The sequence below is a fragment of the Polynucleobacter sp. AP-Nickl1-40-C4 genome, from assembly GCF_035012665.1.
In the GTDB taxonomy this organism is placed as follows: domain Bacteria; phylum Pseudomonadota; class Gammaproteobacteria; order Burkholderiales; family Burkholderiaceae; genus Polynucleobacter.
Map to the genome: position 1 here is coordinate 288,358 of NZ_JAYGQR010000001.1, position 57,671 is coordinate 346,028.

The window sequence follows — 57,671 nt, forward strand, 5'->3', positions numbered from 1 at the left end:
CAGCATTAATGCCTTTAATTTTTAAACCGAAAGCAATATTGTCAAATACAGTCAACCAAGGAAAGAGTGCGTAATCCTGAAATACCATGGAGCGATCTGCGCCAGGACCCTTGACTACCTTACCAGCACACTCGATATGGCCAGCCGTTGGAACCTCAAAGCCAGCAATCAAATTGAGCAAAGTAGTCTTGCCGCAGCCGCTGTGCCCTAAGATTGAGCAAAACTCATTCTTGCGAACCTCTAATGAAATATCGTCAATAGCCAATACCTCTTGGCCCTTGGCGTGCATTGACGGATAAATTTTTCGTACGTGTTCTACTTTAAGTGCTGGCATTAGATTATCTATTTACATGTTTAATGATTAACAATACTGCTTACGCATTCAGCGCTCTCGACCAAGGCATGAGTTTCTGCGCGGTATATCGAATCAGCCTATCCAAACATAAACCAATAACTCCGATAGCTAACATGCCAACCAAAATATAATCTGTGCGCAAAACAGTACGGGCGTCGTTAATAAGGAAGCCAAGACCAGAATTAGCACCAACCAATTCAGCTGCCACTAAAGCCATCCAACCCACTCCCAGACCAATGCGAATGCCAGTCACTATCTGAGGCAGTGCAGCGCGCAAAATAACGCGAGTAATCACACTCCAAGAACTCGCACCTAGGCAACGCGCAGCTCGAATGAGATTCGGCTCTACATTTTTTACTGCATCGATTGTATTAATTAGGATTGGGAAGAAGATTCCCAAGAAAATAATGAATTGGTTTTGAGTGTTACCAACTCCAAACCACAAAATACTTAATGGAATCCAAGCAATTGGCGGAATAGGTCGCAAGATTTCTACGATGGGATCTACCTGCTCATTTACCCACTTAAAACATCCCATCAATATCCCCAAAGGGATAGCGACAGAGGCATAACAAAATGCTACAAACTCTCTAGACAAACTATCGAACAAATGTTTCCAGATTTCTCCAGATTTCATTAATTCAAATCCGCCTTGCGCCACCCCCGAAGGAGGAGGCAACAAGGTGGCTTCTGTTTTATCCAGAATAAACCGACTGGCATATTCCCAGGCAGCAAGCAATAGAACCAATAAAGCTAGGCGACGAAATTGCTTCAAAAAATGAATTATTGGCATAGCGCTTTATTTTTTATAAACCTTGCCGTCAAAAGACCAATCTCTTGTGAGATCGCCCTTTTCTGGGAAAGCCTGAGGTTTTGTAGTATTCAATGGATTCATATAAGTTGGGTAAGGCGTTTTATCCATTGGTGCAGACCAGTTAGCCGGCAAGAATGGTGGTCTTGTAATAGTTGCCCAACCTAATTTTTCAAAAGTCTTATCCATAAATCGGGTATCCACAGCACGGGCGAAATCAATACCCGTTAGCTTATTCTGAATGCGCTTGTTTTCATAAAGCCAGGTATAAATCGGCTCATTTGCACGACCCCAGAACACTGGAATTGGGTAAATGTAATTGGGCTTGTACAAGAGGTTGTAGGCAGAAATTTGCTGACGTAAGATTTCTTTTGAGTAATTCTTGAGATTCGGATCTTCTTGCATAACATCTACAGCGGCATCCGGATTCTTTCTAATCCAAAGCGTTGCTTCAGCAATGGCATCGGTAAAGGCCTGAACCACGTCGGGCGCATTATCAATCACCTCTTGGCGCACATAGAAAGTTCCCTCATAAATATTGTAGGGATAGCTATCGCTAATAATTCTGGCGTTCTTGCGCTCCTTCGACATGATGGTTGGGGTTGGATCCCAAGGTACTACCGCATCAATTCCTTTAGGCATCGCCATTTGCTCACCCGGAGGCATATTCTTTAGGATGATGTCTTTTCCAATCTCAATACCATTAGCCTTGGCTGCGGCTTGAATATAAAACTCAGCCGAAGAGCCAGTCACGATACCAATAGTTGCTGGGGGATTCGAGCCCTTAAAGTCCTTAAAGGATTTAATTTTGGAATCCAATGGTACCAAAACTGCATGCATCAAATTCGTGTTGATCACTGCAATGGTTTTAACAGGAATATTTTTATCAATTAATGAAGTGAACGGGAAATTGCCGCCGTTGCCAAACTGGAAACGACCAGAGATGATGACCTCGTTAATAGCCGGCCCAGAAGGGAACGCCTGCAATTTCGATTCAATACCCCGCTTGGCCAATAGACCTTTTTTATCCATTACTAAGTTAATCGTATTTTGACCTGACCATGGTGGCTGAAATGCAATCTGCAATGGCCACCAACCCTTTTCTTTGAGCCAGGCTACAGACTTGGCGGATACCTTCTCATCAGCACCCTCCGGCCATCCATAGTCATTGAATTTGGTGGCGTTCTGAGCCATCGATAACATTGGAGCGCCCGATAACATGGCGACAGCAAGTACTGAAAAGATACGGCGTGACGCGCTAAATTGTTTCATTACGATCTCCTTAAGAATGAAATTTCTTGTACCGAATACAACAAGCAAAGGTCAAAAAACTAACTGCTGAAGCTTAACTCTATACCGCCCAACTTGGTTCTAATTTTTCTATATTCTTTTTTCATAACTAAATACTTCACCAACTCAGTAAAGGGCTGCAAGGTAGGTCCCTGCTGCAAAGCTTCTTGGGCACCATCTCTTAATCCTGTAGCAAGGTTTTCGGGATAGAAAGCATGAAGGCTCAACTGCTCCTTGCTAATGGAGCGACCCCATTTTTTTCTTAACCCAGGCAATGCCGGCTCAATCAGCTCTCCAGGCCTGCGAGAGGCGTCGTAATCTACATTGGCACGACTCATCACTTCAGCACTTGGGGTGCCAGCTAATCTTCCGTAGTGACCTTTGAGGTACAACTTAACCTCATCAGGAATCGTTTTGTAACGCTCACCCTGCATCACATTCAGAACGGCCTGGGTCACAATGTATTGAGCAAATGGGCTAACCAAGATGGGGTAACCCAAATCTTCACGAACTCTGGCTGTCTCCTCAAGAATCTCAGCCTCTCTATGAGAAATTCCCATTGTGGCTAACTGAGCGCGCAAGTTTGAGATCATCCCGCCAGGAATTTGATGCTCATATAAGGCCGGGTCATAACTCGCCTTCTCTCCGCGAGAAAAGTTATCCCGAGCACAAATCCAATCAAAATATTCATCCACTTTTTGCAAAGCAGAATGATTCATCTTTGGTGCACGCCCTAACTTCTGAGCGCTGGCATAAACATCTAAGACTGATGGCAAGGAGGCGCCATTCGCCAAACAGTCAGTTGCGACATAACCATAAGCAAAACCAGCCTTGATAGCCTCTTCGTAGACCAATGGCGCCAAACCAGATTGGCAGTGAGAATGTAATTTAATCGGGATACCAGCAGCCGCGGCTACTACCGCAGGGAAAAGTGTTGCGGCCCGCTCAGGAGTGAGTAAGCCAGTTGGGTCTTTCACCGAAATAAAATCTACGCCTAGTTTTACCAACTCACGTGTGCGAACAGTAAAGTAAGCATCATCATGCACAGGACTTAAGGCATAAGTCAGCATTGCATTAATCAACATGCCGTATTTTTTACCCGCCTTAACAGACGATTCAATATTGCGGTTATCGTTCAGCGCATCGTAAACAGTAAGAACCTTCACGCCAGACTGAGCCAATAACTCCACATTCAACTCAACCACGTCATCTGGGAATAACTCAAACGTATAAATACTTTGGCCACGCGTTAATGCATCTGTGGGCGTGCTGAGTTGCTTACTCAAAAACTCCATACGCTTCCATGGGTCTTCGCGCAGGAATCGCACCATGACATCGAATACAGCCCCACCCAATATATTGATATAGCCATAGCCAGCCTGGTCTATATCAGCCAAGGCTGGATACATATGGGGAGTCGTCATACGCGTTGACCAAAGGCACTGATGCGCATCGCGCAGAGTGACATCGATCATTTCGAATGGCTTTTTCTTGGTCATCACGTAAGCTCAATCACCATTAGAGGCTGTCCAACCTCAATCGTTGCACCATCCTCCACCAAGATCCTAGAGACTTTGCCAGTGCATTCTGCGGGGATTGTGTTGAGCAATTTCATTACCTCAACAATGCATAGGTCCGTACTAGGCGTAACGCTATCACCTACTTCAACAAATGGCGGAGAGCTTGGGCTTGGCCTACGATAAAAAGTACCGATCATCGGACTCACAATCATGCGCTCTGTAGATGAAATAGTCAGCGCTGCATTAGGCGCTGGGGTAACAATCTGTGTTGGGGCAGAAACAGTAGCCTGGGAAGCAACATAAGTAGCTTGAGGAGCAGCACTTGGCACTCCAACCGAAATCTCAATCTCAAATTCTTCAGTCTTATAACCGAAGGTCGTAAATGTTCCTGCGTCCTTAATGAGGGCAACAATTTCCTTCACCTGCTTCATTGTGAATTCAGGAGGCACCTTCACCTTGGTCACAGCTTTTTTTGCTGGAACTTTTTTAGAAGTCTTTGGGCTTGCTTTCGCTTTAGGGGCGACTTTCTTTTTTGTTTGCACTGTCTCGTATTTTTAGTTAATATTTTCTCTAATGAAATTTAAAGTATCATCAGGTGAAATGCTTTAAGGGTAAACACTTAAAAATGCAAATATCTTCAAAAAATCCTTAATAAATGCCACAAAAGCTCTTCCGCATCACTCCTCCAACTGAAATATTGGAAGAATCCGCCAAATCCAGCATGGCGGAAAAGGTGCTGCTTATCCTGGAGACAATTGCGCAATCAGAATTCCCCCTGACGCTTGAGACCATATCGACGGGTACCGGCTTAGCCAAACCTACGGCATTTAGATTACTAAACACATTGGTCACGCAAGGATTTATTGAGCGCGACCCCAATGGGAGACGTTTTCAACCCAGCGCAAAACTCAGAATCCTGGGGATCAATATTCTCTCGGTGGACTCTATCCGATCACAACGCGTAGCAGTAATGAAACGTCTTGTAGAGGAAATTGGCGAAACTTGTAACTTCAACATTCTCGATGGCAACAAAGTAATGTATCTAGATCGCGTCGAAACAAGTGCCCCTATTCGGCTACACGTAGACCTAGGCATGCGCGTTCCGCTCCACTGCACCGCTAGCGGGAAATTATTTCTCTCTGGCATGACGGAATTGCAGGTTCAACGCTCACTAGGAAATGAGCCTTTTGAAATTTACACATCCAAAACAATCACTACTTACGATACATTGTTTTCTGAGCTAGAACATATTCGTCAAAATGGCTATGCCCTCGATGAATCGGCCTTCCTAGAGGGATTTATTGGTATTGCCGTACCAGTAGTTAACTCTAAACAGAAAACATATGCAACGATTACCGCTCATGGTCCAGCGCCTCGCATGCAAGAAAAATCCATTGATTTTTATATCAAGCCTTTAAAACGCGCTGCGCAAGATATTCAAAGCAGCCTATCCGAAACCAGCAATTAATTTCTTGGAATTTATATGAGTACACCAGTAATCATCACAGTAGCAATGACCGGAGCGATTCCTAGAAAAAAGGATTGTCCAGGTTTGCCGGTAACTACCAGCGAGCAGATTGAAGAAACCCATAAGGCTTTTGAAGCAGGCGCATCTCTTGCACATATCCATGTGCGCAACTCAGACGAAACTCCAAGCTCTGATCCCGATTTATACGCAATCGTACAAGCAGGCATACAGAAACATTGCCCAGGAATGATTGTTCAATTTTCTACCGGTGGTCGTGGTCGCGATCAAGCAGCGCGAGGCGGCATGCTATTTCATCGGCCTGATATGGCCTCACTGGCAACCGGATCAGTCAACTTCCCCACCGGAATCTATGAGAATCCGCCAGAATTTGTAGATGGACTTGCAAGTGAGATGCTTAAATATGACATCAAACCAGAAATTGAGATATTCGATCTAGCGATGCTCTATAACGCGGCAAACCTCATTGAAAGGGGCTTATTAAAGGCGCCAGCTCATGTGCAGTTTGTCATGGGCATTCCTAACGCGATGCCAGCAAGACGTTCGATACTGGAATTTCTTATTTCAGAATTAAAAGCCGTTATGCCTGATGCTACTTGGACTGCAGCAGGTATTGCGCGCCACCAATTAACTGTCAACGAATGGACACTTGAATTAGGTGGCCACGTTAGAACTGGACTCGAAGACAATACGCGCTTTGATAAAACCCGTGCGGCAAAAGATAATGCAGAGCTTGTGGCGCGCTTAGCTGAAATAGCGCCTAGATATAACCGAACAGTAGCAACACCAGCACAAGCTCGTGAAATTTTAGGATTACGAAAGCACTAATCAACATGTCAAACACATCGTTCGATTACATTGTTGTCGGCGGCGGCTCATCCGGCTGCGTTTTAGCCAACCGCCTCTCGGAGGATCCCAAGAATTCCGTTTGCCTTATTGAGGCGGGGCCTAAGGACCGCTCCCCTTGGATCCATCTACCAATTGGATACGCGAAGACAATGTGGGATCCAAAACTGAATTGGAAATTTCAGACCGAACCTGATCCTGGTGTCAACAATCGGCAAATTTATTGGCCTAGAGGAAAGACATTGGGTGGCTCTAGCTCAATCAACGGCTTAATTTTTATTCGTGGCCAGAAAGAAGATTACGACACTTGGCGTGATCTCGGTAACCCAGGCTGGGGCTGGGATGATGTACTCCCCTATTTTAAAAAGGCTGAAGGCAATGATCGCCTAGACGAGCCATTGCATTCTAAAACTGGGCCATTAAAAGCTTCGTCCATTCCAAAGAAGCATCCATTGGTTGAGGCATTCAAAAAGACGGCAAATGCTCTAGGAGTGCCCGAGACAGATGACTTCAACAACTTAACGCAAGAAGGTGTTGGCTACTATCAACTAACTACTCACAAAGGTTTTCGCTGCAGCACTGCAGTTGCTTACTTAAAACCCGCTAAGAAACGCAGCAATTTACAGATCCTGACAGACAGCCAGGCTTGCAAAGTTATTTTTGAAAATAAAAAAGCTGTTGGGGTTGAGATCATTCGCAACGGCGTTAAGAGTATCGTCCATGCAAATAAAGAAGTTATTCTTAGCGCCGGCGCCATCCTCAGCCCACAACTCCTGCAGCTATCCGGAGTGGGCCCAGCCAAACTACTACAAGAATTTAATATTCCTGTTGTACAAGATTTGCCAGGGGTCGGAGAAAACTTACAAGACCATCTGCAACACCGCCTCATTTATGAACTAAACCAACCCATCTCCACCAACGACCAACTCTCCTCTTGGTTTGGGCAATTAAAAATGGGCTTGGATTGGCTGCTTTTCCGTGGTGGTCCACTGTCTATTGGCATCAATCAAGGCGGCCTCTTTACACGGGTCATGAAAGACTCCAAAACGCCCGATATCCAGTTTCACTTAGCAACGCTTTCTGCTGAAATGGCTGGTGGCAAGGTTCACCCTTTTTCTGGATTCACTATGTCGGTATGTCAATTGCGACCGGAATCTCGAGGTCATGTCCGCATTCAATCTTCAGACCCACTCGTACCTCCAAAAATGTTTGCGAACTATATGTCTACGCCCTACGATCGCGATATCAGCATAGCTGCAGTTAAGTACGCCAGAAAAATTGCGCAGACCGAACCGCTACGATCTCTTGTGGTTAGAGAAGTAAAGCCTAACAATCCACAATCGGATGAAGAAATCCTAGAGTTTTGCCGCAATAACGGCGCAACTATTTTCCACCCCACCGGCACATGCCAGATGGGGCCAGACAGTGATCCAATGGCAGTACTTGATTCCTCTTTAAGAGTGAGGGGCGTAGAAGCCCTAAGAGTGGTGGATTGCTCTGCCATGCCAACACTTCCCTCAGGCAATACCAATTGGCCTGCAGTGATGCTTGCTGAAAGAGCATCAGACCTCATTCTAGGAAAGATTTAATCTCACTAATGCATTACTTTATCTTTTCCATGATCGGGGTAATGACAGGCTTGTTAATGGCCCTATTTGGTATCGGCGGTGGCGCATTTATTGTTCCAGCATTAGACGCCGCCTTTTTAGCAGTGCCCAATTCTGCTCATCCACCTTTTCAACTGATAGTCATTGGTAGCTTATGCACCATTGTTATAGGATCCCTACCCCGCGCTATTAAAGTTCTAATTGGCGATAAAAATGAACGCGGTATTGCAAGACTATTAATACTCAGCGCTCTACCATTCATATTACTGGCAAGCCTAGCAGCGACTCAATTGGCTGATCAAGCACTGCGCCTAGGATTTTCTGGGACGATTGTTTTAATTGGGCTATGGACTCTCTTTGGTAAAAATCCATCTAGCAAATCAGCTACTACTCTCGTCAAACCTAGTACTTATAAACTCGTTACCGTAGGGGCAATTTCTGGAATTTCCTCAGCCTTATTTGGTCTCGGCGGAGCAACTCTCTTGATGCCACTCTTAACCATGTGGGTTGGATTGCCGATTGCGATTTGCGTTGATATTTCGATTCTATTTGTATCAGCCACCTCCATCGTCAGCTTAACTACCCTAAGCTCAGCATGGGTAGGAATTCACGGGGCAGATAGCATAGATAGTACGATGTTAATTTTGATACTCATTCTAGGGGTAAGTGCTGCGCTGGCACAAACACTAGCAGCGGGAAAATTAGTCAGAATGAGAGATGGCCTCAGGCAACGCTTATTGGGTTGCTACCTTGTCAGCCTAGGGGTGTGGGTAATTGCACGCTCGTTAAGTTAAATCACAAACTAAGCAGCTTTAGGAATCACATCCATTAGCTTTAAGCGCTGGACTTTTCCAGATGGGCCACGTGGAAGATCCTCCATAAAGAGAATAAACTTCGGCGTTCTAAATTTGCCCAACTCCTTTAAGCAGAATGCACGCATCTCATCCTCGGAGCAGCTTGCTCCTGGCTTGAGAACAATGCAAACCATAATCTCTTGTCCATAGTTGCTATCCGGAATACCAACTGCTGCTGCATCCAATACAGCGGGATGCCTAAGGACGGCCTCATCAATTTCTCGAGGGGCAATATTTTCCCCGCCTTTAATAATGAGCTCTTTCAGGCGACCCGTGATGAAATAAAAACCATCATCATCCCGCATTCCCAGATCACCTGTTTTTAACCACCCTTCACTATCAAAGGCTTTTGCAGTTTCAGTCTCTGCCTTGTAATAAGCATTGAGAACGTTGCCGCCACGCAGACAAATTTCACCAACAGTATTATTGCCAAGAGGATTGCCCGCTGGATCAACCACTTTAGCCTCAACCCCGCATGGCTGGCCTGGACTTCCATAACGCCTGCTTTCATCATGGGGGTTACAAAAGACCATTGAAGCAGACTCTGTCATGCCCATACCCTCTATCAGCGTAATTCCAAATAGATTCTCGAATTCGCGATGATGCTCAGGTGGTAGCGGTGCAGAAGCGGAGCGTCCAAACCGAATTAACTTTAATTCTTCGCGGCTCGGCAATGCCCCACCACTTTTAGCGGCGTTAATTAAGTATGCAATGATGGTAGGCACCATATTGATCCAGGTGCAGTGATACTGAATCGCCAAGTTCCACCAACTTGAAACAGAAAATGCATGCGGAGCCACAACAGATCCACCAGAAACAAAAGGTGTAATGGTAGAAATAACTTGGCCATTAATGTGATAAATGGGCAAAGAACTCAAAACAACATCTGCTTGTGTTAATGAGTGCCATGCCGCCATGGATCGTGCAGCATGTAATAAATTTGCATGGGTCAGTAAAACGCCCTTGGGCGTACCCGTTGTACCTGAGGTATACATTAAGAGCGCTGGTCGTGAAGACTCCACTAGAGGTAGATCTCCCAAGGCGCATTGCATGAAGGGGCCCTCGGCTGCATCTGGATCCAGCTCGACTAATAAGAACTTTCGCTTGGTTTTTTCAATTGCCAAAAACAAACTTTGCTTCTTGTCTGGCGAATAGAATAAAACTTCAATATCACTGTGATCCAAGACCCAAGCCAACTGATCGGTTGGGGCCAAGAGATTCAATGGAGTAATCACGCGACCACAAGACATGGTTGCCAAAAAGACTGTGCTAGTCTGACGTCCGTTTTGCATAAATAAACCGACGTGACCCTGCGCACTAATGCCCTGCTGATCTAACCAAGTAGAAAAATGACGGGCTTCTTGAGCCAATTGGCCATAAGTTAGCGCAGCCCCAATCTCGGGAGCAAATAGAAATGGCTTGACAGGCTGAATCGCCTCCCAGTGCAATAGCACCTCACCCAAACTCTTACAAGAAACCGTCATATTCTGATTAGGCCTGAGGAAAACGGGTGAAATAGTCTTTCAACAAATCTTCCACCTTAGGTACATGCTCAGGGATTGGCCTGACAACCCGCGTGATATTCATATAGTGACGATAGTTCATATTTTCAGAGAAATTGTTTTTTCCCCAAGTTCCGCAACCCATAGATAAAGAGAATGGCAAGCTATTTTCAAAGCTGCCACCTGTTGCAATTGCATGGGCCTGATTCACAATAATTCGCGCCACTGGCAACTGCTGCGCTAATGCTGCAGCCCTGGACTCTAAAATGTCGCCGCTTCTTGCGGTATGTAATCCAACGGAATGTCCAGCGCCTTGGTATGCGTATACATCGGCAATTAATTTCTTAGCCGCATCAAAGTCAGTCGCTTTCCACACCGTTAGAACTGGGCTTAGCTTCTCACCAGAAAAAGGAACTGATGGACCAAACCCTTGCTCTTCAACCATAAAAAACTTGGCTGATTTTGCTTTAGGGTTTTGCAATTGGGCACGCTCTGTAATGACTGCAGGATTTTGAGCGGTCAGGGTAGAGGTAAGTTTGCCATCATGAAACATGACATTTTCGAGACGTTTTTTATCGTCAGCATCCAACATCAAGCCGCCTACCGCTTCCAAAGCATCAATGGCTTTGTCATAGACCTGAGAGCAAATCACTGCACCATTCTCGCTTGAACAGCTGGTTGCATTATCGAATGTTTTAGACTGCAAAATTTTATTAGCTGCACCCGCAAAATCTGCGTGCTCGTCAATGATCACCAATACATTGCCTGCGCCAACACCAAATGCGGGTGTGCCACATGTGTATGCAGAGCGAATATTAGCTTGCGAGCCTGTTGCCACAACTAAATCCGCTAAACGCATTAACTCGTTTGTGGAATCCTTAGTAATTGGAAACGGCAGCATTTGTACTAAGTCTCTAGGCGCATTGACTTGGTCTAGCTGCTGATGAACAAACTCTAGTAAACGAGCGCAAGTAGAGTATCCCTTGGGTGATGGCGCCACTACTACCGCGTTGCGGCACTTGATGGCATTGAGAATCTTATTAATCGGAGTAGCACCCGGATTGGTTGATGGCGTTATTGCTGCCACTACCCCGACTGGACGGGCATACTCCGTAAGGCCTGTTTTCGTATCTTCAGAAATTACCCCAACTGTTTTGGCATAACTTAAGTCGCGGACCAAGCCCAAGGTTTTTCTAAAGTTCTTTTTAAACTTGTCAGCCACATCTCCGAGGCCCGTATCTCTGACCGCTAGCTCAGCCAACTCTTGATTACGCTTTGGCTCCAAAATAGACCAAGCCACAGCTTCAACCACCAAATTGACTTGCGCTTGAGTGTACTGTTCATATATTTTTTGAGCCGCACGTCCGCGCTCAACAATAGCTTCTACTGGCGTCATATTTACTTTTTTTTAAAAATTAGTGATAAGGATCTTAGGAGTCAGCCAATTTATTGGTTGGATCAATAAATAAAGTGGCAACAACACCGATAGCCAATAATCCAGCTGATACAAAGAATGGAACTTGGTAGCTTCCCGTAGTCTCGATCAGGTAACCAAATACCACTGGGGAGATCATACCCGCTACGCCAAATCCAGTATTCATCATACCGCCAGCAGTGCCTGCATAACTACCTGCGATATCAATCGGCAAGCTCCACAAAACCGCATTAGTTAGTTCCAGGAAAAAGAATGATGCTGAAAGTAATGCCACAGCAGCAATCGGATCTTCAACCGAAACCACAGGCAGAATAAAGGCCAAAGAGCCACCCATACCAATGATGAGCATCAATCTTCTAGCCAATTTGAGGTTACCAGTTCGTTTGAGAATCTGGTCTGACACTACTCCACCCAAAGTATCCCCGATCACTCCAGCTAGCAAAGGCAATGAAGTGAAAAGCGCTAACTGTTTCAAGTCGAATCCACGCGCATCCTTCAAGTAAGAAGGCAGCCAAGTCAAAAATACCCACAATGACCAGCCGTAACAAAAATCTACAAACGTCACAAGCCACATCTTCCGAATCATTTCGGCCCAAGGTGTTTTTTTAGTTACCGATGGACTAAAGCGCATCTTACGTGTGTCAAGCGAAATTTCTCTCAGCTCTTGTTCGGTCACTCCCTTATGGAGAAGAGGGGTATCTCGGAAATACCAAACATACAATGCTGTCCAGACCAAGCTAATCACGCCGAGGATAATGAAAGACTCTCTCCAGCCATATAACATCGATATCCCAAGGACGATTGGTGGAGTTACGGCGCCCCCAAGTCGTGCAAAGCTATGGGTAATACCTTGTGCAAACCCACGCTCGGTTGCAGGCAACCAAAAAGTAAATGCTCGAGTTGCAGTTGGGAAGGCACCTCCTTCGCCAATGCCAAGAACGAAGCGGAAAACGAGAAGTGATGTGACGCCCCAAGCAAAGCCACAAAGGATGGTGGCGATGGCCCAAATAATACTGAGGATTGTCAGAACAATGCGAGGACCAAATCGGTCTGCACACCAGCCACCAATGATCTGCATTGCAGCGTAAGGGTATGCAAAGGCTGAAAAGACAATACCGAGTTGCGTAGCAGTTAGACCAAATTCTTGCTTAATCATCGGCCCCGCTACTGAAATATTGACGCGGTCAATATAGGTAATGAAGTACATCAAACAAATCACACCCAAAATTAGGTGGCGAGTCTTAAAAATACCCTTCATGACGTCTCCTATCAACAGTAAATCTGTGTACCATAGATCTTATACAGTAGGACAACTTGTTTCATATTAGTAAAAACACTAGTAAAAATCCTATTATTTTCACATTTGTTCTATTAGAATGAACAAAATAGCACAATTCTTGAGATTTTAAACTTATGCTCGAAATCGACACAACTGAACAGCTAGATAGCGTCAAAAAAGATAGCTCGAGTGAAAACTCATCAATGCTCAAGGGCATTGTCATTTTGGAAGCTTTAGCAGCCACCCAGCAGCCAGCCACCCTTGCCCAGCTAATACAAATAACAGGTATGCCAAAGGCATCCCTCCATAGAACTCTAGCAATTTTTGAGGAAGCGGGTTTGGTAGCTAGGGAGCCCGGTGGCCGCACCTATGCGCCAGGCAATCGACTATCGCACCTGGCGTTATCCACCTTGACTCATGACACTGTTTCAGCAATTCGCCATACGATTCTTCGGGGCCTAGTAGCTGATCTTGGTGAAACCTGCAACCTTGCGGTCTTAAGACGTGGTGAATTGTTTTATTTGGACCGTGTTGAGGCAAATTGGGCTTTACGCCTGCATCTCCCGCCTGGAACAGTGCTGCCACCACATTGCAGCGCTAGCGGAAAATTACTTCTCGCTTATAAGCCTGTAGATGAGCGCACTAAGATTTTAGAAAATCTTCCATTGGAGCAATTTACCCACAGAACCATTACTGATCGCCACCTATTGGAATCAGAGATGGAAAGAATTGTTAGCACTGGATATGCAGTCGATAACGAAGAGTATGTTTTAGGTGTTTCTTGTGTAGCCGTCCCCGTCAAAGATTCTCTTGGCGAGGTAGTAGCTGCAATTGCTGTCCACGCTGCCACCGCGAGACTCCCATTAAATCAAGCGATGGAGCATATCCCAAAACTTAAAAAAGCTTCTGAGCGCATTTCTCAAACCCTATCTTAATCAGCAGCCCATCACTACAACCTCAGGACAAATCTAAACGTGCAATATCCACTCTTAGAAAAAATGATTGAGGAGGCTAAGAGCGATCTCCCACTGGGAGTTGTGTATCCCCTTAGCGCACCAGCACTGGGAACGGTGTTTGATCTCATCAAAAGACGGCTGTGCGTTCCCATCCTTATTGGCCCCAAAAAGGAGATTGAGGAGTTGGCCGCCATAGAAAAACTTTCCTTGGAAGACATCCAAATTGTCGATACGCCTAAGGATCCAATCTTGGCGACCAAGAAAGCAGTGCAGATGGTCAAAGAAGGTAAACTGGCAGTTCTCATGAAGGGATCTTTACATACCGAAGATCTCATGGGGCCAATTGTGAGTCGCGATGGCCTACGTACTGATCGCAGAACCAGTCATTTATTTTTATTTGAGCTCGAGCGTTACCCGAAACTACTAGGTATTAGTGATTGCGTAGTCAATATTGCACCCAATGCTGCTCAAAAAATACAAATTCTTAAAAGCAGTCTTGAAGCACTTGGCAAGTTGGGAGTAAAGCGCACAAAAGTTGCCGTCATTGCGGCTACTGAAGTCGTCAACCCGGCTATGCAAGCCACAATCGATGCCAAAGAAATTGTTGATGTCCATGCAATTAATCCTATTCATCCCGATACGATTATTGAGGGTCCTTTTGGCTTTGACAATGCCATCTCTTCCGCATCAGCAAAAACAAAAGGGATTCAGTCGGCTGTTGCGGGTGACCCAGACCTTTTGATAGTGCCCGATTTACAAGTGGGCAATATTCTTTATAAATCCCTTGTTTACATGGCTGGAGCAGAGTGCGCAGGTGCCGTTCTGGGCGCTCAAGTTCCCATCATTCTCACATCAAGAGCTGACTCTGTTTTCTCCAGAGTTGCATCCTGCGCGATGGCCATTGTTCTTGCTAAAAATTCTCAATAACTGAGTAATCCTATGTTCAAAATATTCTCAAACGATCCAGTGCATGATCCCATTAATAAACAAGCACCTGCAACCGAAATAAAGAAAACTACTTGCTATATGTGTGCATGTCGTTGCGGCATTCGAGCGCACTTAAGAGATGGCAAATTAGTCTATATCGATGGAAATCCTGAACACCCACTGAACCAGGGCGTCATTTGTGCTAAGGGCTCCTCAGGCATCATGAAACAAAACTCACCAGCTCGTATTACACAACCACTGCTACGCAAGGCCGGAAGTGAAAGAGGGAATGGCGAGTTTGAACCTATCAGCTGGGAAAAAGCATTTGAAATCCTCACTGAGCGTCTTGCCAAAATTCGTGCCACCGACCCCAAGAAATTTGCACTCTTTACTGGTCGTGACCAGATGCAAGCACTGACTGGTTTATTTGCAAGACAATTTGGTACCCCAAACTATGCTGCCCATGGAGGATTTTGCTCCGTCAATATGGCCGCAGGAATGATTTACACCATTGGTGGAAGCTTCTGGGAGTTTGGTGGGCCAGATTTAGACCGGGCTAAGTTATTTGTCATGATTGGTACCGCTGAAGATCACCACAGCAACCCTATGAAGATTGCTTTATCCAAATTTAAACGGGCTGGTGGTCGCTTTATCTCGATTAATCCGGTTAGAACTGGCTATTCTGCGATTGCAGATGAATGGATTCCAATCAAGCCCGGGACTGATGGCGCACTTTTCATGGCCTTGATGCATGAACTCATTCGTCTTGAGAAATATGATGCTCCTTTCCTCAAGCGTTTCAGTAATTCAGCTCAACTGGTTTGCATGGACTCAGGTCCTGAAGAGGGATTATTCTTGTATGACCCTGACTCCGATCCGCTTAACTTGGATTTACCTCACAATAAATACGTTTGGGATGAAAAATCCCAAAGTGCGAAACCTTGTTTTGCTCAAGGCACCTCACCCGCTCTTCTAGGTGAATATGTCATGGGCCCAGGACCACACCAAGGAAAGAAAGTGGTTCCTTCATTTGAGCTTCTTAAGCGACAAGTGAGTGAAACCACTCCAGAGTGGGCAGCAGCCATTACCAGCATTCCTGCGGAACGTATTCGCAAGCTTGCTCTAGAGATGGCGGATACCGCATTTGGTCAAGAATTTGAGCTACCCATTCAGTGGACAGACTCCTGGGGTGAAAAGCATGAGTCTGTAACTGGCAGACCAGTTGCTTTCCATGCAATGCGTGGTCTCTCAGCACACTCCAATGGATTCCAAACTACCCGTGGTTTAGCAGTACTGATGTCATTGCTGGGAACCATTGATCGCCCAGGTGGGTTTAGACATAAAGCGCCTTACCCACGTCAAGTTCCGCCCAATGCAAAGCCGCCGTCTTCTGAGAGTGACATTAAGCCCAATACTCCATTAGCTAAACCTCCACTTGGCTGGCCAACACAGCCAGAAGATTTGGCATTGGATTCCGATGGCAAGCCACTGCGCATTGATAAAGCCTATTCATGGGAGCATCCTTTAGCAGCCCATGGATTAATGCACAACGTGATTACCAATGCAGTAAAAGGTGACCCCTATTCCATTGATACGCTCATGATCTTCATGGCAAATATGTCTTGGAACTCCACTATGAACACGATGGAAGTTCGCGAACATCTCAATGCTAAAAATGATGATGGCGAATTTAAGATTCCATTTCTAGTAGTGTGTGATGCTTTCCAATCTGAAATGGTGGACTTTGCAGATCTAGTGCTACCTGATACCACTTATTTAGAACGTCATGATGTCATGAGCATGCTCGACAGACCTATTTCTGAATTTGATGGACCAGTCGACTCTGTTCGCATCCCTGTTCTGGAGCCATTAGGAGAATGTAAGCCATTTCAGGAGGTATTAATTGAGCTGGCATCCCGCTTAAAGTTCCCAGCATTTACTACGCCCGAAGGGGATCGTAAGTTTAAGGATTATCCCGATTTTATTACTCGCTTCCAGACCACTCCAGATTCAGGAATTGGCTTCTTAAGTGGATGGCGCGGTAAAGATGGTGATAAATCATTGCGCGGCGAACCCAACCCGAACCAATGGCAAAAATATGCTGAAAATAATTGCGTGCATCAATATCACATGCCTCCTGAGCATCAGTACATGCGCAACTGGAACAAGGGTTATTTAGACTTCTCTAAAGACAATGCTCTGCGTCAGAAGAACGATCCAATCATGATTGCGATCTACTCAGACATATTGCAACGTTTTCGCTTAGCAGCAACTGGTAAACGTCCTGGCGCCCAACCGCCAGATCATCTGAAAGCACGCATCTATAAATATTTTGATCCGTTACCTTTCTGGTATCCCCCGCTTGAAGATGAGGCTACGGATCTCACTAAATTTACTCTCAATGCGATTACCCAACGACCAATGGCGATGTACCACTCATGGGATTCACAAAATGCGTGGCTAAGACAAATTCATAGTCATAACTATCTATACGTCAATACTGCGACTGCACTCAAGAGCGGCATTGCAGATGGCGCCTGGATGTGGATTGAATCTCAGTGGGGCAAGGTCAGATGTATGGCAAGACACTCAGAAGCCGTTGACCCTGGAACAGTATGGACCTGGAATGCTATCGGCAAAGCAGAGTCAGCATGGAGTTTGACTAGTGATGCCGATGAATCTAAAAAAGGTTTTCTGCTAAATCACCTCATCTCAGAAGAGCTTCCGTTGGGAGGTTTTACTGTTAGCAACTCTGATCCAATTACTGGTCAAGCAGGATGGTATGACGTCAGGGTGCGATTGGCGCCTGCAGATGAAAATGAACCCAAAGAAACTTGGCCACAAGTAAAAGCATTTGAAGTTCCTGGAATGGCCCTCAAAAAATCGGGGGAGACAAAATGAGCAAAAAAAATAAACAACTCGCTCTAGTTATTGATCTTAATGTTTGCGTAGGATGTCATGCCTGTGTAACCTCATGTAAGGAGTGGAATACCTCCGGCTCAGCAGGCCCGCTTACTGATCTGAACGCCTATGGTGCTAGCCCAAGCGGCACTTTTTTCAATCGAGTACAAACTTTTGAGGCGGGAACATTCCCAAATACCCAAACAGTTCATTTTCCAAAATCGTGTTTGCATTGCGAAGAGCCGCCATGTGTTCCTGTTTGCCCTACTGGTGCGAGCTATAAGCGCAAAGAGGATGGGATTGTGCTGGTGGATTACGATAAATGTATCGGTTGCAGCTATTGCTCTTGGGCATGCCCTTATGGCGCTCGAGAGCTGGACCAAGAGCGTCAAGTAATGACTAAGTGCACTCTCTGTGTGGATCGAATCTATAGCGAGACTTTGCCGGAGTCTGAGAAAAAGCCTGCATGCGTTCTTGCTTGCCCTACTAGCGCACGTATCTTTGGCGATGTTCATGATCCAGAATCTGCCGCCAGCAAAGCGATCGAAGAACGCTCAGGTTACGCACTCATGCCCGAATGGGAAACCCAACCTGCCAATCACTATTTACCGCGCTCCATCATGGAAACGATTGATGCAGCAAGGAATGACAAATAATGCGCCCACAATTTTCAATCATCTTCTTTACTACCCTAGCCGGAATGGCGCAGGGTCTTTTATTCTTCCTGGCTTTATCAAATTTATATAGCCAAGCCACCCCCAATGTATTCCTCACCAATCTGGCACTGCCAGTTGCATTTGTACTTCTGACGTTAGGCTTGGTGGCCTCATTCTTTCACTTAGGCCACCCTGAGCGTGCTTGGCGAGCTGCCATGATGTGGAAGACCTCATGGCTATCCAGAGAAGTGATTGCCTTGCCAGCGCTTATGGCGGTGACTGCGGCAACTTACTTTTATGCCTGCATTAGCGTAGTGCCACAATGGTTGTGGCTTGCCCTGCTGCTTACTACGATCGCGCTTTGGGTCTGCACTGCAAAGATTTATCAATGCATACGCTTTATCCAAGAATGGTCACACCCCTCCACCCTAACGAACTTCATTCTCTTGGGATTGACCTCGGGATTAATTTTATTGGAATTACTGATTGCGGCATGGGGTGATTCCTCCGCTCAAATCATAGATGCCCCACTCTCCATCGTTGCATTCTTGCTGTTATTCCTATCCTTTAATCTAAAGCTCTGGATTTGGAGACGCAATCGGGATCTAAAACCCAAATCAAATCTTTCTACAGCAACAGGCATTAAAGGTAGCAATATTCGTCAAACATCAATGGGTTTAATGGGCGGTAGCTTTAATACCCGCGAATTCTTTCATCACCAAACTGATCGTGTGATTGCAAATCTTCGTAAAATTATCTTGCTGTGTGCCTATGTAATACCAATGATATTGATGGCCTACACCATTACTATTCCAAGCATCTTGATAATTGCACTAGCATTGCTGATTAATTATCTAGGCCTGCTTGCTGAAAGATGGATGTTCTTTGCAGAGGCAAACCATCCGCAGAACTTGTATTACCAAAGAGTCTCTTGAGTACGCCCGATGCCTATGGATCAATTCGCTGAACAACTGATTCATGGCAGAGCGCATATATCACCCAAGAGATTAGGGAATCCGGGTCCTAGCCCTAGCCAAAAAGAAACTATCCTCTTGGCAGCTAATGCCGCCCCTGATCACGGCAGAATGGTTCCATGGCGCTTTATTGAGATTCAGGAAAGCAGTCGCCCTGCCCTGGGAGAAGTATTCCACCACTGCCTCTTAGATCGTGACCAAGAGGCTACGGAGATACAACAGCAAGAAGCGCGCGACAAAGCATCTCGTGGCCCACTACTCCTGCTAGCTATAGCAAACTACCAAGACGCAAATAACGACATCAGTAAACAAGAAAAGCTGGTTTCCCTTGGGTGCGCCATTCAGAATATTCTCCTGAGTGCTCATGCCTTTGGCTTTGGCTCTGGACTATCTAGCGGCAGAGCTCTACAAAGTGATCGTATCAGGGCGCTATTTCAACTAACAAAAGATGAAGAGCCGATTTGCTTCATTACGATTGGCACCGTTCAAAAAAATAAGCCCGGTCGTATTCGGCCGAGCTTATCTGAGTACCACTCTATTTTTTAGATTATCACTAAAGCACTTCTACTGTTTGGTTTTTAGTATCGATGCGTAATTTAGCGCCACTTGCAATTGCCTGAGTAATGTCGCAATCGAAGCCACTCAACATCGGAATGCCGGCATGTGCAGCGCCTTGGGCCAAGATTGGATTGGCCGCATTAAAAATAATGGCAGCAGGGCAAAGATTTCTCGATTTCATCTCATAGAGCATCCATGCACTTGCAACCCCACCTTTGGCGGCATCCAGCACTAGAATCTTATCTTTATAGGATTGTCCAAAAAGCTTATGCGCTGGACGTGAAAACACTCCTTTTATTCGATCTAAATCATAGCGAGCCGAAAATCCGTCGGATGCACTCAGACATTCGCCCTCAATACTATCGCCCTGGGCGTGTTTAGCCTTATAAATTTTTCCGCTCACTTTAGTCTCCCCGTTACAGCAGCTTGCACACAGTCTTCCATGGAGGCCAGCATCGGCGTATAACCATAGCCGCCCAAAATATTCACAATTTTTGCGCTATTGGTTGCTAATACCTTCCACCCATTAGTCTCCGCAATTTCTCTCGCATAGGATTGATAGAAACACATTCCAGAAAATACTGTACCGCCTGCACTTTCTATCATCTCCGTATACCCCATACGATCTGAGTCTGGTTTTACTTGCGGGCTAGTCATGGCTAGCAAAGGTTTAATGAATTTCTTACCTTTGCATAACTCCGCAATACTCTTCATCTCCATGAGACTCAACTGCGGCGCAGAAAATACTACAACATCAATTTCTTCAGCAATACGATAAGAATTTTGTAATCCCATTACCTCTTCTTTGGTAATAAGAACCTCTGGCAGATGCAAGCACTCCAAATCTCGAGCGCGAAGCGCTTCAGGCGTAACACCTAATACGTGAAATAAGGCAGTAGATCCAAAACTCGCCATTGCCGCGCCAAAGTGCTTCATAGCATCAGAGCCTGGATGGCCTTCGATCCCCTCCAAAATAGGAACTGACCAATAGTTCCCTGATTTCTTGCCAATCAAGCCTCCTAAAGCGCCCCACTCATTGAGCGTTTGGGGTGTCCATGAAGTTTTAAAGCGATGCGTAGGCTTACGATGTTCATCAAGGTGATAACCATAGCGAGGAGTTCTACCGGTCAAACCTGCCGCCAACGCAGAAGGACCTCCTTCAAAATTCGATCTGGCACCGCAGACACTATTGGAATAGATAACCACTCCGGTGTCACCAAATGCTAAATGCTCTCCAAATACGGGAGCCATAATAGTTTGGTAATTAATGCAAGTGTCTGTCATGGACACACCCATTTTTACAAATGCATCTATTGCACGTCTTTCAAGCTCAAGCATTTTTTCGGTTTGACCTAATTGCTTTGCTTTACTAAAGTCGGTGCCTCTTGGATCAGTAATAGTGGGAATTCGAACCGATCGATCCTCAATCACATTCTTAGCTAGGCCTTCTAACCACTCAACACCAGCTTCACCCAAGCTCTCGGTATCCGCCATGATGTGCGCTTGAGATACAGGTACCAAATCTTTAGCGCCAAAGAACTCACCTACTTTAATTTGATGTGCGATAGCTGTTTGCCTTACTGGACCAAACTCACCAGCAAGCATAGCCTTTTCTTCTTGATTTAGCTTCATCTTGTTCTCTTCTCAATCCTCATTCATCTACTATCAATCAATAGTGGCGCCAGAATCTCTAACAACCCTAGCCCATTTCGCAATCTCACTAGTTTGGAAGTTAGCCAAACTCTCTTTGAAGTCTGTATTTGGCTGAACCCCCAAGTTACCCAACCGCTCTTTGAACGCAGCTGATTGGGCCACCCTCTCTGTATCGACTCTTAATTTTTTGGTGATTGAATCTGGCAATTTCGCTGGACCAAATAAGGCCCACCAAGCAGTTGACTCAAACTGGGGGTATCCCAATTCTGCAACCGTTGGTACGTTAGGCAATAAAGGTGAGCGCGTCTTACTGGTTACCGCTAAAGCACGCAGCTTTCCTGATGAGATGTGCGGCAATACCGATTGAATCGGATCAAAGACTAATGGTATCTGGTTGCCAATCAGATCTGTAACAGCAGGCGCACTACCCTTGTAGGGAATATGTTTAGCTTGATCTGAGTAGTTGATTCAAATAAGGCCGCGGTTAAATGTCCTGGAGTTCCATTTCCAGCTGTTCCATACGCAATCGTATCGGGTTTTGAACGGGCCTCAGCAATTAACTCAGCAAGCGTTTTAATGCGATCACTTGAATTAACCACAATGACAACAGGAGCGGTGGCAACCAAAGCAATTGGTGTGAAATCTCTAGTCATGTCATATGGCAGCTGTTTATACAAACTGCCATTGATTGCATTTGTTCCTACAGTACCCATAAACAAGGTGTAGCCATCTGGTAAAGATTTAGCGACAAGATCAGCGCCAATTGAACCGCCAGCACCGCCTTTATTCTCAATAATGATTTGCTCTTTAAGGCGATCACCCAGAAGAACTGCTAACGGTCTAGCAACAATATCAGTTGGCCCTCCCGGTGGAAAGGGGACAATTAGCCTGATAGGCTTACTGGGATAGACATCCGCTATCACATTGCTTGAAAGCAAAATTAAGCCAAAGCAAGTTAAGAAATATTTAAAACCTTTTATTACTAGGCTATTCATAAAAACAGACCTCAGCAAAGTGCGAATGGGGTTAGTCAAGTGCAAAAGAAAAAGTCCAGCTAAACCGGACCTTTTCTTATTGCTCGTAGTGACTTATACGTAATCTTTGTATTTATCCAAGAAACGTACTGGCTTAGCTAATGCATCACGACGGAATGGATCACCGAGTTCACGAGTACACATGATCTCGATTACACAAGTTTTACCTTCCTTCATCTGCATATCAATTGCCTTCTTGAGTGCTGGGCCAACCTGATCAAGCTGGTCGACCACAATTCCCTCGGCACCCATGGATTGCGCAATGCCTGCAAAACTTGGGCTCTCTAACTCACCCGCTACGAAGCGACGGTTATAGAAATCCACTTGGTTCTTTTTCTCAGCACCCCACTGACGGTTGTGGAACACAATCGCCGTAACTGGAATGTCATGACGAACTGCCGTCAAAATCTCGACCATACTCATTGCCCAAGCGCCATCGCCAGCATATGCAACCGCTGGACGATTAGGGGCGGCTGCTTTAGCTCCAATAATGGTTGGTAGTGCATAACCGCAATTACCAAAACTCATTGGGGCAAAGAAGCTACGTGGCTTTTCAAAGCGAAGATAGCTATTAGCAACCGAGTTGATATTGCCAATATCAGTAGACACCATTACATCAGCAGGCATGGCCTTTTCAAGCTCACGCAAAACTTGACGTGGGTGCAAGTAATGACCACCTGTTGGAGTCACTTCTTTTTTCTGCTCTTCAATCATGTCAAGACTAAATGGGTCTTTTTCATGAGTCCACTCATCCAACTCTTTTTCCCATGCGGCTTTTTCAGCAGCAATGGTCTTAGCGCGCTCTGCTTTGGTAGCATCACAAGCTAATTTCTTACCTTCTAAACGCTTGGTTAATGCCACTGCAGCAGCCTTAGCATCACCACAAATGCCTACTGAAATTTTCTTCACTAAGCCAAGCATCTTGTTATCAGCATCGATTTGAATAATCTTGGCATTCTTAGGCCAGTAGTCCATGCCATGCTGTGGCAATGTTCCAAAAGGTCCAAGACGTGATCCAAGAGCCACGACTACGTCTGCCTGCGCCATCAACTTCATTGCAGCCTTGGAGCCTTGGTAGCCCAAAGGGCCGCACCACAAAGGATGGCTTGCAGGGAATGAATCGTTATGTAGGTAGCTATTCACTACAGGAGCACCCAAGCGCTCTGCAAAGGCTTTGCATTCTTCTACAGCATCGCCCATTACCACGCCGCCGCCAGAAATGATCACGGGGAACTTAGCATTTGCTAAGAGCTCTGCAGCCTCATCCAAACTCTTCTCGCCACCAGGCCCGCGATCAAGACGATTTGGTTGTGGAATTTCTACTTCTATTTCGCCATAAAAATAATCACGTGGAATATTGAGCTGAGTTGGACCCATTTCAGATAATGCGCGATCAAAACAGCGGCCAGTAAATTCAGCCATACGCTTAGGATTATTTACATGCCCTTGATACTTTGTGAATTCTTCAAACATTGGCAATTGGTTAGCTTCTTGGAAACCACCTAAGCCCATACCCATGGTTCCTGTTTCAGGAGTAATGATCACCACAGGACTATGAGCCCAATAAGCCGCTGCAATTGCAGTAACGCAGTTACTAATGCCAGGGCCATTTTGTCCGATGACAACACCATGACTTCCGCTAACACGAGCATAGCCATCGGCCATGTGTGCAGCACCTTGTTCATGCACTACCGGAATCAAGCGAATCCCCGCTGGAGCAAAAATATCCATTGCATCCATAAAGGCAGAGCCCATGATTCCAAAAATATCCTTCACCTTGTTGGCGACCATGGTCTCCACAAACGCTTCGGAAGGGGTCATTTTCTGCGGGCCAGTGGGTAAATTAGTGCCAGACTTAGACATAAAGCTCTCCTAGGTATTCGATTAAACGGAACATTTTGTTCTACAATATGAATAATAATAGCGTATTTTTAGGAAAGTCAAGCATATAAACCCCAATCTGGAATATATTTGACAACATATTAAGACTTTTAAAGGCAAAGAAATGGCTGAAAGCACATCTTCAATCGATTTAATGGGTTTACAGCCCGAAAAGAGGGTTTCTTTGCACTCCGCCTTTCCAGAGTGCAAGGGCTTTGCAGACTTTCAGATCCCTGCCTTTAATAAGGCCACCGAGCTTGTGCCGGCTATCGACCCTAGCTATCAACTCAATCCAGAGGCAACCTTAGCCATTCTGGCTGGATTTGCCTTTAATCGCAGAGTGATGCTTCAGGGCATGCACGGCACTGGCAAATCCACTCATATTGAGCAAGTTGCAGCCCGTTTAAATTGGCCCTGCTTACGCATCAACCTAGATGGCCAAATTACTCGGATGGATCTCATCGGAAAAGATGTCATTGGTCTAGAGGATGGAAAGCAAATTACCCGCTTTCAAGAAGGCCTCATACCTTGGAGCCTGCAACGCCCTGTTGCACTCATCCTAGATGAATACGATGCCGGTCAACCAGATGTCATGTTTGTCATTCAGAGAATGTTGGAGCGCGAAGGTCGCCTTACTCTACTCGATCAAAATAGGGTCATTAATCCCAATCCTGCATTTCGCATCTTTGCTACCAGCAATACAGTTGGACTAGGAAATTGGAATGGGTTATATCAAGGCACACAATTACTAAACCACGGCCAAATGGATCGTTGGGATATCGTCGCTGCGCTTAACTATCTTGAGCCCAGCGAAGAGCAAAAGATTTTAATGGCAAAAGTACCAGAGCTTTCTGATGCCCAAGCAAAAGCGATGATTAGCCTTGCGAACCTGACTAGAAGCGGCTTTGCAGCCGGAGACATTTCGACATTAATGTCAACAAGAACCCTTATTACCTGGGGAGAAAATTGGCGCATTTTTAAGGACTTGCAGATTGCATTTGCTCTCGCATTTTTAAACAAATGTGAATCCGAAGAAAAAGCATTGGTAGCTGAATACTACCAACGCTGCTTCGCTAGCGAGCTTGATTTAAATACGAAATAACTTTAGGCGCGATTAGACTCACCTTGCAAACCCAAACTCACCAAGACTTCGAACAGCAGCAGCAATATGGTGCGATGATTCGTTCATTGTCTGGGGAAGCAAGCGCGCAAATTCGCGATTGGCAACTTTTTCATCAATCTGCGCCGCTGGACTCTATTGCGCCACATCTCAATTTAGAGAATCTCAAAACATCATGGGCATTCCCAAGAGGGATATTGGATGGCATTGCATTGCGTCTTCGGTATTCGGATGCCGATATACATGCATCACTAACACCTGAAGGCATGATTGAATCGCTGATATTTGAAGTCTTAGAGCAAATTCGAGTAGAGAGCAATTGTCCAGATGAGCTCAAAGGCAGCCAGCAAAATGTTCAGACTCAATTTATCGCTTGGATGCAGCAATTCATTGCCAGTGGCGGAGTGGAAGGAAGTATCGGCCTTTTACTCATCACGATCTTTTCAACGGTTTGGATGAAACTCAATAGCCAACCTATTCCGCAGTTAATGCAAGATATCGTGGAAGCCACCAGAGCTGGATTGGCTGAAAGTATGGGGCCTCTTTTAGTGAAACTAAAAGCCAACCGATACGACCAAGCACAGTATGGGAATACCTCGCATGAAGTGATTAATCTAGTATCTGGATTAATTGCTAATGAGTACCGCAATAATCCCAGCATTCGCACCAAACGCAAAAGTCAAAGCGCAACCCAACTAAAAATTGAATGGGTGCCACCACATGCCGGAAAAATTTCGGTAGATTTTAAAAGTCCAGCAACATCTTCGAGCGAGAGGCGACACCAAGCTCAGAAATCACTTGAAAAGTATGTCATTTACAACTCAAGTTATGACACCGAGGTTGAGGCTAAGAAAAAAATCAGATTAGCCCAATTGGCTGTTTATCAAGATCAGTTGAATGCTGAAATAGCCAAACAAAATATTCCCTGGGCAAAGCTCATTCGCATGTACCAGCAATTATTTTCAAGTAATGCCCCCAATCACTGGCAAACCACTGAGGCTGAGGCAGTTCTTGATCGGCGCTATCTTACTCGTACTGTAACTTCCCCACTGCAGCCAGCACTGTACAAGCAACTGATACCTACTAGCCAAGTAAATGCTAGGGTTACACTTTTAGTAGATTGTTCTGGCTCCATGAAAGAGCAGCGCGTCAAAAATGCCGCTTGCCTTGATTCTTTAGTGAGAATCCTTGAGTGGGCTGGCATTAAAACTGAAGTGCTCGGATACAGCACCAATACCTGGCAAGGTGGAAAACCTTTCAAAGAGTGGCGCAAAAGTGGTCAGCCATCCAATCCTGGCCGACTCAATGAACGAGCGCATTGGATTTTTAAAGACTTCGATACCAGTTGGAGAAGATCTCGAGCTGGTATCGCTGCACTATTGCGCCCAGAAATCTATACCGAGAGCGTTGATGGCGAGGCACTTCTATGGGCTGTGGAGCGCTTGCAAAAGACTGATCGCAATAAGCATTCCAATAAAACACTCATCCTCTTTTCTGATGGGTGTCCAATGGATCGAGCGACTATTGAGGCAAACGGTGAAGAGTTTCTAAAAGATCATCTTTTGCAGGCTATTTCTTGGTGTGAGCAGCAACCCCATCTTCAATTGTGGGGTTGCGGAATTGGATCAGAATTACGACCCGCTTTTCAACACCGTCTTAGCTGGGATGAAGATCCCAGTAATGTGGCAAGCACCCTAAAAAATTGGGCTGGAGAATTTAAGGCATCCTCTTTTATCAATAAAAAATATTCATAACAAAGTAGTTGGGGAAAAATACCATGCAACTTTTAAATAGCATCTTTACCAAAAATAATAGAATTATTCTTGCGCTTTGCGCAACACTAGGCATATTTTCTTCTGCCAATATCTCTGCGCAATCATGGCCCGATAAACCGATCAAAATGATTGTTCCGTTTGCTGCAGGTGGAAGCGCAGATATTCTAGGAAGAATACTTTCCCAAGAACTTGCTAAGAATCTTGGTCAAAACGTGATTGTTGAAAACCGTGGAGGTGCCGGCGGCAATATCGGCGCAGAAATGGTTGCCAAATCGCCAGCGGATGGCTACACCATCCTGCTAGCTTCTGGCAGCATGATGACCGTCAATCCCTTCATCTATAAAAAATCCTCTATTAACTATATAAAGGATTTAACTTATATCACTGCCATAGCAACCGTTCCTATGGTGATTGCAGTAAGCCCAAAACTACCAGTCAATACGCTTGTAGAACTTATTGCCTTAGCCAAAACAAAAGAGTTGAACTTTGGATCAGCTGGCATTGGGAGCCAGATACACATGGCTAACGAGAATTTTCTGTACTCCGCAGGAATTCATGCGACGCATGTGCCCTATAAAGGTGAGAACCCTGCATTAAATGATTTGATTGCTGGACAAATTGATTTTATGGCTGGGAATTTTCCAGCAACCGGAGGGTTTGCTAAAGCAGGTCAAGTAAAAGCGCTTGCTGTTACCAGCAGCAAAAGATTGAAGCAACTCCCCAATGTTCCCACAGCCTCTGAAGCAGGTATTCCTGGATTTGAAAATACCGGCTGGTATGCCTTAGCAGTTCCAGCAGGCACCCCACAATCTATCATTGACAAAATTTATGTCGCAACTGAGAAATCATTTAAGGCGCCGTCTCTACTTGCCAATATGGATACCAACGGCTTGACACCAATGATGATGAAGAGCAAGGATGTAGACACCAAAATACAGGTCGAATCTGCAAACTGGGAAAAAGTAATTAAGGCGAGAAATATTCCTACGCAATAATTTAAAAACTAGCAAAGAAAAAGCCACCCCGAAGGATGGCTTAAAAGATTTTTTGGAGGTACTACCTAAAGAATGAACTACAACTTCATATTAGTCCCGCCAGAAATAACTCTTTACTAGGTTTGCATGATTGCAGGCATTAATGCGTCATTTTGGTGCATTAATGATTCTCTTTGGCGTGATTGATTGAATATTTAGGGATTTCAATCACTAAATCCTGTTTGGCAACAATGGCCTGGCAAGATAAACGGGACTGCGGGTTTAGTCCCCAGGCGCGGTCAAGCATATCTTCTTCGTTTTCATCGGGTTGGTTCAAGCTTTGAAAGCCCTCTTTAACGATCACATGGCAAGTAGTGCAAGCGCACACCATATCGCAAGCATGTTCAATGGGAATGTCATTCTCTAACAAGGCTTCACAAATCGAAGTGCCTGGGGCAACCTCAACAACTGCACCCTCAGGACAATACTCACTATGCGGTAGTACAACGATTTGAGTCATGATTCTTTTCTATTGGTATTCGGTTTGTATTTTATTTACTTAAATTTCAGCAACATTCTTGCCAGATAAAGCCTTCTGAATACTAGCGTTCATGCGTTTTTGTGCGAAGTCATCAGTTGCCTTGGCGGCATGATCAACGGCCTTGCGAACAATAGCGCTATCAGTTTCTTCATTTAAGATCTTTTGTAGGATTGCCATCTCTTGATCAACCTCTTTCTGCTCTGCCGAACTCAGTAAAGAGCGATCACTTGCTAGCGCCGTATGCACTGCATCTAATAAGCGCTGCGCATTTACCTGCTCTTCACGCAATGATCTCGAAAGCAAATCCTCTTTAGCAGATGCAAAACCGTCTTGCAGCATGCGAGTAATTTCTGCATCAGTTAGGCCATAAGAAGGCTTGATATCAATGGATGCTTTTACGCCAGAGCCTTGCTCTACCGCGCTTACAGACAATAAACCATCGGCATCCACCTGAAAGGTGACCCGGATACGGGCTGCGCCTGCAGCCATTGCCGGTATGCCGCGTAATTCAAACCTACCTAATGAGCGACAGTCTTGCGCAAGTTCGCGCTCGCCCTGCACCACCGCAATAGCTAAGGCAGTCTGTCCATCTTTAAAGGTCGTGAAGTCTTGCGCTCTAGCTACCGGTATAGGTGTATTGCGTGGAATGATTTTTTCTACCAAACCGCCCATGGTTTCAATACCAAGCGATAACGGAATAACATCCAATAGGAGCCACTCATCATCTTTGCTTTGATTGCCAGCTAATAAATCAGCTTGCATCGCCGCACCCAATGCAACTACTTGATCGGGGTTCAGATTGTTCAATGGCTGGGTACCAAAGAGTTCGCCAACAGCGCGTTGTACATTTGGCATACGGGTTGAGCCGCCCACCATTACTACACCTTTAACATCTTCCGCCTTAAGGCCAGCATCGCGCAACGCCTTTTTACACGCTATCAAAGTCTTGGTTACTAGATTTTGGGTTATCTCAAAGAGCTGCGCCTGACTAACGCCAACATTAACTACCGTACCATCTGCCAGCGTCTCGTGAACGCGCGCCAGAGGGTTGTGGCTTAGTAGCTCTTTGGCATGCTTACAGGCCTGTAGCAGCGTACGATGATCATGAATGGATAAAGGGGGAAGCTTGGCCTGCTCAATGACCCAGCAATACAAGCGGTGATCAAAGTCATCACCACCTAAAGCAGAATCACCGCCAGTAGCAAGCACTTCAAATACACCGCGACTCATGCGCAATATGGAAATATCAAAGGTGCCACCACCTAGATCGTAAACCGCATAGATACCTTCGGAGGCATTATCCAATCCGTAGGCAATCGCAGCAGCGGTCGGCTCATTCAATAAACGAAGAACTTCAATGCCGGCTAACTTAGCAGCATCTTTGGTTGCTTGACGTTGCGCATCATCAAAGTAAGCGGGGACTGTAATCACTGCGCCAACAATCTCATCAGACACAGAGTCTTCCGCTAATTGACGCAAGCGCGCCAAGATTTCCGCCGAGACTTCAATTGGACTCTTATCTCCAGCAACTGTTCTGAGTTTAAGCATGCCGGGTTGATCAACAAAGTCGTATGGGGCACTTTCAATATTTTCCACATCTAGCAAGCCGCGACCCATAAAACGCTTTACTGAAACAATAGTGTTTTTTGGGTCAATGACCACACTCTCAAGTGCTTCAAAGCCAGCTTGAGTTCTGCCATTAGGCAAATAACGAATAACGGAAGGAAGCAGCTCGCGCCCCTGCGCATCTGGTAACACCTTAGGCAAGGCATCACGCACAATGGCCACCAAAGAATTAGTGGTTCCCAAATCAATACCCACAGCAATACGGCGCTGATGGGGCGCCAGCGATTTACCGGGTTCAGAGATTTGTAATAAGGCCATAGGAGATAGAGTTTAGCTTGAGTAAGGACTAAATTAAGGCTGCGATGGTGTCATCAAGCTCAACCGCAAATTTATCGATGAAGAGCAAGCCACGAAGTAGCTCTGCGGCACGTAAATAGTTTTTGGCGCCATCAATGGCTTGAGCGATTTCTGCAAGGGTATCTTGTTTTGATTGCTCTACTTCAGCCATCAAGGCTTCAAGCGCCGGCAAGTCTTCCGCTTGTTCATCTAAATTCTCACGCCATTCCATTTGCTTCATCAGAAAAGCGGCAGGCATGGCAGTATTGGTTTCCAGCTTGGCATCAACGCCATGAAGCTGGCAAATATAGAGGCCACGTTGGATGGGGTTTTTTAGTGTTTGAACGGCAGTATTAGCAAAGGTAGCCATCTGCATAGCAAGGCGTTGCTCTGCATCGCTACCACGCGCATGGCGATCAGGATGCACTTCCTTCTGAATCGCCAGGTACGCCTGATCTAGAGCAGGCAAATCGATTTTGAATTGCTGATTTAATCCAAAGAAGTGGAAGTAATCGTCAGACGCGGAAGGATTCGCCACAACCACACTCATCTTTTACGTTTGGATTTTGAAACTTGAATCCCTCGTTCAAACCCTCGCGCACAAAATCTAGCTCCGTACCATCCAAGTAAGCCAAGCTTTTTGGATCTACAAATACCTTAATGCCATTGGACTCAAATACCTGATCTTCAGCAGCAGGCTCATCTACATACTCAAGCTGATATGCCAAACCAGAGCAACCTGTTGTGCGAACACCCAAGCGCAAGCCGCAACCCTTGCCACGCTTCTCAAGATTGCGGTTTACGTGTGCAGCTGCTTTGTCAGTTAAGGTAATTGCCATAGTTTTATCTGCTTATTTCGCTGGGTGCTTTTCTTTGTAATCCGCTACTGCTGCCTTGATGGCATCTTCAGCCAAGATAGAGCAGTGAATCTTTACAGGGGGCAAAGCCAACTCTTCAGCGATGAGTGAATTCTTGATCTCTAGCGCTTGATCCAAAGTCTTACCCTTAACCCATTCGGTTACTAGGGAAGAAGAAGCAATCGCTGAACCGCAACCATAAGTCTTGAACTTGGCATCTTCAATCACGCCTTGATCGTTCACACGAATCTGTAATTTCATTACGTCGCCACAGGCTGGAGCCCCAACCATACCAGTACCTACACTCTCGTCGCCCTTTTCAAATGAGCCAACGTTGCGGGGATTTTCGTAGTGGTCGATGACCTTTTCGCTATATGCCATGGTATTTCCTCTTTAATTTCTTTATCTTTAAATATCTTTTAGTGTGCAGCCCATTGAATCGTGCTGATATCAATTCCGTCTTTATACATTTCCCAGAGCGGGGATAACTCACGCAACTTGGCAATCTTTTCTTTTACCAACTTGATAGTGAAGTCCACTTCTTCTTCGGTCGTAAAGCGGCCCAAGGTAAAGCGAATGGAACTATGCGCCAACTCATCGTTGCGACCCAGCGCACGCAATACATAAGAAGGCTCTAACGATGCTGAGGTACAAGCTGAACCAGAGGAGATCGCTAAATCTTTTAGCGCCATCAACATAGACTCGCCTTCAACATAGTTAAAGCTAATGTTGAGGTTATGTGGAACACGATCATCCATGTCGCCGTTGACATAGACTTCTTCAATATCTTTCAAACCATTGAGTAAGCGGTCACGCAGTCCACGAATACGCTTGTTCTCTTCAATCATCTCAACACGAGCAATGCGGAAAGCCTCACCCATGCCTACGATCTGGTGAACTGCAAGAGTTCCAGAACGCATACCGCGCTCATGACCACCGCCATGAATCTGCGCCTCAATACGAATACGTGGCTTACGACGCACAAACAAAGCGCCAATACCTTTAGGGCCATAGGTCTTGTGCGCAGAAAAGCTCATCAAATCCACTTTGATCTTTTCTAGATCAATATCTACTTTGCCAGTCGCTTGCGCTGCATCCACATGAAAAATCACTCCACGTGAACGGCACAACTCACCAATTGCAGGAATATCTTGCACAACACCGATTTCATTATTGACATACATCACTGAAGCTAAAATCGTGCCCGGCTTCATGGCAGCTTCAAGCTGCGCAAAATCAATCAGGCCATTAGGCAATACATCTAAATAAGTCACTTCAAAACCTTCGCGCTCAAGCTCGCGACAAGTATCTAGAGTTGCCTTGTGCTCGGTCTTAACAGTGATGATGTGATTACCGCGATCTTTGTAAAAATGCGCCGCGCCTTTTAATGCCAAGTTAATACTTTCAGTGGCACCGCTAGTAAAGACAATCTCTCTTGGATCAGCATGTACCAACTGAGCAACTTCTGAACGCGCCCACTCAACAGCTTCTTCTGCAGCCCAGCCATAAGCATGACTGCGGGAAGCGGCATTACCAAACTGCTCACGCAAATAAGGCAACATTTTGTCGACCACGCGCGGATCAATCGGCGTTGTAGCTGAATAATCCATATACACCGGGAAGTGCTTAGGGCTAAACATTGGAACCGGTTGCTTCGGAAGGTCTTGTGGTGCGTTCATGGTTTATTTATCGGTAGGTAATACGTTATTAACTTTGGCGAGCCAAATTGAATACGGAATTGACTAATGGCGCTTTAGGGGGTGCTTCTTTTTTAGCTGCAAGGGCTGGGGCAGGTTTATCTGCCTTAGTGCTTTCAACCTTAATTTTCTTTTGGCGCATGTCTTGAATGACAATACCGCGACCTTCTTGTTGCTGAACTAAATCTTTTAAGCTCACAGAACTGAGGTACTCAACCATTTTGGAGTTGAGATTACTCCAGAGATCATGAGTCATACAGCGTCCATGATTTTCTTCATCGGTATGACAGTTGCCTTTGCCGCCACATTGAGTCGCATCGAGAGGCTCATCGACTGCGACAATGATGTCAGCAACGCTCACTTCAGAGGATGGTCGCGCCAGGGTGTATCCACCACCAGGACCACGTGTGCTCTCCACGATATTGAAACGGCGTAATTTGCCGAACAATTGCTCGAGGTAAGAAAGGGATATCTTTTGTCTCTGGCTAATTCCGGCCAAAGTTACGGGACCATGCGTTTCACGCAGGGCTAAATCAATCATTGCGGTTACTGCAAAACGACCTTTGGTTGTAAGTCTCATATGTCACCTTGGTAATGGATTGTTATGGACAGCTAACAGTCGGGCGGGTAATACCCGACCATTCCACTCAACTTTACCATATTCCCTATCAAATTGCTCGGGAATTATCCCAAAAAACCTCAATGGAAGCCAGGAATTGGCCGCCGAATCTTTAGACAGAGTCCCTAGATCTGGCCCCAAAAGCCATTTCTTTAACCTTAGTGAGTCTATCCCTGGTGCTGGCAGCCTTTTCAAACTCCAAATTCTTGGCTTCAGCGTTCATTTGCTTCTCTAGGCGCTTAATTTCAGCCGCCAAGTCCTTCTCACCCATATCTTCATAATGAGCCCGCTCCTGCTCAACCTGCATCTCCTGACGCTTCTCTTTGATGTCATAGACGCCATCAATAATGTCCTTAATGCGCTTTTTGACGCCCTTAGGCTCAATCCCATGAAGCTTATTGAAGGCAATTTGCTTGGTTCGCCGTCTTTCGGTCTCGCCCATTGCGCGTTTCATGGAGTCGGTAATCCGATCGGCGTACAAAATGGCTTTGCCACGAACGTTACGAGCAGCACGGCCTATGGTCTGTATCAGGCTGCGTTCTGAACGTAAGAAGCCTTCTTTATCGGCATCCAAAATGGCTACAAGAGATACCTCAGGAATATCCAAGCCTTCGCGTAATAAATTAATACCGACCAGTACGTCGAAGACGCCCAAACGTAAGTCACGCAAAATTTCTACTCGCTCAACTGTATCGATGTCTGAGTGAACATACCTCACCTTTACACCATTATCAGAAAGATAGTCCGTTAATTGCTCAGCCATACGTTTAGTCAATACAGTAACTAGAACTCGCTCATGCACTTTGACGCGTGCATGAATTTGATCTAACAAATCATCAACCTGTGTACTTGCTGGCAACACTTCAATTTCTGGATCGACTAAACCAGTTGGTCTAGCCACTTGCTCGACAACTTGTCCTTGATGCGTTTTCTCATAATCAGCCGGTGTTGCAGAAACGAAAATAGTTTGACGCATTTTGGTTTCAAACTCAGTAAATTTGAGTGGGCGGTTATCCATTGCCGAAGGCAAACGGAAACCAAATTCCACCAAAGTATGTTTACGAGATTTATCTCCGTTATACATTGCATTAAGCTGCCCAATTAAGACATGGCTTTCATCCAAGAACATCAAGGCATCATTCGGCAAATAGTCGACTAGCGTCGGCGGGGCATCGCCCGGAGCGGCACCAGACAGGTGGCGAGAATAGTTCTCAATACCTTTACAGAAACCCAACTCATTGAGCATCTCTAAATCAAAACGAGTACGTTGCTCGAGACGTTGTGCCTCGACCAGTTTGCCATCCTTCACAAACTCATCTAAGCGCGTGCGCAACTCTGTTTTGATAGTTTCAATTGCTTTCAAAACAGTATCGCGAGGTGTAACGTAATGAGAACTTGGGTAAACAGTGAAGCGTGGAATCTTTTGACGAATCTTGCCAGTGAGGGGATCAAAGAATTGCAAACTCTCCACGACATCATCAAACAACTCCACCCTTACTGCTAACTCATTATGTTCAGCCGGGAAAATATCAATTGTGTCGCCACGCACTCGAAATACACCGCGCTTGAAATCCGTTTCGTTGCGGTCGTATTGCATCGCAATGAGGCGCATCAAAATATCACGCTGACTCATCTTGTCGCCAGGACGCAATGTCATCACCATACTGTGATAGTCACCAGGATTACCAATGCCGTAAATTGCAGATACGGTCGCAACAATAATGACGTCTCGACGCTCTAATAAACTCTTGGTTGCAGACAAACGCATCTGTTCGATGTGCTCGTTAATAGAGGAATCTTTTTCAATAAAGAGGTCGCGTTGAGGTACATAAGCCTCTGGCTGGTAGTAGTCGTAATAGCTGACGAAGTACTCAACGGCGTTTCTCGGGAAAAACTCCCTAAATTCACTGTAAAGCTGGGCAGCTAGGGTCTTATTCGGGGCAAAAATGATGGCAGGACGGCCGGTTCTGGCGATGACATTCGCCATCGTGAAGGTCTTTCCGGACCCTGTAACGCCCAAGAGTGTCTGAAACGTCAGACCATCTTCAATACCCTCAACCAGGGCGTCAATGGCCTGGGGCTGGTCTCCAGCAGGCGGAAATGGCTGATAGAGCTGATAGGGGGAGTCTGGGAAGCTTACAAACTTGGCCGGATCGAGGTCGTGACCCGCCTCACCCAAGGGATCTGCCACAGGGGTTTTTTGCACTTCTTTTACTTCAACATTTAGACCAGTTTTGGGCAACTTAGGGGGCATCTCGGCTATCATTTCACCTGTGAGAGTTATTCACAGCGAATTTTGTACAAACAATGATTTTGCCGTTTTTCTTAGGAAATAGTTGATTCTGGCTTCAAAAACCGACAATTAAACTGAATATAACGTCAACAACAAACAAAACCATCCTTAATCACCCCCTAACTACCACTTTCAAACTCAAATGACCCTGTTTGCCTCAGTCCAGCTAGCCCCTAAAGATCCTATTTTTGGCCTTACAGAAGCCTACGTTGCAGACCAACGTGCTGACAAAGTGAATTTAGGTGTTGGCGTGTATTACACAGACGAAGGCAAAGTTCCACTTCTTAAGGCGGTGATTAAAGCTGAAGAGGCGATTGTTGCAAAGCACTCGCCACGTAGCTACATTCCAATCGAAGGACCAAACCCATATAACAGTGCAGTGCAAAATTTATTGTTTGGCGCTGACTCCGCACTCATTAAAGACGGTCGCGTTGTCACAGCCGAATGCCTTGGTGGAACCGGTGCATTGCGCGTTGGTGCGGATTTCATTAAGCGCCTGAACCTCAATGCGCCTTGCGCGATTAGCAACCCAACCTGGGAAAACCATCGCGGCATTTTTGAATCTGCTGGTTTTGATGTTGTCGAGTACACCTACTTTGACGGCAAAACTCGTGGCGTAGATTTTGACGGTATGGTGAAGTCCTTAGAGTCTTTCCCAAAGAACACGACCGTGTTGTTGCACGCTTGCTGCCACAACCCTACTGGTGCAGATATTACAGAAGCGCAATGGCGCCAAGTGATTGATATCTGCAAGAACAAAGGTCTCATCCCCTTCTTGGATATGGCCTACCAAGGCTTTGCTGATGGGATTGAGAAAGACGGTATTGCAGTTCGCCTCTTTGCTGATTCAGGGATGTCTTTCTTTGTATCAAGCTCTTTCTCCAAATCATTCTCACTCTACGGTGAGCGTGTTGGTGCATTGTCTATCGTCACACAAAGCAAAGATGAATCTACTCGCGTACTTTCACAATTGAAGCGCGTCATTCGCACTAACTATTCCAATCCCCCAACTCACGGCGCTGCAATTGCTGCTGCTGTTTTGAATTCACCAGAATTACGTAAGCTCTGGGAAGATGAGTTGGCAGAAATGCGTGACCGTATTAAAGCAATGCGTCATGGCTTGGTTGAAAAACTCGCTGCTGCTGGTGTAAAGCAAGATTTTGCTTTTATCGAGAAGCAACGTGGCATGTTTTCTTACTCAGGCTTAACAGCTGAGCAAGTTGATCGCTTACAGAAAGAGGATGGTATTTATGCTCTCTCTACTGGACGCATTTGTGTTGCAGCCCTCAATACCAAAAATATTGATAAAGTGGCCAAAGCAATCGCCCGCGTATTGGCTTAATTAAAGCGTAATAAGCGGATACACTGAATTACCGGAGGTACCATGCTATATCAGTTACATGAGTTTCAAAAAGCCTTACTTCAACCAGTTAGTTCTTGGGCACGCGCTGCTTCAGAAGCTTTTATCAATGCCTCAAATCCCGCCTCTAAGGTTCCGGGATCGGATCGATTGGCTGCTAGTTATGAACTCCTCTATCGCTTAGGTAAGAATTACAAGAAGCCGGAATTTGGTATTCGTTCAGTCATGGCCCATGGCAAAGAAGTTGCCATTCATGAAAGAACTGCAGTTGCAAAGCCATTCTGTAACTTGGTACGCTTCAAGCGCTTCTCTGATGATGTAGAAGTTATCAAGAAACTCAAAGAAGATCCAACAGTATTGGTGGTAGCTCCATTATCTGGACACCACTCCACTTTGCTTCGCGACACAGTACGCACCCTCTTGCAAGACCATAAGGTTTACATCACCGATTGGATCGATGCTCGTTTGGTACCGGTAGAAGATGGTGAATTTGGTCTTGATGACTATGTTCATTACGTACAAGAATTCATTCGCACCATTGGCGCCAAAGATTTACATGTGATCTCTGTTTGCCAACCCACCGTTCCAACTTTGGGCGCAATCTCATTGATGGCCTCTGCCGGCGAAGCAACGCCAGCCTCTATGATCATGATGGGCGGCCCAATTGATGCACGCAAGTCACCGACTGCAGTAAATAACCTTGCAGATCAAAAATCATTCGAGTGGTTCGAAAGCCATGTGATTTATAGCGTTCCGCCTAACTATCCAGGCGCTGGCCGTAAAGTTTACCCAGGCTTCTTGCAGCACACTGGCTTTATCGCCATGAACCCGCAAAACCATTTGCAATCTCATTGGGATTACTTCCAAAACTTAGTGCGTGGCGACGAACAAGATGCGGAATCACACATCCGTTTCTACGATGAATACAACGCGGTATTGGATTTGGACTCTAAGTTCTACCTCGACACTATTAAGACTGTTTTCCAAGACTACTCATTGCCAAACGGCACTTGGGAAGTTTCTGGTGAGCTTGTAAAACCACAAGATATTAAAAAGACTGCCCTCCTCACCATTGAAGGTGAGCTTGATGACATCTCTGGAAGTGGTCAAACACGTTCAGCTCATGCCTTATGTGCCGGCATTCCAAAAGATAGCAAAGACCACTATGAAGTTGCTGGTGCTGGTCACTACGGCATCTTTGCTGGTCGTCGTTGGCGTGAAAAGGTTTACCCAAAGATTAAGACGTTCATTCGCGAACATCAGAATACGAAGAAAACTGCTACACGGACTACCAAGTCTGCATAAATTAAGGGCTCTTCGGGGCCTTTAATTTTAAGAAGAATTCAACAGGCCTTTCCCATGAGCCAAGCAAATAACCTCATCGACCAACTTGAGGATATTCTTCCGCAAACCCAATGTACTAAATGCGGCTACCCAGACTGTCGTGGCTATGCCGAGGCAATGGCCTCTGGAGATGCGCTCCCAAATCGCTGCCCACCTGGTGGGATTGAGGGTATTGAGCGCTTGAGCAAGGTTCTAATACCCATCTACCCTCAAGATGCCTTTGAGCTACATCCCGTCATTGATCCGGAGTGTGGAGCTGAGCGCCCCAGGCCTGTTGCATTCATAGATCCACAAAAGTGCATTGGCTGCACACTATGTATTCAGGCTTGTCCTGTTGATGCGATCGTTGGAGCTTCCAAGCAAATGCATGTGGTGTTGACTGAGTGGTGCACTGGATGTGACCTCTGCATTCCGCCGTGTCCAGTTGATTGCATTAGCATGATTGATGTAACGGGCAATCAAACTGGTTGGGATGCTTGGTCCCAAGAGTTGGCAGATGTTTCCCGCAAGCGTTACCACGATCGTGAACAACGACTCGATAGAGAGCAAAAAGATAATGATGATCGCTTAGCCAAAAAAGCGGCAAGCAAATTAGCAGCAGTTAATGCTGAAAGCCCATCATCAGCAGATGAGCTTAAAGAGCAAGAACGTAAGCGTGCCATCATTGCAGCCGCCATTGCACGAGCCCAACAAAAGAAATGATGAATCTAGAAAAGCGTCGTGCTTTTTTTGAGCAGCTCAAAGCCAACAATCCCAAACCAGAAACTGAGCTGGAATATAGCTCGCCATTTGAGTTGTTAATTGCGGTACTACTATCGGCACAAGCAACTGATGTCTCAGTTAATAAGGGAACGCGCAAGCTTTATAAGATTGCCAATACCCCACAAGCCCTTTTAGATCTTGGTGAAGATGGTGTTAGACCCTTTATTCAGCATATCGGATTATTCAATTCCAAAGGTAAACATATTCAAGAAACATGCCGACTGCTCCTAGAGAAACATGGTGGTGAAGTTCCGCAGACTCGCGAAGAATTAGAGGCTCTACCTGGTGTTGGCAGAAAGACTGCGAATGTCATTCTGAATACCGCCTTTGGGCAACCTACGATTGCGGTGGATACGCACATCTTTAGAGTATCTAACCGAACAGGGCTGGCGCCCGGCAAAGATGTAGTGAAAGTGGAAGAGCAATTACTCAAGCGCGTGCCAAAAGAATACCTACTAGATGCTCATCACTGGCTAATTCTGCATGGTCGATATACCTGCAAGGCGCGCAACCCAGATTGTGCACAATGCATAGTAGAACCACTATGCGGCTTTAAACAAAAAACTGGTAAAGGAAAAGTTCGTGGCGATATTTAATCCAACCCGTGAAGAAGTGCGTCGCTTTTTCTGTGACACCTGGAAAAAGAGGATCGAGAATCATATTCTTGATCCCATGGAGACGCTCGCAAGCGATTGGATGGTTGAGCATCCCGAATACCACGACTTACTCAAGGATCCAGAGAGCGCTCTTGCTCAGGACTACACGCCGGAACGTGGCGAAACCAACCCCTTCTTGCATTTGTCGATGCATCTTTCGATTAGTGAGCAGATCTCGATCAATCAACCACCAGGCATTAAAGAGATTGCAGACAAGCTATCTCTGAAGTTGGGTTCAATGCATGAGGCCCAGCACGTAATGATGGAATGCCTAGGGCAAGTGATGTGGGAAGCACAGCGTGAAGGACAACCCCTCAGTCCCGAGAAGTATTTAGAGGCTTTGAAAAATCTGGGAAAGTAAAGGTGAGATGAAAGCCGCCCAAGGGCAGCTTTCAAAAATTCCAGCGCATTACATCTGAACGATATGCCAGGCACCATTTAAATAGTTATCACCATTGCGATCGTCGGGCTTTTTGTCCAAACTGAAGAAATACAAGGGCTTACCTTTGTAGGCAAACTGCTGTTTACCGTCATCACGCGTAATAATTGAGTAGTCACCATAAGATGTGGCATTTTTATCAACCAATAATGGAGGCCAGTTAATAGTGCAATCCCCATTGCAGGTTGATTTGCCCGATCCCGCTTGATCCTTATCAAAGGTATACAGGGTCATATTGCTGGTGCTAACTAAAATGCCATTATTGGATTTAACGATGCTTTGACCAGCAGACATTGGAACGCATGCGGCTAAGGCAATACTAAATAAAGACACAAGTCCAATTTTTTGAAGAATATTCATATCAATTCCTTTTTGTGAAACCCCAAAACTTAATAAAAATCAAAGATGGGGTTTAATTCATTAATTAAATAATGCACTTACAGCTTGCTCTTTAAGCAATGCAAGATTTAAGCGTATTCCTTAATGAATAAATTTCATGTTCGCTATCAGACATATGGAATAAGAAATTTATCTTCGGAGGCGAATTTGATGGAGCCATCAAATCGCTATTGTTGCCTTAGATGAACTAAGAACGCTTTACTTGAATGCCCCCATTAGCTAAAGGCAGACTTTTCCCAGGCACTATGGAAAACGTAACGTACTGATCTACTACCAAATCCTGAAAGATGTCTCGAAACTCTCAAGAAATTGGCCTAATCCTCCTTCATATTGGCGCGCTTCACTATTGGCTCTAGCCTTGCTTTCTCATCTGCGAGGAATTTAGTAAACGAGGCTCTCGTTCCGGGTGATGGCTCAATACCTTGAGGTGTTAAGCGGCTCTGAACAGCTGCAGTCTTAAGGCCCGCATTAATCGCCTGATTCATTTTCTCCAAGATAGCATCAGGTGTGCCTTTGGGCGCAAAGACCCCTGCCCAGTGACCAATGAAAACTTCAGGATGCCCCTGCTCCTTAGTTGTTGGAACATCAGGCAGAGCAGCAATTCTTTTATTCCAAGTGGAAGCAATTGCTTTTAATTTGCCGCCTTGGATTTGCGGAATTACTACAACGCTTGCCTCTGAGGTTGCGTCAACTTGATTGGAGATAACAGCCACCATTCCTTCGGAGCCACTCTTATAAGGAATGATTTCATATTTACCGCCTGCTTTTACTTTCAACATCTCCGCTACGAAGTGTGGAGTACTCCCAGTGCCAGCAGTCGAGAAGTTAAGCCCCTTGGGATCTTTGGCCAGCACGAGCAGATCCTTCATATTATTGATTTTGGAGTCTGCTGAAACAACAATAATAGAGGGGCTGATTGTTAACAAACCCACCGGAACTAAGTCGCCCTCCTTATATGGCATAGAAGACTTAATCATGGGGTTAGTAACAATGCCACCGGCACTAACAAAGAAGGTGTAACCATCTGGCGCACTCTTTGCTACAAAGTCTGCGCCCAATACAGAGCCAGCCCCTGGCTTATTCTCAACAATGATGGGTTGACCCAATTGCTTTGAAGCCGCTTCAGCAACCACTCTTGCAACCGTATCGTTAGCACCACCAGGACCAAACCCAACAACAAATTTAATCGGGTGATTGGGCCAAGGGTCAGCAGCAAACGCCGGTCCAAATGCTAAAGATAAGAATGTAATCAGAACGGCTTTTGTAAAACACTTCATTTCTATGGTCCCTTTTATCCTACCAAGGTATTGCTGGCAATACTGGCTTTAATCCTGCTTTTTGAATGGTATCAACTGCTTTTGTTGATGCTAAAAATACTATGAGATCTTTTGATGCATCTAAATTTTGCGTGTTACTTGTAATGCCCGCAGAGAATAGCACTGTCTTTTGAGCTTCTTGCGGTAGCTCACCTATAAAGTCAACGCCAGGAATGGGGAGTAGCTCACTTACTTGCTGAAAGCCCAAGTCCGCATCTCCTCTAGCTACAACTGAAGCAACTCTTTCGCTATATATTTTTCTTGCAGTTTTATCCATCTGCTCAGAAATACCCATTTTTGGGAAAAGCTCTGTCGATAAATAAACGCCGCTAGCGCTTGCTGAATAGGCAACTGATTTAGCGTTTAACAAGGCAGCTTTAAGCCCGCTCATAGTGCTGATATCTGGCTTTGGTGCGCCAGCCTTTACTACTGCACCCATGACCGATTCCACCAGATCTACCCTAGTCCCTGATTGAACTACGCCGTTTTTAATAAACCCATCTAAGGCAGGTGCAGCCAAAATAAGCACATCAAATTGCTCACCCTTGGCCAATCTAGAGGGAATGGAATCTGGTGCAGCCCCCATGGATGAGCCATACGAAATAATTACCTTGTTTGGCGATTGCTTTTCATACTCAGGGACCAAGTCTTTCAACGCTTCCGCAAATGCGCCTGAAGTAATAACCCGAATCTCATCTGCATGGACAAAACCAACCGACAATACATTGGTTACAAGTATTAAAGAAACAAAAAATAACTTACGCATTAAATCTTTAAGATAGATTAGCAATTGCAGCCTTAATGGCTATAGGCAGTTCTTGGGCTTTACTTCTTCTAGCATCCAATACAGTCGGTTGTGTTTCTTGGGTTTTCTGAGACCAAGCAGAACCCGGGAAGAATGCATCATCTTTAAATCTAGGGATGATATGCCAATGAATATGAGGAACCATATTGCCTAGAGCGGCGATATTGACCTTATCCGGATGCATGACGTGGCGAATAGCTTCTTCCACAGCAAACACCAAAGCCATCAGATGATCTCGCTCTCCATGGCCAAGATCGGTCATTTCAGCTATGTGTCGATTCCAAATCACTCTACAAAAACCAGGTAGATCAGGGTCGTTTACCAAAATGACACGGCAGTCATCTCCGCGCCAAATCAGCTGCCCCTCTTCGGGCTTAAGTTCGTCTTTACAGAGTACGCAATTGGTCATGGGAAGAATGTAAACGAAAACGGCACCCAAGTCACCCTTGTGGGGTCATTTAGGTGCCGAGGCAGTATTGATGTATTACTGCTTACTACTGACTACTTAGGGATCTATTAAGGCTTAATGGAACTGCTCTTCTTCAGTAGAACCAGTCAATGCTGTTACAGAAGACTTACCGCCTTGAATCACGGTAGTTACATCGTCGAAGTAACCAGTACCTACTTCTTGCTGATGTGAAACGAATGTGTATCCACGGTCACGAGCAGCAAATTCTGGCTCCTGTACCTTCTCGATGTATGCAGTCATACCGCGCTGCATGTAGTCTTGAGCCAAGTCGAACATGTTGTACCACATAGAGTGGATACCAGCCAATGTGATGAACTGATACTTGTAACCCATTGCACCTAATTCACGTTGGAATTTAGCAATGGTTGCGTCGTCTAAGTTTTTCTTCCAGTTGAAAGATGGTGAGCAGTTGTAAGCCAACATCTTGCCTGGGAACTTCGCACGAATTGCTTCAGCAAACTGACGAGCAAATTCCAGGTCAGGTGTACCAGTTTCACACCAAACCATATCAGCGTAAGCAGCGTAAGCCAAACCACGTGAGATCGCTTGATCCAAGCCTTTACGTGTTTTGTAGAAACCTTCTGGAGTGCGCTCGCCTGTCAAGAATGGCTTGTCATTTGCATCATAGTCAGATGTCAACAAGTCAGCAGCTTCAGCATCGGTACGGGCCAAGATGATAGTAGAAACACCCATCACGTCAGCAGCCAAACGTGCAGAAATCAACTTCTGGACTGACTCGGCAGTAGGTAACAATACTTTGCCACCCAAGTGTCCACACTTCTTAACAGAAGACAATTGATCTTCAAAGTGAACGCCAGCAGCGCCCTGCTTGATCAATGCTTTGCTCAACTCAAATGCATTCAATACACCACCGAAACCAGCTTCAGCATCGGCAACGATTGGAGCGAAATACTCAATGTAACCTGCATCACCTTTGTTGATACCTTTAGCTGTTTGAATTTCATCAGCGCGTTGGAATGAGTTATTAATACGCTCAACCATCTTAGGAACTGAATCTACTGGATATAAAGATTGGTCTGGGTACATCGCTGCGTAAGAGTTACCGTCAGCAGCTACTTGCCAGCCTGACAAGTAAATAGCTTGTACACCAGCTTTAACTTGTTGCATTGCTTGACCACCAGTCAAAGCACCTAAACAGTTAACGTAAGCTTCGTTATTTACTAATTCCCAAAGACGCTCAGCGCCATGCTTAGCTAAAGTGTGCTCAATTTTCAATGAACCGCGAAGACGCACTACGTCCTCAGCCGTATAGCCACGAGTAATACCTTTCCAGCGTGGATTGGTATCCCAGTCTTTTTGTAGTGCTGCGATTTCTGCTTTGCGATCTGCCATGTTTTTCTCCCTAAGTTAAACAAGTACTTCTAAATTTGAGGACTCTTAAGACTGAGTTCAGTCTTATGTCTTATATAAGAGTTTAGACAGTTCAAAAAAGCAGGCAAGAGGAATTTAAGATATTTTTCAAAATATTTAGTTATTTAAATTCAATAACTTATATATATATTTTTACTATGTGGAATATTTATTCACTTCTTGGAATGGAATATAGGGCTAGATGTTGCGCTGGATTTTACGCAGCGTAATGAAGTTTCATATTATGAAAAAGAAAGTGCTAGGTATGGGTAATTAAAACCCGTATAGACGCTGAGGGTTGTCGCACAAGATTTGCTTACGAATTGCCTCATTAGGAGCATATAAAGCGAAACAATCCAATAATTGTGCAATGGTAGGCATATTCCCCCACGTTGCAACATGCGGCCAATCCGATCCCCAAATACAGCGATTGGGCGCAGCCTCAATCAATGCCTTTGCATAAGGAACCACATTATGATAGCCGGGGTATTTTTCACTCAAGCGATAAGCACCCGATACTTTTACCCAAGCTCGCTCGCGCACCAATTCCACCAATGCCATAAACCCAGGGGAATGAACGCCGACTGAAGTTTTCAGGAAACCCATGTGATCAATGACTAAAGTAGATTTCATCTTTTGCATGCGCGGCATCAGAGCGGGCAAATCATTTGCATCTAATAAGAACTGAATATGCCATCCCCAGTCTCGAGCAAGCGCATCGCATTCTTCTAGGTTTGATAGATCTAGACCACCACCAGCAAACATGACGTTGACTCGAATTCCTACTACACCCCTATCTTTCATATTTTGATAGTAAGCATTGGGCTGCCCAAGCAATGGGACCGCTACTCCCCGCAACCGCTTGGGGTGTTGGTCTAACACTCTTAGCATGGGCTCATTGTCTTGCCCATTGACGCTGACCTGAATCAAAACACCATAGGTCATACCCACCTCATCGAGCATTTCTATATATTGCTCACCCGTTGCTTCTGGCGCAGTGTAAGAGCGGCCAGGAACGAGACTGGCAGCGCTTATCACATGGGCGTGTGTATCGACCGCACCTTTAGGCATCACAAAAGGAAAAGGACCGCCTTGATGTTCAGGCGGCCCTGGGCAAAACGGAATATCTTTTTCCAACGTTAGGATCTTTATTTAGTTTGCTTGTAACTCGCGACCACGTGTTTCCGGAAGCACAATAGCAGCGATCAAGAAAACTCCGTAAGCAATGACAGCAAAAATAGCAATTGCCATTGCCAATCCATATTGCGCTGAAAAATATCCCACTAAGGCTGGAAATAAAGCGCCAATTCCGCGACCAAAGTTATAGCAAAAGCCTTGTCCGGATCCACGTAAGCGAGTTGGAAATAACTCTGTCAAGAAAGCGCCCATACCGGAAAAATATCCACTAGCAAAGAATCCCAATGGGAAGCCAAGCCACATCATCATTTCATTTGTGATTTCTAGCTGGGTATATGCCAGAACCAAGACAATCGCGCCAATTGAAAAGGTGATAAATAATTTCCGACGGCCAAATCGGTCAGCCATCCACGCGCCAACCAAGTAGCCTATAAAACTACCCGCAATAAGAAATGCTAAATAACCAGTAGAGCCAACTACCGTCAATTTACGCTCCGTCTTGAGGAATGTAGGAACCCAAGTGGTAATTGCATAGTAACCACCTTGTGCACCCATCGTGAGTAATGAAGCCCAAATCGTAGTCTTCAATAAACCAGGTTTAAAGATTTCTAGAATGGAGGGTGATTGGCCTGCTGCTACTACTTTTTCACGAGCAAGCTTAGCAATTGTTGGCTCTTCGACATGGCGACGAATGTATAACAAAAGAACAGCAGGGAAGAAGCCAGCTACGAACATTGCACGCCAAGCCATATCAGGCGGAAGCAGGCTAAACATAATCGCTTGTAAGAGTACTGCAGCACCCCAACCAATTGCCCAGGCAGATTGGACGGTACCCACTGCACGGCCACGATATTCTGCACGAATCGTTTCACCCATTAACACCGCACCAGCAGCCCACTCACCACCAAAGCCAAAGCCAAGTAATGCGCGTGCAACCATCAATTGATTGAAGTCTTGGGTAAATGCACAGATCAAACTAAAGCTAGAAAACCAAAGAATAGTGAACTGCAAAGTTCTAACGCGACCTATACGATCAGCTAAGTAACCAGCAAACCAGCCCCCAAATGCGGATGCCAAGAGCGTACCCGTCACAGCAAGACCAGCCATTCCGCGGTCCACCTGCCATACTGCAATAATGGTGCCAATCACCAGAGGGTAAATCATGAAATCCATGCCGTCCAAAGCCCAGCCCAAGAAACAACCCCAAAAGGTTTTTTTCTCTTTAGGGTTCATGACTTTATAAAAACCGGTCAGACTAGTATCTGTTTGTTGACTCACTTTGTCTCCTTTATTTTTAGGCTTTAAATTATTGAATGAGTAGCATCTTTATAACTCAAATATTGCGCCCACAGGGCAAACTAGAGAAAACCCTTAATATCTTTTCATGATGCATTGCACACTAATTGGCGATCACAGTGTTTTGGCAGATTTTTCGAAATCACCGAATCCTTTAAGTGAGATCCATGGAATCAGTAAGCTCCTTTTTGCGAATAAGCCAGAATGGGCAGGCGAAATTATCCCCGGACTAGAGTCTTTGATTGTGCAACTGAAGTACTCCTCAGATAACCCCAGCGTCGTTCGCAGGCGCGCTATTGATGAATTAGAAAAGCTGGGGGAGAAATTCCTCAAGCAAAAAAGGATTCAGTCAGAGCTAAGTACTACGCATCGTATTCAGGTTTGCTATCACCCTGATGTAGCTTTGGATTTAATGACAATCGCCAAGGCTTGTAAGCTAACTACTGAAGAGGTCATCAGCATACACAAAGATAGCCTCTACACCGCTGACATTCTTGGATTCATGCCCGGCTTTACCTATTTCAGCGGGCTGAATCCGAAATTGCGTCTACCCCGACTCAGCTCTCCTAGACCATCAGTGCCCAAAGGAAGCGTTGCGATTGCAGAACTACAAACAGCCATATATCCGCGTACTACACCGGGTGGCTGGAATATCATCGGCAGATCGCCCAATACATTGTTTGATATTCAAAAAAATCCGCCAGGATTATTTATGGCGGGCGATCAAATGGAAATTCATGAAATCTCCTTAGATGAATTTAAACAGCTAGATCAAAATCAACCCTCATCTGAAATTCTTCGCGCACCGAAACCCGATGAAGGCAATGCCAGTATTGAAGTATTGCAGGCTGGGACATTCAGTACCATTCAAGATAATCCTCGTGAAAATTTATCTCACTGGGCCGTGGGACCCGGGGGCGCGTGTGACCTTGATTCGCTTCATCTAGCGAATGCAATGGTTGGCAATTCACCAGAAACTGCCGCCATTGAAATGACCTCTACCGGACCCACACTGCTTTTCCACGAAGCGTGCTGTGTAGCTTGGGTTGGCGCCTCCTGCGAAGGTATTGTGGATGGCCAACGTATTCCAGGCAATCGGCCAGTATGGTTGGCAAAGGGAAATACCCTCAAATTTTCTTCATTCAATTTGGGTTTTAGAGTAGTGCTGGCTATTGGGGGAGGTCTTGAGCTTCCTAAAATTTTAGGTCGGGCAGGCTCTCACATCAGTGCTGATATCGGTCCGAAGCGCTTAGAAAAAGGTGATGTACTTTTGCTTTCCGATGTCAAAGCACCTCTGAGCTCACCATTCCTAAAGTCCCTTTATAAATCTAGTCTGTTGCCATGCTTCCCAAAATGGCATGTGAGATCACCTTTCCACCCTGCAAACTCCGTAACGCACATCAATTGCTTAGCAGGGCCTCACATATCTTTTTTACCAGAAAAAGACCGAGAATTATTTTGGTCTACCATTTGGACTGTGAGCAATCAAAGTAACCGTATGGGTGTGCGCTTACAAAGTAACTTCAAACTTAAAAAAGATTTACCTCATATCCCCTCTCAAGCAATCACATTCGGAACTGTGCAATTTCCGCCATCTCAAGAGCCAATCGTCATGTTGGCAGAACATCAAACTACGGGAGGATACCCGCGCCTCGCAGAAGTTATTCGCGCAGATCTTGTGAAGTTGGCGCAACTGAAGCCAGGTAATAAAATTCAATTGATGCCAATTGATCTTGAAGAGGCGGATCGCATCAATGCAGAAGCATTAAAGTTACAAGATGCAACGATGCACTCAATTCAAACCATGATTCAAACTACTGGAAAAGCGTGATGGATATAAATAGTGATATGGGCGAAGGATTCGGAGCTTGGGAAATGGGCAATGATGCCCTCTTGCTTGACTACATTACCTCCACCAATATCGCCTGCGGCTGGCATGCTGGTGATCCCGCCCGTATGAAAAAATTAGTTGGACTCGCAACGCAAAAAAAGGTTCATATTGGCGCACATCCCGGCCTTCCTGATTTAGAAGGATTTGGCAGACGAGAAATGGCTATCTCCGAACAAGATGCCTATAACTATGTATTGTATCAAGCAGGTGCCTTGCAAGCATTTGTTCAAGCGGTAGGCAAAAAACTGCATCACGTGAAACCACACGGCGCTTTATATAACCAAGCCGCAAGGGATATGAAACTTGCCCGAGGAGTTGCTAGAGCGGTGAAAGATCTTGGTAACGATGTCATTTTGTATGGATTAGCGGGAAGTTGTTTAGTTGATGCTGCTAATGAACTCGATATTCCCGTGTGGCAGGAAGTATTTGCGGATCGCAGATACTCAAAAGAAGGGTTTTTGGTGCCACGCGGCCAAGTGGGCGCAATGATTGAAGATGAATCGGCGGCACTCAAGCAGGTATTGGGAATGTCACAAACTGGAAAAGTGATAGCGATCGACGGTAGTGAAGTTTCAATTCAAGCGGATACGCTCTGCATTCATGGGGATAACCCACATGCCATTGAATTTGCTAAAAAAATTAAAGCGGCACTCTCTTAGACTCTACTCTGTGTGCTCGATGACACCTTAAAGACGGTAGGAATGATCATCAATTGGAATAGGGCAATTCCAATAAACAAGGCCTTAGGAAGACCGGCGTCCATAAAGAAGCCAAAGATAAATGGGCCAACCGCTGCTCCTAAATCAATTCCTGAATAGACAATCCCATAAACGCGACCCGCCACTCCCTTAGGGGTTGCCTGCTTCACCATGAGATCTCGAGAAGGCGCTACGACACCATATCCAAATCCCAGCGCAAAAAATACATAGGGAATGATCTGTGCGGAAAGTAGTCCAGTAGCAAGTAATAAACACATAGCTACGGTAATAGATAAGCAAGAACTCACAATACGCTCAGGAGCTTGCAACTTGGCTGCTAAATATCCACCAAATAAAACTCCTCCAGCACTTCCTAATGCCAGCAGGGTAATGAAATAACTTCCCACATCTAAAGGTATCTCGTAAAGCTTAAAGAGCGCGCTAGGGGCAAATGATTGCAGGCTAGAAGTAGAAGCCATGCTGAAGAAAAAGAAAATCCAGCATAACCAAACCCCAGTGAGCTTCAGAAATGCGAATGTACTCTCAGGTGCTACGCCAAGCCTAGCAACCTGAGCGCTTGCATAACTATTTTCATGACGCTCTTTGACGTTATCCAGTAAATAGCTTTTATTCATCCAAAGAATCACTAGGATACAAACCTCTAATAGCGCTGCAGATAAGAAGGCAATGCGCCAATCAGATAACTCTGCAATCCCAACCATAAAGGTGGGTGCAGCAGCCCACCCTAAATATCCAGTCACTCCATGCATTGAATAGGCATAAGGAAGATTGGGTGGCGATACTTTGTGATTAATGAGCGTGTAATCAACTGGATGAAAAATACCATTACCGCAACCAGCAATTACCGCACCCAAAATCAACATGGCATAACTAGTGCTTTGTGAATAGGTAAGTGCTGCAAGCGCTAGCAAAGCAAGCCCAGCAAACAGTACGGGTCTTGCGCCGATACGATCCACCAAAAATCCGGAGGCAGCCTGCACAATGCAAGAGACTACAAAGAATATTGACATGAGCATGCCAAGCTCAGCATAACTAAGGGAAAAAGCGTCCTTCAACCATGGGAACATGGGAGGAAGGATTAAATGAAAGAAATGAGAGCTGCCGTGAGCTAGGCTAATGAGACTAATAACCCGGACATCACTGGCACGCCTACTAAGCGCAACAGTCATGTACCGAGTTTACTAGGGCAGGAATATTCCTGCTGAACTACGTATTTGCTACTTAGGACTACTTAATGAACCTGACGGCTAAAGCTAAACTCACCTGATTTATCTACATCGACAGGTACCACATCCATGGGTCCGAACTTACCTTCCAAAATCATCTTGGAGACTGGGTTCTCAATATGCTGCTGAATCGCCCGCTTCAGAGGCCTTGCTCCAAAGACTGGATCAAAGCCCACCTCAGCAATCTTATTCAAGGCGGCATCACTGACCTCAAGTTGCATATCCACTTTTGCCAAACGATCTGACAAGTTCTTCAGCAAGATCTTCGCAATATTGGCGATATTGCCTTTATCCAAACCATGGAACACTACGATTTCGTCAATACGATTTAAGAACTCAGGACGGAAATGATTCTTTAGTTCTTCGAATACTGCCTCTTTAATCTCTGCTTGCTTCTTATCAACCATCGACTGAATCAAATGTGATCCAATATTACTAGTCATTACGATGACAGTGTTTTTAAAGTCTACGGTACGACCTTGACCATCAGTTAGACGACCATCATCCAATACCTGCAAGAGCACATTAAATACATCTGGGTGAGCCTTCTCAATTTCATCAAACAAGATCACGCTATATGGATGACGGCGAACTTGCTCGGTTAAATAACCACCCTCTTCGTAACCAACATAACCTGGAGGCGCGCCAATTAAACGGGCCACGCTATGCTTCTCCATAAACTCACTCATATCAATACGAATGAGGTGATCTTCGCTATCAAACAAGAAGCCCGCCAGAGCTTTGCAGAGCTCAGTCTTACCAACACCGGTAGGCCCAAGGAATAAGAAGGATCCATAAGGACGATTCTCTTCAGCCAAGCCAGCACGGGAACGACGAATAGCATCCGATACTGCTCGAATGGCCTCTTCTTGACCAACTACACGCTTATGCAATAGCTCTTCCATCTTGAGTAACTTATCGCGCTCACCCTGCATCATCTTCGAAACTGGAATACCTGTCGCACGAGAAACCACTTCAGCAATTTCTTCTGCGCCAACTTGAGTGCGAAGTAACTTGTTTTTCAATACGCCATCTTTGTCACCCTTAGCTTCGGCAGCTGCGGCAGACTTCAGTTTTGCTTCGAGTTCGGGGAGCTTGCCATATTGCAATTCAGCAACCTTCTCTAACTTGCCATCGCGTTGTAACTTTGCAATATCTACCCTTACTTTTTCAATTTCCTCTTTCAGCTGAGCTGCGCCTAATACAGCGCCCTTCTCTGCTTTCCAAACCTCTTCTAAATCAGCATACTCAGCACCCAGACGTTTAATTTCATCCTCAATGAGACCTAGGCGTTTTTGCGAAGCATCGTCCTTCTCCTTCTTAACCGCTTCGCGCTCAATCTTTAATTGAATCAGACGACGCTCCAGCCTATCCATCACTTCAGGCTTAGAATCAATCTCCATCCGAATACGCGAACCCGCTTCGTCAATCAGGTCGATCGCCTTATCTGGCAAGAAACGATCCGTAATGTAGCGATGCGATAACTCAGCAGCCGCAACAATCGCTGGATCAGTAATTTCGATGCCATGATGTAGTTCATAGCGCTCTTTAAGGCCTCGCAAGATGGCAATAGTTGCCTCTACGGTAGGCTCCTCCACCATCACTTTTTGGAAACGACGTTCCAACGCTGGATCTTTTTCGATGTACTTACGATATTCGTCTAAGGTAGTTGCACCAATGCAATGTAATTCACCGCGGGCCAAGGCAGGCTTGAGCATATTTCCAGCATCCATTGCACCATCACCCTTACCAGCGCCTACCATCGTATGAATTTCATCAATAAAGATGATTGTTTGACCTTCATCTTTAGCGACATCACTGAGAACTGCTTTCAAGCGCTCTTCGAACTCACCGCGGTACTTAGCGCCAGCTAGAAGTAAGGCCATATCCAAGACTAGGACACGCTTATTTTTCAGAGTCTCAGGCACTTCACCATTAACGATGCGCTGCGCTAAGCCCTCAACGATGGCAGTCTTGCCCACACCAGGTTCACCGATGAGTACAGGGTTATTCTTACCGCGACGTTGCAAGATCTGAATGGTGCGACGAATCTCATCGTCACGCCCAATGACTGGATCAAGCTTGCCCATACGAGCGCGCTCAGTTAAATCCACTGTGTATTTCTTTAAGGCTTCACGTTGGCCTTCAGCATCTGCACTATTCACTGATTCTCCTCCGCGCACTAAATCAATAGCCGCTTCTAACGATTTGCGATTTAATCCATTTTCACGAGCCACTTTACCGAGCTCGCCCTTGTCATCAGCCACCACAAGCAAAAACAATTCGCCTGCAATAAATTGATCATTGCGTTTATTGGCTTCTTTTTCACATAGGTTGAGCCAATTACTTAAATCACGGCCCACCTGCACTTCTCCACTAGTTCCTTGCACTTCGGGGAGATTGCTGATGATTTTCTCTACGCCTTTTTCAAGGCTAGGGACATTGACTCCTGCTCGAGTCAATAAACTCTTGGCGCCACCATCGGAATCACGCAACATGGCCAGCAACAAGTGGGCAGGCTCAATATATTGGTTATCTTTGGCTAAAGCGATACTTTGGGCCTCACTTAAGGCCTCTTGAAATTTGGTTGTTAATTTATCTATTCTCATTTTTGAGCTCCGTCTATCTATCTATAGAATATAAGGGCAATATTAATAATTTCAAGCATCTACCGCACTTTTAACCCTAATTTTCCCTATTTTGACCTGGCTTGTTTACCTCCTTGAATGCTCAGATGGCACCTACTATGCCGGCATTACTAACCGCTTAGAACATCGCTTAGAGGCCCATAACTCAGGGCAAGGCGCTCGCTATACAAGATCGCGCGGACCAGTTGTCCTCTTAGCAACACAAAAGCACCCTGACCGTTCTGAAGCCTCTAAAGCAGAGCTCCGCTTAAAGCGTTTACCAAGGTCTGAAAAGCTAGCCTTTTTTGAGACTGAGATCACCACCAAAACTGGGCACAGTTAGTCAGAGCAATCTATGAGCCAGCAATACAATATAGCTATAACAAAACCAATTATTTAACCGGACAACAATCATGCAACCAAAATGGGGAACCAGAGGAATGGCGGTAGCGCCACATTCTCTAGCATCAGAATCTGCTTTAGCTGTTTTACGAGAAGGTGGCAACGCCTTAGAAGCAATGGTAGCTGCTGCTGCAACTATTGCAGTGGTCTACCCTCATATGAACTCCATAGGCGGTGACTCTTTCTGGGTAGTTCATTCTCCTGGAAAGGCCATGGGTGGAATTGATGCTTGTGGAGCGGCTGCTGGTTTGGCGACAAAGCTGTGGTACGCAGAACGTGGTATCACTAAGGCCATTCCATTTCGTGGTGCAGTAGCAGCGAATACCGTTGCTGGAACTATCTCTGGCTGGGGCGCAGCGCACCAACTCTCGAAACAAGGGTTAGGCGGCAAACTACCGCTTTCACGCCTATTAGCTGATGCGATTCACTATGCAGAAGCTGGCACACCCGTTACTTTCAGCCAATCAAGCCTCACAGAAAAGAAGCGTCAAGAACTGAGTCCCATTCCAGGCTTTGCAGAGACTTTTTTAGCAAATGGCAAAGCGCCCGCTGTTGGCAGCATCTTTAAGCAAGAGCGTCTTGCTAAAACCTTACGTCAGATTGCCAAAAAAGGTACGGATGACTATTACCGCGGCGAACTAGCTCAATCACTAGCAAAAGAACTCGCTGAGTTAGGCAGTCCACTGAGGTTAGACGATCTACACCGTCATAAGGCAAAACTCATAGACCCTCTAGAGCTCAAACATAGCATGGGTAATGTCTACAACATGACGCCGCCCACACAAGGCGTTGTCTCATTGATGATTATTGGCATCTTGGACCAGTTGAACTTAAAACGCTTTAAGGTTGATAGCGCCGAGTACGTTCATCATTGTGTTGAGGCTACCAAACAAGCATTTAAAGTACGCGATCAATTTGTAACTGATCCTGCCTATATGACAAAGAATGCGCAATCTTTCTTATCACCCGCATTCCTGAAAAAGTTAGCCAAGAATATTGATCCAGAAAAAGCGCTCCCTTGGGGTCAGGGTAAAGGTCCTGCAGATACTATTTGGATGGGTGTGATTGATGGCGACGGCAATTGTGTTTCTTTCATTCAAAGCATCTATCATGAGTTTGGCGCAGGCATTGTGCTTCCTACCTCAGGTGTCAACTGGCAAAACCGTGGTTGCAGCTTTTCTCTTGACCCAAATACACTCAATCACCTTAAGCCGCATCGCAAGCCTTTTCATACTCTTAACCCAGCGATGGCTTTATTTAAAGATGGTCGCTCAATGGTTTATGGAACGATGGGTGGAGATGGTCAACCACAAACCCAGTGCGCAGTATTTACTCGAACAGCAACTTATGGTCTTGATCCACAGGATGCTATCAGTCGTCCACGCTGGTTGCTTGGACGGACCTGGGGGCAAACCAGTGATAGCCTTAAATTAGAGTCGCGCTTTAGTCCATGGGTAGCTAAAGAACTTCACGCTTTAGGTCATGAAATTGAAATGCTCGATGCATTTGACGAAACCGTTGGTCATGCGGGTTGTATCATTCGCGATCCATCGGGTACGCTACAAGGTGGATGGGATCCTAGAAGTGATGGGGCTGTGAGCTCATTCTAATAGGTCTCAATTCAGTAACAATTAGATGGCATTAAAAAAGGCTACCAAACTTGGTAGCCTTTTTCTATCTTCGAATTTCAAATCACCACTGAGTTAGCACTTATGCAGCACAGGTCTTCAAATACTTAGCACGCATTGGGCGTAGTACGAAGAATGCCAGGATAGCCGCAGTAGCATCCAATACGATCATGATGCCAAATACTGGTATCCAGCTTTCTGTAACACCATGAATGTAGGCTGCAACTGGTGCGCCAACAATAGAGCCAACGCCTTGAGCCATGTAAAGGAAACCATAGTTTGTAGTGGCATGCTTTTGGCCAAAAGTATCAGTCAAAGTAGATGGGAATAAGGAGAAAATCTCACCCCAACCAAAGAACACAATACCTGAGAGCAATACGAACATGACGGGATCTGAGCGTGTCATTACCCAAGCAAACATAGCGACCGCTTCTAAACCAAAAGCAATCGTCATGGTGTATTCACGGCCGATACGATCAGATACCCAGCCAAATATTGGTCGAGTTAAACCATTGGTAACGCGGTCAATTGTTAAGGCCAAAGGTAAGGCAGCCATACCAAAAACCATGGTCGATGTAATACCAAAGTCTTTTGCAAATGCGCCCATTTGGGAGATAACCATCAAACCTGATGTAGACATCATGGACATCATTAAAAACATAAGCCAAAAAACCGGTGTCTTTAACATTACCTTTGGTGCAACTCCCGATGCAGCAGCCTCTTTTTGATCAGCCGTTTGCACACGATCAGCGTGCGGCACACGAATGCCTTGAGCAGCCAATAGTCCAACAGCGCCAATGATGTAACCAAAGAATGTCAACGTGCCCTGAATCCCTGTCTCAGTCAAGCTAGTGGCGATTGGGAAAGTCGTCAGCAATGCACCGATGCCATAACCTGCAGCAACCATACCTACTGCAAATCCTCGATTGTTTGGGAACCAACGAACCATCAAGCCAACAACGCCGATGTAAACAATACCGGTACCCAAGCCACCTAACACACCATAGGTGAGGTAAAGATGGGATACAGTAGTCAGGTTAGCCGAAAGAACCCAGCTTGCACCCGTCAGAATAGTACCAATGGATAACAAAAGGCGAGGGCCAAACTTATCAACTAAGTAACCCTGAAACGGTGAAAAGAAAGTCTGCAACACAATCAAAATCGAAAATGTAATTTGCAACTCAGTCAAAGTAACACCGAGCTGACCCATGATTGGCTTAGTAAATAAAGCCCACACATATTGAGGGCTGGATATGGACATCATACAAATGACGCCTAAAGCCAATTGCACCCATTTCGACTTTAGGGGGCTGCTACTAGTACTTTCCGTGCTCAATGCTGCTGTTGTCATGTAAATCTCCTGAGCTTTGTTTAATCAAAATTTCTAAAATGCTTTTGTTAATGCATTTTGATCTAAATTTACGGGTAATTACTAAGGAATTCCCTGATATGGTGCAGAAGCGCTTATTTTGATGCAGCTTGATGCACCAATAAAAATAAAACCACCCCTAAGGATGGCTC

At 45.5% G+C, this 57,671-nt stretch carries 51 protein-coding genes and 1 pseudogene (1 of these 52 running past the window's edge); 22 read left to right on the forward strand and 30 right to left on the reverse strand.

What is annotated here, in order from left to right; translation table 11 throughout:
* The 5 genes in view from VC182_RS01345 to accB are tightly spaced (at most 59 nt apart) and all read right to left on the reverse strand, a layout consistent with a single transcriptional unit that may run on beyond the window.
* Nucleotides 1–334 carry the beginning of an ABC transporter ATP-binding protein gene (locus VC182_RS01345; protein WP_215291633.1) on the reverse strand. The gene continues 443 nt to the left of window position 1, outside the view, so only the first 334 of its 777 coding nucleotides appear in the window; it begins with the start codon at nt 332–334; the stop codon falls past the left edge of the window.
* A gap of 40 nt (nt 335–374) precedes the next feature.
* Nucleotides 375–1,148, reverse strand: a complete 774-nt coding sequence (locus VC182_RS01350) for an ABC transporter permease (RefSeq protein WP_323484251.1) — start codon at nt 1,146–1,148, stop codon at nt 375–377.
* A 6-nt stretch (nt 1,149–1,154) separates the two neighbouring features.
* On the reverse strand, nt 1,155–2,438 hold the full coding sequence (locus VC182_RS01355; RefSeq protein ID WP_112313825.1) for an ABC transporter substrate-binding protein: 1,284 nt from the start codon (nt 2,436–2,438) through the stop codon (nt 1,155–1,157).
* Nucleotides 2,439–2,497: 59 nt separating this feature from the next.
* Nucleotides 2,498–3,955: a pyruvate carboxylase subunit B gene (locus VC182_RS01360; RefSeq protein ID WP_323484252.1), complete on the reverse strand. Its 1,458-nt coding sequence runs from the start codon at nt 3,953–3,955 to the stop codon at nt 2,498–2,500.
* Nucleotides 3,955–4,518, reverse strand: coding sequence for an acetyl-CoA carboxylase biotin carboxyl carrier protein (gene accB / locus VC182_RS01365; RefSeq protein ID WP_323484253.1), 564 nt, complete (start codon nt 4,516–4,518; stop codon nt 3,955–3,957). The genes VC182_RS01360 and accB overlap by 1 nt, the downstream gene beginning before the upstream one ends.
* 113 nt (nt 4,519–4,631) lie before the next feature.
* Between accB and VC182_RS01370 the strand changes: the two genes are divergently transcribed.
* The 4 genes from VC182_RS01370 to VC182_RS01385 are packed head-to-tail and all read left to right on the forward strand — an operon-like array spanning nt 4,632 to nt 8,709.
* On the forward strand, nt 4,632–5,444 hold the full coding sequence (locus VC182_RS01370) for an IclR family transcriptional regulator (protein WP_323484254.1): 813 nt from the start codon (nt 4,632–4,634) through the stop codon (nt 5,442–5,444).
* A gap of 15 nt (nt 5,445–5,459) precedes the next feature.
* Entirely contained in the window at nt 5,460–6,290 is an 831-nt protein-coding gene (locus VC182_RS01375; protein ID WP_323484255.1) for a 3-keto-5-aminohexanoate cleavage protein, read from the forward strand.
* Nucleotides 6,291–6,295: 5 nt separating this feature from the next.
* Nucleotides 6,296–7,897: a GMC family oxidoreductase gene (locus VC182_RS01380; protein ID WP_112313820.1), complete on the forward strand. Its 1,602-nt coding sequence runs from the start codon at nt 6,296–6,298 to the stop codon at nt 7,895–7,897.
* 41 nt (nt 7,898–7,938) lie between these two features.
* The gene (locus tag VC182_RS01385; protein WP_323484256.1) at nt 7,939–8,709 is read left to right on the forward strand and encodes a sulfite exporter TauE/SafE family protein; all 771 of its coding nucleotides are present in this window, start codon (nt 7,939–7,941) and stop codon (nt 8,707–8,709) included.
* 8 nt (nt 8,710–8,717) lie between these two features.
* On the opposite strand, the gene VC182_RS01390 is transcribed toward VC182_RS01385, so the two are convergent.
* The 3 genes from VC182_RS01390 to VC182_RS01400 are packed head-to-tail and all read right to left on the reverse strand — an operon-like array spanning nt 8,718 to nt 12,964.
* Nucleotides 8,718–10,253, reverse strand: a complete 1,536-nt coding sequence (locus VC182_RS01390; RefSeq protein WP_323484257.1) for an AMP-binding protein — start codon at nt 10,251–10,253, stop codon at nt 8,718–8,720.
* A gap of 7 nt (nt 10,254–10,260) precedes the next feature.
* Nucleotides 10,261–11,667 (reverse strand): acylating sulfoacetaldehyde dehydrogenase, encoded by a 1,407-nt coding sequence (gene sauS, locus VC182_RS01395; RefSeq protein ID WP_112313817.1) that lies wholly within the window; start codon nt 11,665–11,667, stop codon nt 10,261–10,263.
* Between the two features lie 34 nt (nt 11,668–11,701).
* The gene (locus VC182_RS01400; protein ID WP_215313404.1) at nt 11,702–12,964 is read right to left on the reverse strand and encodes an MFS transporter; all 1,263 of its coding nucleotides are present in this window, start codon (nt 12,962–12,964) and stop codon (nt 11,702–11,704) included.
* 155 nt (nt 12,965–13,119) lie between these two features.
* Here VC182_RS01400 and VC182_RS01405 point away from each other — a divergent pair, with 155 nt between their 5' ends.
* From VC182_RS01405 to VC182_RS01430, 6 genes are read left to right on the forward strand one after another with little or no spacing between them, the layout of a single operon-like run.
* Nucleotides 13,120–13,920 (forward strand): IclR family transcriptional regulator, encoded by an 801-nt coding sequence (locus VC182_RS01405; protein ID WP_225971480.1) that lies wholly within the window; start codon nt 13,120–13,122, stop codon nt 13,918–13,920.
* A 39-nt stretch (nt 13,921–13,959) separates the two neighbouring features.
* Nucleotides 13,960–14,868, forward strand: a complete 909-nt coding sequence (locus VC182_RS01410; RefSeq protein WP_225971479.1) for a bifunctional enoyl-CoA hydratase/phosphate acetyltransferase — start codon at nt 13,960–13,962, stop codon at nt 14,866–14,868.
* Nucleotides 14,869–14,880: 12 nt separating this feature from the next.
* Nucleotides 14,881–17,769, forward strand: coding sequence for a molybdopterin oxidoreductase family protein (locus VC182_RS01415; protein ID WP_323484258.1), 2,889 nt, complete (start codon nt 14,881–14,883; stop codon nt 17,767–17,769).
* Nucleotides 17,766–18,425 (forward strand): 4Fe-4S dicluster domain-containing protein, encoded by a 660-nt coding sequence (locus tag VC182_RS01420; protein ID WP_215275317.1) that lies wholly within the window; start codon nt 17,766–17,768, stop codon nt 18,423–18,425. The genes VC182_RS01415 and VC182_RS01420 overlap by 4 nt, the downstream gene beginning before the upstream one ends.
* Nucleotides 18,425–19,360, forward strand: coding sequence for a dimethyl sulfoxide reductase anchor subunit family protein (locus VC182_RS01425; RefSeq protein ID WP_112313813.1), 936 nt, complete (start codon nt 18,425–18,427; stop codon nt 19,358–19,360). Before VC182_RS01420 ends, VC182_RS01425 begins: the two co-directional genes overlap by 1 nt.
* Before the next feature lie 9 nt (nt 19,361–19,369).
* Nucleotides 19,370–19,945, forward strand: coding sequence for a nitroreductase (locus tag VC182_RS01430; RefSeq protein WP_323484259.1), 576 nt, complete (start codon nt 19,370–19,372; stop codon nt 19,943–19,945).
* A 7-nt stretch (nt 19,946–19,952) separates the two neighbouring features.
* On the opposite strand, the gene VC182_RS01435 is transcribed toward VC182_RS01430, so the two are convergent.
* From VC182_RS01435 to xsc, 4 genes and pseudogenes are all read right to left on the reverse strand, one after another.
* Nucleotides 19,953–20,360, reverse strand: coding sequence for an aconitase X swivel domain-containing protein (locus tag VC182_RS01435; protein WP_112313812.1), 408 nt, complete (start codon nt 20,358–20,360; stop codon nt 19,953–19,955).
* Nucleotides 20,357–21,589, reverse strand: a complete 1,233-nt coding sequence (locus VC182_RS01440; protein ID WP_323484260.1) for an aconitase X catalytic domain-containing protein — start codon at nt 21,587–21,589, stop codon at nt 20,357–20,359. Before VC182_RS01440 ends, VC182_RS01435 begins: the two co-directional genes overlap by 4 nt.
* 33 nt (nt 21,590–21,622) lie before the next feature.
* A pseudogene (locus VC182_RS11545) lies at nt 21,623–22,605 on the reverse strand (Bug family tripartite tricarboxylate transporter substrate binding protein).
* 93 nt (nt 22,606–22,698) lie between these two features.
* Nucleotides 22,699–24,507, reverse strand: coding sequence for a sulfoacetaldehyde acetyltransferase (xsc, locus tag VC182_RS01455; RefSeq protein WP_216157425.1), 1,809 nt, complete (start codon nt 24,505–24,507; stop codon nt 22,699–22,701).
* 142 nt (nt 24,508–24,649) lie between these two features.
* Between xsc and VC182_RS01460 the strand changes: the two genes are divergently transcribed.
* Genes VC182_RS01460 through VC182_RS01470 form a run of 3 tightly spaced genes read left to right on the forward strand, consistent with a single transcriptional unit; the run spans nt 24,650 to nt 28,415 of the window.
* Nucleotides 24,650–25,627: an AAA family ATPase gene (locus VC182_RS01460; RefSeq protein WP_246531446.1), complete on the forward strand. Its 978-nt coding sequence runs from the start codon at nt 24,650–24,652 to the stop codon at nt 25,625–25,627.
* 23 nt (nt 25,628–25,650) lie between these two features.
* Entirely contained in the window at nt 25,651–27,399 is a 1,749-nt protein-coding gene (locus tag VC182_RS01465) for a cobaltochelatase CobT-related protein (protein WP_323484262.1), read from the forward strand.
* Between the two features lie 23 nt (nt 27,400–27,422).
* A complete protein-coding gene (locus VC182_RS01470; protein WP_216157428.1) occupies nt 27,423–28,415 on the forward strand; it encodes a Bug family tripartite tricarboxylate transporter substrate binding protein in 993 nt (330 codons plus the stop codon).
* 160 nt (nt 28,416–28,575) lie between these two features.
* Here VC182_RS01470 and fdx read toward each other — a convergent pair whose 3' ends face one another.
* From fdx to uvrB, 8 genes are all read right to left on the reverse strand, one after another.
* Nucleotides 28,576–28,914: an ISC system 2Fe-2S type ferredoxin gene (gene fdx / locus VC182_RS01475; RefSeq protein ID WP_112313806.1), complete on the reverse strand. Its 339-nt coding sequence runs from the start codon at nt 28,912–28,914 to the stop codon at nt 28,576–28,578.
* 39 nt (nt 28,915–28,953) lie between these two features.
* Nucleotides 28,954–30,819, reverse strand: a complete 1,866-nt coding sequence (hscA, locus tag VC182_RS01480) for a Fe-S protein assembly chaperone HscA (RefSeq protein ID WP_323484263.1) — start codon at nt 30,817–30,819, stop codon at nt 28,954–28,956.
* Between the two features lie 28 nt (nt 30,820–30,847).
* Nucleotides 30,848–31,375, reverse strand: coding sequence for a Fe-S protein assembly co-chaperone HscB (gene hscB / locus VC182_RS01485; RefSeq protein WP_308281765.1), 528 nt, complete (start codon nt 31,373–31,375; stop codon nt 30,848–30,850).
* Nucleotides 31,353–31,676 (reverse strand): iron-sulfur cluster assembly protein IscA, encoded by a 324-nt coding sequence (gene iscA, locus VC182_RS01490; protein WP_012357505.1) that lies wholly within the window; start codon nt 31,674–31,676, stop codon nt 31,353–31,355. Before iscA ends, hscB begins: the two co-directional genes overlap by 23 nt.
* A gap of 12 nt (nt 31,677–31,688) precedes the next feature.
* Complete coding sequence (iscU, locus tag VC182_RS01495) at nt 31,689–32,075, reverse strand: Fe-S cluster assembly scaffold IscU (RefSeq protein ID WP_072583083.1); 387 nt, start codon at nt 32,073–32,075, stop codon at nt 31,689–31,691.
* Between the two features lie 38 nt (nt 32,076–32,113).
* A complete protein-coding gene (locus VC182_RS01500) occupies nt 32,114–33,373 on the reverse strand; it encodes an IscS subfamily cysteine desulfurase (protein WP_374222778.1) in 1,260 nt (419 codons plus the stop codon).
* Nucleotides 33,374–33,401: 28 nt separating this feature from the next.
* Nucleotides 33,402–33,971 (reverse strand): Fe-S cluster assembly transcription factor, encoded by a 570-nt coding sequence (locus VC182_RS01505; RefSeq protein ID WP_323484264.1) that lies wholly within the window; start codon nt 33,969–33,971, stop codon nt 33,402–33,404.
* 151 nt (nt 33,972–34,122) lie between these two features.
* A complete protein-coding gene (uvrB, locus tag VC182_RS01510; RefSeq protein WP_416350561.1) occupies nt 34,123–36,276 on the reverse strand; it encodes an excinuclease ABC subunit UvrB in 2,154 nt (717 codons plus the stop codon).
* Nucleotides 36,277–36,445: 169 nt separating this feature from the next.
* Between uvrB and VC182_RS01515 the strand changes: the two genes are divergently transcribed.
* Genes VC182_RS01515 through VC182_RS01535 form a run of 5 tightly spaced genes read left to right on the forward strand, consistent with a single transcriptional unit; the run spans nt 36,446 to nt 40,786 of the window.
* Nucleotides 36,446–37,645 (forward strand): amino acid aminotransferase, encoded by a 1,200-nt coding sequence (locus VC182_RS01515; RefSeq protein ID WP_072583086.1) that lies wholly within the window; start codon nt 36,446–36,448, stop codon nt 37,643–37,645.
* A 42-nt stretch (nt 37,646–37,687) separates the two neighbouring features.
* A complete protein-coding gene (locus VC182_RS01520) occupies nt 37,688–38,968 on the forward strand; it encodes a polyhydroxyalkanoate depolymerase (RefSeq protein ID WP_323484266.1) in 1,281 nt (426 codons plus the stop codon).
* Nucleotides 38,969–39,022: 54 nt separating this feature from the next.
* The gene (rsxB, locus tag VC182_RS01525; protein WP_216122175.1) at nt 39,023–39,709 is read left to right on the forward strand and encodes an electron transport complex subunit RsxB; all 687 of its coding nucleotides are present in this window, start codon (nt 39,023–39,025) and stop codon (nt 39,707–39,709) included.
* Nucleotides 39,709–40,365, forward strand: a complete 657-nt coding sequence (gene nth, locus VC182_RS01530) for an endonuclease III (RefSeq protein ID WP_216122236.1) — start codon at nt 39,709–39,711, stop codon at nt 40,363–40,365. The genes rsxB and nth overlap by 1 nt, the downstream gene beginning before the upstream one ends.
* Nucleotides 40,358–40,786 carry a DUF1841 family protein gene (locus VC182_RS01535; RefSeq protein ID WP_216122238.1) on the forward strand — a complete coding sequence of 143 codons (429 nt, stop codon included), beginning with the start codon at nt 40,358–40,360 and terminating at the stop codon, nt 40,784–40,786. The genes nth and VC182_RS01535 overlap by 8 nt, the downstream gene beginning before the upstream one ends.
* A gap of 48 nt (nt 40,787–40,834) precedes the next feature.
* Here VC182_RS01535 and VC182_RS01540 read toward each other — a convergent pair whose 3' ends face one another.
* The 7 genes from VC182_RS01540 to VC182_RS01570 all read right to left on the reverse strand — a co-directional run bounded on the left by VC182_RS01540 (nt 40,835) and on the right by VC182_RS01570 (nt 47,594).
* Complete coding sequence (locus tag VC182_RS01540) at nt 40,835–41,224, reverse strand: hypothetical protein (RefSeq protein WP_323484267.1); 390 nt, start codon at nt 41,222–41,224, stop codon at nt 40,835–40,837.
* Between the two features lie 353 nt (nt 41,225–41,577).
* Nucleotides 41,578–42,540 (reverse strand): tripartite tricarboxylate transporter substrate binding protein, encoded by a 963-nt coding sequence (locus tag VC182_RS01545; RefSeq protein WP_323484268.1) that lies wholly within the window; start codon nt 42,538–42,540, stop codon nt 41,578–41,580.
* Between the two features lie 19 nt (nt 42,541–42,559).
* Entirely contained in the window at nt 42,560–43,345 is a 786-nt protein-coding gene (locus tag VC182_RS01550) for a substrate-binding domain-containing protein (RefSeq protein WP_323484269.1), read from the reverse strand.
* Between the two features lie 7 nt (nt 43,346–43,352).
* Entirely contained in the window at nt 43,353–43,793 is a 441-nt protein-coding gene (locus tag VC182_RS01555) for an HIT family protein (RefSeq protein ID WP_323484270.1), read from the reverse strand.
* Nucleotides 43,794–43,907: 114 nt separating this feature from the next.
* Nucleotides 43,908–45,206 carry an isocitrate lyase gene (gene aceA / locus VC182_RS01560; protein WP_072583092.1) on the reverse strand — a complete coding sequence of 433 codons (1,299 nt, stop codon included), beginning with the start codon at nt 45,204–45,206 and terminating at the stop codon, nt 43,908–43,910.
* 291 nt (nt 45,207–45,497) lie between these two features.
* On the reverse strand, nt 45,498–46,361 hold the full coding sequence (locus tag VC182_RS01565; protein ID WP_323484271.1) for an amidohydrolase family protein: 864 nt from the start codon (nt 46,359–46,361) through the stop codon (nt 45,498–45,500).
* Between the two features lie 15 nt (nt 46,362–46,376).
* The gene (locus VC182_RS01570) at nt 46,377–47,594 is read right to left on the reverse strand and encodes an MFS transporter (RefSeq protein ID WP_216122232.1); all 1,218 of its coding nucleotides are present in this window, start codon (nt 47,592–47,594) and stop codon (nt 46,377–46,379) included.
* A 151-nt stretch (nt 47,595–47,745) separates the two neighbouring features.
* On the opposite strand from VC182_RS01570, the gene VC182_RS01575 reads away from it, so the two are divergent.
* Both VC182_RS01575 and VC182_RS01580 read left to right on the forward strand, forming a co-directional pair.
* Nucleotides 47,746–49,488 (forward strand): 5-oxoprolinase/urea amidolyase family protein, encoded by a 1,743-nt coding sequence (locus VC182_RS01575; protein ID WP_323484272.1) that lies wholly within the window; start codon nt 47,746–47,748, stop codon nt 49,486–49,488.
* Nucleotides 49,488–50,207, forward strand: a complete 720-nt coding sequence (locus tag VC182_RS01580) for a 5-oxoprolinase subunit PxpA (protein WP_216157454.1) — start codon at nt 49,488–49,490, stop codon at nt 50,205–50,207. Before VC182_RS01575 ends, VC182_RS01580 begins: the two co-directional genes overlap by 1 nt.
* On the opposite strand, the gene VC182_RS01585 is transcribed toward VC182_RS01580, so the two are convergent.
* Complete coding sequence (locus tag VC182_RS01585) at nt 50,204–51,436, reverse strand: MFS transporter (protein WP_216122161.1); 1,233 nt, start codon at nt 51,434–51,436, stop codon at nt 50,204–50,206. The genes VC182_RS01580 and VC182_RS01585 overlap by 4 nt on opposite strands.
* Before the next feature lie 62 nt (nt 51,437–51,498).
* Nucleotides 51,499–54,102 (reverse strand): ATP-dependent chaperone ClpB, encoded by a 2,604-nt coding sequence (gene clpB / locus VC182_RS01590; protein WP_216122159.1) that lies wholly within the window; start codon nt 54,100–54,102, stop codon nt 51,499–51,501.
* A 91-nt stretch (nt 54,103–54,193) separates the two neighbouring features.
* Here clpB and VC182_RS01595 point away from each other — a divergent pair, with 91 nt between their 5' ends.
* Complete coding sequence (locus tag VC182_RS01595; RefSeq protein ID WP_216122157.1) at nt 54,194–54,463, forward strand: GIY-YIG nuclease family protein; 270 nt, start codon at nt 54,194–54,196, stop codon at nt 54,461–54,463.
* A 70-nt stretch (nt 54,464–54,533) separates the two neighbouring features.
* Nucleotides 54,534–56,132, forward strand: a complete 1,599-nt coding sequence (ggt, locus tag VC182_RS01600; RefSeq protein WP_323484274.1) for a gamma-glutamyltransferase — start codon at nt 54,534–54,536, stop codon at nt 56,130–56,132.
* Between the two features lie 100 nt (nt 56,133–56,232).
* Here ggt and oxlT read toward each other — a convergent pair whose 3' ends face one another.
* The gene (oxlT, locus tag VC182_RS01605; protein ID WP_216157457.1) at nt 56,233–57,501 is read right to left on the reverse strand and encodes an oxalate/formate MFS antiporter; all 1,269 of its coding nucleotides are present in this window, start codon (nt 57,499–57,501) and stop codon (nt 56,233–56,235) included.
* Nucleotides 57,502–57,671 lie beyond the last annotated feature (170 nt).

Coding starts and splice junctions, on each gene's coding strand:
- VC182_RS01350 (WP_323484251.1), bottom strand. CDS start 1,148: ATGCCAATAATTCATTTTTTGAAGCAATTTCGTCGCCTAGCTTTATTG.
- VC182_RS01355 (WP_112313825.1), bottom strand. CDS start 2,438: ATGAAACAATTTAGCGCGTCACGCCGTATCTTTTCAGTACTTGCTGTC.
- VC182_RS01360 (WP_323484252.1), bottom strand. CDS start 3,955: ATGACCAAGAAAAAGCCATTCGAAATGATCGATGTCACTCTGCGCGAT.
- VC182_RS01370 (WP_323484254.1), top strand. CDS start 4,632: ATGCCACAAAAGCTCTTCCGCATCACTCCTCCAACTGAAATATTGGAA.
- VC182_RS01375 (WP_323484255.1), top strand. CDS start 5,460: ATGAGTACACCAGTAATCATCACAGTAGCAATGACCGGAGCGATTCCT.
- VC182_RS01380 (WP_112313820.1), top strand. CDS start 6,296: ATGTCAAACACATCGTTCGATTACATTGTTGTCGGCGGCGGCTCATCC.
- VC182_RS01385 (WP_323484256.1), top strand. CDS start 7,939: ATGACAGGCTTGTTAATGGCCCTATTTGGTATCGGCGGTGGCGCATTT.
- VC182_RS01390 (WP_323484257.1), bottom strand. CDS start 10,253: ATGACGGTTTCTTGTAAGAGTTTGGGTGAGGTGCTATTGCACTGGGAG.
- sauS (WP_112313817.1), bottom strand. CDS start 11,667: ATGACGCCAGTAGAAGCTATTGTTGAGCGCGGACGTGCGGCTCAAAAA.
- VC182_RS01400 (WP_215313404.1), bottom strand. CDS start 12,964: ATGAAGGGTATTTTTAAGACTCGCCACCTAATTTTGGGTGTGATTTGT.
- VC182_RS01405 (WP_225971480.1), top strand. CDS start 13,120: ATGCTCGAAATCGACACAACTGAACAGCTAGATAGCGTCAAAAAAGAT.
- VC182_RS01415 (WP_323484258.1), top strand. CDS start 14,881: ATGTTCAAAATATTCTCAAACGATCCAGTGCATGATCCCATTAATAAA.
- VC182_RS01420 (WP_215275317.1), top strand. CDS start 17,766: ATGAGCAAAAAAAATAAACAACTCGCTCTAGTTATTGATCTTAATGTT.
- VC182_RS01425 (WP_112313813.1), top strand. CDS start 18,425: ATGCGCCCACAATTTTCAATCATCTTCTTTACTACCCTAGCCGGAATG.
- VC182_RS01430 (WP_323484259.1), top strand. CDS start 19,370: ATGCCTATGGATCAATTCGCTGAACAACTGATTCATGGCAGAGCGCAT.
- VC182_RS01440 (WP_323484260.1), bottom strand. CDS start 21,589: ATGAAGCTAAATCAAGAAGAAAAGGCTATGCTTGCTGGTGAGTTTGGT.
- xsc (WP_216157425.1), bottom strand. CDS start 24,507: ATGTCTAAGTCTGGCACTAATTTACCCACTGGCCCGCAGAAAATGACC.
- VC182_RS01460 (WP_246531446.1), top strand. CDS start 24,650: ATGGCTGAAAGCACATCTTCAATCGATTTAATGGGTTTACAGCCCGAA.
- VC182_RS01470 (WP_216157428.1), top strand. CDS start 27,423: ATGCAACTTTTAAATAGCATCTTTACCAAAAATAATAGAATTATTCTT.
- fdx (WP_112313806.1), bottom strand. CDS start 28,914: ATGACTCAAATCGTTGTACTACCGCATAGTGAGTATTGTCCTGAGGGT.
- hscA (WP_323484263.1), bottom strand. CDS start 30,819: ATGGCCTTATTACAAATCTCTGAACCCGGTAAATCGCTGGCGCCCCAT.
- iscA (WP_012357505.1), bottom strand. CDS start 31,676: ATGGCAATTACCTTAACTGACAAAGCAGCTGCACACGTAAACCGCAAT.
- iscU (WP_072583083.1), bottom strand. CDS start 32,075: ATGGCATATAGCGAAAAGGTCATCGACCACTACGAAAATCCCCGCAAC.
- VC182_RS01500 (WP_374222778.1), bottom strand. CDS start 33,373: ATGAACGCACCACAAGACCTTCCGAAGCAACCGGTTCCAATGTTTAGC.
- VC182_RS01505 (WP_323484264.1), bottom strand. CDS start 33,971: ATGAGACTTACAACCAAAGGTCGTTTTGCAGTAACCGCAATGATTGAT.
- uvrB (WP_416350561.1), bottom strand. CDS start 36,276: ATGATAGCCGAGATGCCCCCTAAGTTGCCCAAAACTGGTCTAAATGTT.
- VC182_RS01515 (WP_072583086.1), top strand. CDS start 36,446: ATGACCCTGTTTGCCTCAGTCCAGCTAGCCCCTAAAGATCCTATTTTT.
- VC182_RS01520 (WP_323484266.1), top strand. CDS start 37,688: ATGCTATATCAGTTACATGAGTTTCAAAAAGCCTTACTTCAACCAGTT.
- rsxB (WP_216122175.1), top strand. CDS start 39,023: ATGAGCCAAGCAAATAACCTCATCGACCAACTTGAGGATATTCTTCCG.
- nth (WP_216122236.1), top strand. CDS start 39,709: ATGAATCTAGAAAAGCGTCGTGCTTTTTTTGAGCAGCTCAAAGCCAAC.
- VC182_RS01540 (WP_323484267.1), bottom strand. CDS start 41,224: ATGAATATTCTTCAAAAAATTGGACTTGTGTCTTTATTTAGTATTGCC.
- VC182_RS01545 (WP_323484268.1), bottom strand. CDS start 42,540: ATGAAGTGTTTTACAAAAGCCGTTCTGATTACATTCTTATCTTTAGCA.
- VC182_RS01550 (WP_323484269.1), bottom strand. CDS start 43,345: ATGCGTAAGTTATTTTTTGTTTCTTTAATACTTGTAACCAATGTATTG.
- VC182_RS01555 (WP_323484270.1), bottom strand. CDS start 43,793: ATGACCAATTGCGTACTCTGTAAAGACGAACTTAAGCCCGAAGAGGGG.
- aceA (WP_072583092.1), bottom strand. CDS start 45,206: ATGGCAGATCGCAAAGCAGAAATCGCAGCACTACAAAAAGACTGGGAT.
- VC182_RS01570 (WP_216122232.1), bottom strand. CDS start 47,594: ATGAACCCTAAAGAGAAAAAAACCTTTTGGGGTTGTTTCTTGGGCTGG.
- VC182_RS01575 (WP_323484272.1), top strand. CDS start 47,746: ATGATGCATTGCACACTAATTGGCGATCACAGTGTTTTGGCAGATTTT.
- VC182_RS01580 (WP_216157454.1), top strand. CDS start 49,488: ATGGATATAAATAGTGATATGGGCGAAGGATTCGGAGCTTGGGAAATG.
- VC182_RS01585 (WP_216122161.1), bottom strand. CDS start 51,436: ATGACTGTTGCGCTTAGTAGGCGTGCCAGTGATGTCCGGGTTATTAGT.
- clpB (WP_216122159.1), bottom strand. CDS start 54,102: ATGAGAATAGATAAATTAACAACCAAATTTCAAGAGGCCTTAAGTGAG.
- ggt (WP_323484274.1), top strand. CDS start 54,534: ATGCAACCAAAATGGGGAACCAGAGGAATGGCGGTAGCGCCACATTCT.
- oxlT (WP_216157457.1), bottom strand. CDS start 57,501: ATGACAACAGCAGCATTGAGCACGGAAAGTACTAGTAGCAGCCCCCTA.